Origin of the sequence: Larkinella fluvii (genome assembly GCF_051857545.1) — a bacterium.
GTDB lineage: Bacteria > Bacteroidota > Bacteroidia > Cytophagales > Spirosomataceae > Larkinella.
Map to the genome: position 1 here is coordinate 1 of NZ_JBPZHB010000010.1, position 57,671 is coordinate 57,671.

The following is a 57,671-nucleotide window of genomic DNA, read 5'->3' on the forward strand; positions in this document are numbered from 1 at the left end:
AATGCCAAAATCAAAGCGTTCCGGGCCCAGTTCAGAGGGGTAAGAAATGTGGAATTTTTCCTTTACAGACTAACTCAGTTATATGCTTAAACCAAGATGATCCACAACTTTTGGTATTGATCCAAAAGTCGCAGAGTCGCCTGATCGCTGGTTCGAATTCACACCAAGACTGACCGAATTCACATTGCCCAACACGATGGTTAAAAAAGATCCTTTTTTTGAAGTCTCAAATTCGACAACATGAAAAAGACCATCTTCGCCATCATCGCCGGGAGCCTGACCCTGACTTCAGTCCAGGCGCAAATCAACTGGGGCGACTACTCCCAAAGCTTTCCAAGTGAGGTCGGAAAAAATCCCGCAGCGGTGGGGCTCATTCTGGCCATCCGAAAAGAAAACAACGCATTTTGGGAAATCCGGGACAAGAGCCGTCATGTATTTACGTTGGAGAAAGACCCGGTTTTTCTACGGGAACGGCCCCGCGGTTTTGTGGCCCGCACCACGTTCGATACGGCGCGGGCGCAGTTCTTTCTGCACGGCGTGGGGCCGCAAATGGCCCGGCAATACCAGTTTCGGGTGCTGGAATATCCGGGTAACCGGGTGCTGGTTCCCTGGCAGGGCATCGACCGGTTTACCGATTCAACCGTGATCCACGATTCGGGGATGCCGGCGATGGCTTACCTGGGCGGTTACAGAACCCGGCTGGGGAAGATGCTGATCGTGGATGTCAGAAACACCGAACAGAACCAGATTGTGACGACTTCGCTGGTGGCCTGGGAGTCGGTCAAGCCGGTGATTGCCAGTGTGTATACGTCCGAAACCATCGATGAATTTTTTCAGCAACTGCAATCGCCCTGGCTGCCCGACCGGCAATCCACCGGCAGTTTTTCCCCGGTTTTTACGGTGCCATCCACGAACGAAAACCTGATTTTTGCGCTCGAAAAGGGTCAGTTCAGTAAAAATCAGATTCAGTACGAATTGATCCGAAACGGCAGCGTTTACACCCCCTGGCGAGACAATGCGTACAACAACAGTTTTGTCTGGCTCAAGGAACATCCGCCCGGAGCGTACACGATCCGGATTCGGTATTCGGCTCAGCCGCAGCATGTTGCGGAATACCGCTTTGCCATCGAACCGGCCTGGTATCAAACAAACCGGTTTCGGTTGGTAGCGGGCCTGTTTGTGGCGGTCTTTCTGGGCGCGGGTTCGTTCCTGCTGTTGTTCATCCGGCAAAGGCGGAAAACCCGGCAGGAACAGGCGGGCAAAACCCGCTTGCAGCTCGAATTGAAGGCGATTCACGCCCAGCTCAATCCGCATTTTGTCTTCAACGCCCTCAGCTCGATTCAGGGCCTCATCAACAAAGAGGACATTGAAGGGGCCAACCGGTACCTGTCCGATTTTGCCCGGCTGCTGCGGGAGTTGCTCCATCATGCTCACAAAGACGAACTTTCCCTACACGAAGAAATCCAGATGCTGGACACCTATTTGAAGCTGGAGCAACTCCGGTTTGGGTTTCAGTATTCCATCCGCGCCGATGCTGCGATCAATGTGTTTGAAACGGCTATCCCGGTAATGCTTCTCCAATCTTTGGTCGAAAATGCAGTCAAACACGGTGTCGCTTCCCGACAGGCAAAGGGGATTATTACTGTGGGTTTCAACCGGTCGGCCCAGGCCATGATTGTAACCATTTCCGATAATGGCAGCGGTTTTACGGAAGATAAAGCCGGTAACGGGCTGGGATTGAGCCTTACCCGCGACCGAATTGAGCGCTTGAACAAACTCCATTCCGACTGGCAAATTACCATATCCATTCAAAAAGCCACCCCATCGGGAACGCAGATAACCCTTACCTTTGGGTCATGGTTTTGATGAAAGCACTGCTGATCGACGACGAGCAACCGAATCTGGAGAACCTACAGGCCCTGCTGGCCGCGTATTGCCCGCAGGTGGAAGTCTGTGGCACGGCCCTGAACGCGGAAACGGCTACCAACCGGCTGCACGTTCTCCAACCCGATCTGGTGTTTCTGGACATCCAGATGCCCCAACAAAACGGATTCGACTGGTTACGCAGCCTGTCTGCCTACGACTTTGCGGTGATTTTCGTCACGGCCTATGATCAATTTGCCATCCAGGCCCTGCGGTTTGCCGCGGTGGATTACCTGTTGAAGCCGATTGCGATTGACGAATTACAGTCGGCTGTGGAAAGAGCCCGCCAACAGCGGCAGTTGAAAGAACAGAACCAACTCCTGCAAAACCTGATGCACTTCCTGAAAGCCGGTCAGCCGCCCGAAGAGCCGCGAATTGCGCTGGCGACGGCCAAGGAGACGCGGTTTGTAAAAATCAGTGAAATTATCCGCTGCGAATCGTCCAACAATTATACGACGTTTTACCTGCTCGATGGGGAAGCCCTGCTGGTGTGTAAACCCATTTTCGGGTACGATGATTTGTTGAAGAACTACGGTTTTGTGCGCTGCCATCAATCGCATCTGGTGAATAAACAGTTTATCAAGAGTTGGAAAAAAGAGTTCGGCGACTTCCTGGTATTGACCAATGGTTCCGAAGTTCCCATTTCGAGGGCTAAAAAAGAAGACCTGAAAAAAGCACTGCGTTTGTCATAAAACCGGGCGTACGCCGTGTCGAATGACAGGGAATCGGGTTGTTTAAAACAATATTCCAGGTCTTTACCACCCTTGTTATTAAATCAAAAACTGGCGTACTTATCCGTTAAAAATAAATACGGAAAATATTCCCCAACTGCATTAAAGTTGTCGTAATTTTATACGCTATAAATACTTATAAAAAAAAGTATTGCGGAGTATATAAGGATTTTTTCTTAATTCTTTGGTATGAATTTACGACTACCGGCGTATTTTACTTTAGTCTGTTTTTTTCTCTTCGGATGTGAAGGATGGGATTTTGAGCGGAAATCATTTCAATCCTGCGCTAAGCCTTCGGCCCGGATTTCTTTTACGGCTGAAAAATTGAGGGTAACTTATAAACTCGTCGATATTCAGGGCGATTTTACCACGGTTTCCTGGAATTTCGGTGCCGGTAATCCCATCACTTCATCCGAACGGGAACAGACCTTTACCTACTCGGGTGCAGGTACTTATACCGTCAATGCCGAGCTTAAAAATCCCTGCGGAGATACGTACGACGCAACCCTGACCGCCCAAATAACCAATGCTTCTTTAGCTTCCGTCACGACACTCGATCCTTCGGGCGTTTCCAGTAATTCGGCGATAATGGGCGTAAAAGTAAATGATGCCGGAAACGCTACCATTTCGCAATACGGCGTGTGTTATTCGAATGTAGTGGGTGTTCCGGATATTAATAATTCCACCGTCCTTTCCTCAAAAACGGGCCTGGTAATTGGTAATAATCAGACTTTTCAGGCCTCTCAATTGCTGCCCAATACCCTCTATTATGTACAGGCTTTCGCAACGAATGAAGCCGGTACTTCCTATGGCGTCGTCAAGACGTTTTTAACCACGTCCCAGCCGGTCGTCAACACCTTGGCAGCCACGGCCATAACGGGTACGAGTGCTGTCCTGTCCCTGTCGCTGACCAACCCGGGAACGCCCGTTTTAACACGCTACGGGGTGTATGTGTCTTCTACCTCCACGGACCCGGGCAAAACGGGTAGTTATCAGACATTCAATACGGATACGCAGGGGATTGTGCCTTCATTACCCGGAAATAAGGCTGATTTTGCCGTTTCCGGTCTTCAGGCCAATACGTTATACTATTACCGGGCGTTTGCCATCAACGCGGCCGGCACGGTATACGGAGCGGTTTTAACGTTCAATACCCTGGCATCATCGATTACGAGCGGACTGGTTGCGCATTATCCGTTGAATGGAAATGCAAACGATTTCGCAGGCACGAATCACGGGAAACTGGTGAACCAACCACCCTCGACTACGGATCGGAAAGAGGTACCCAACAGTGCGGTTTTTCTGGATGGTGACAATGACTTTGTTGAGATTCCGGATCACCCCGTCCTGCGGTTTACGAACGCCATGACGGTCAGCTTCTGGGTAAAACCAACGGGAACGGTCAGTCAGCCAATGCAGTTGCTGGTAAAGTCGCGTTATACGGGTGGAGATGAGCAATATGGCATCAGCATTCGTCCCCTGGCGGGCAATTCAAGCAACCATGTTCTGAACGTCGATGTCAAACAAAACAGCAATTGTGTTTCGGGAGCCGGGTGGGAAAATGCGAGTTATACCGTCGCCCAATGGCTCAATAACTGGCACCATGTCGTGGGTGTTTATGAAGGTCGTTCATTGAAATTATACCTTGACGGAAAATTGGTAGCCAGTCGGGAAAATCTGCCGATTTCGAACATCGATAATTGCCCGGGTGGTGATGTTCGGCTTGGTTTACTGAGCCAGGCTTTTCCGAATAAATTTCAGGGGAGTGTGGATGAATTGCGATTTTATAACCGGGCTTTAACCCTTGTTGACGTTCAATCTCTATTTGCTTTATGAAAAAGATTCTTTATGAAAAGATATTCTGCGCCCTGGTCGTTTTGTGCGTTTTCTTTCTGACTCCCGCCATGAGTCAGTCGACCCGTCAAGTTACGGTCACCAACGTTAAAATCGAACAGCAGGAAACCAGGATAAAGATAACGTATGATGTAGAAAATCTGGTAAAAAGTGATTCGGTTTATATTCAGGCGGTTAATCAAAATAACCGGGTTTTAATCGCCCGGTCGGTGACCGGAGCGGTTGGCAAAGGCGTTGGTTCCGGCAAGGGAAAAGTGGTTTACTGGGATATTCAGGCGGATGGTTTGTTGGCGGAAGATGAAGTCCAGGTGGTCGTCAATGTCAAGCTAGCACCACCAGATTTGGGGGGCGGCCCCGCCAATGCCCTGCTCTCGATTCTGGTTCCGGGGCTCGGCAATGTGCTGGTTCAACCGAACAAAAAAATTGGATTCCGTCCGTTGATCACGGTTGCCTACGGGGGCTTGCTCGTGTATGGGCTCATGCAGCGAAGCAAGGCGATGGACCAGTATGCCATTTATGAGTCCCAACCGTATGAAAACCAGGCGGAACCGTATTTTACGAAAGCCAACCAGTTGCGCCATCAATACCTGATTGCGACCCGTGCCGCAGCCCTTATTCTGGTTTCGGATGTCATCTACAGCGCCATCAAGGGAAGTCGTAATCGCAGGAAATTCAATCAGCTTACCCTGGGCTTTCAGGGCAATACACCCCTTATTGGCATTCGTAGGACTATTTAACCACACCTTTATGAAAAAAATACTACTTCTTCTGGGCGGCTTAACCGTCCATTTCCTGGCCGGAGCCCAGTCGCCCACGGTGATTTCCGCAAAAAGCCAACCCTTGAAACTGAAGGGAGAAGCGCCCCGAAATCTGCCGCCGGTGATTACCTGGCAATCGCCGGGCGTCGATTACCAGCAGGTGAAGCAGCCCGCTTTCACGGTCTCGGCCTGTGTGCAGTCGTTTGAAGCGTTGAAGGAGCATCAGGTGCTCGTAAACGGGAAAGCGTTTGGTAAGCAACGGGGCATGAAACGGCTGGTTTGCGGTGAACAGGTTTCTCAGGAAGTGTTGCTGCAGGCGGGTGACAATGTCCTCCAAATTACGGCTACCAACTCGGTCGGAACCACCACATCCACGGTGCGGCACGTTGTTTACGAAGCTAAAAAAGATACGGTGATCGGACAGAAGCGGGTGGCGTTGATCGTTGCCAATTCCGATTATGAAAAACACCCGCTCAAAAATCCCGTCAACGACGGTCGCAGCGTGAGGGAGCAGTTTGAAAAGCTGGGATTTACGGTGACCCTCGTGGAAAACCTGAAACTGCGGGAAACCGATCAGGCGCTCGAAAAATTTTATTCGGAATTAGACAGCAACAATGTGGGCTTATTCTACTACGCGGGACATGGCATTATGGCGGATAACCAGAACTTTATTCAACCCACCGACGCCGATCCATCGACGGAGGTGGATGCCCGGTACGTTTGCTACTCGCTGGAACGCGTGGTGGCCCGAATGAAAACCGCCAATCCGAACGGTTCCAACCTGGTTTTTTGGGATGCCTGTCGCAACAATCCCTATCGTTCCTGGACACGGGGTACCGGACAACCGGTTTATACCACCATCAATCCGCCGGTCGGAACCTTGATCGTGTATGCCACAGAACCGGGAAAAACCGCCAGCGATGGCAACGAGAAGAACGGTCTGTTTACCAGCGAACTGGTGAAAAGTATTGAAGAACCGAACCTCGATATTTTTGAACTGATCGACCGGATCGATCAGGGTCTTGAAAAACGGGGTTTCCGGCAACCGCCCTACATTGAAGGGCGACTACGGGGCAAACTCATCCTGAACCCCGTTATCAAACCGTGAACCGGTTTAGAATTATCAAGGGAATGCTAAATGAAAAATGATGAATGCTGAATGTAAAAGTGCTGACTTAGACGCTACTTTTACATTCAGCATTCATCATTTTTCATTTAGTATTCTTTCCCATTGGGCGAAAAAACTACTTCTTAGCCCGAAACAGCTTGCGCCCGAACTGGATTAAACCGTCGGTGATGAACCACGTCAGTAAAAACGCGAGGCATTCGAGCACAAAACTGTGGAATTTGTAAAATACCTCAGCCGTTAGCATCGACACCACCAAAGCCGGGAGTTGTTCGGTCGCGATTCTGAACCACGGCAACGAACGGATCAATGTGTACATGGGTTTGTGGTCAGTGGATTAGGATGGGACATCAGTTGTGAAGGAGGGCGCGCCCCCCGCCGAGGTCATATCAGCCGCCGGTTGGGCCGAATCTTTCGTTGGCGGGACTGGTGCTGGCGACTCTTCCATTCCAACCCCGGTGTCGGGGGCGGCACCCGCGTCGGTAGCCGACGAACGGGATGCATTGACCTCTACTTGTTGAACTTCCACCTCGGGCGTTACGCTCACATTGGGCAGGTCTTTGGTATCGATTTCGATCGTAATTCGCATGGGAATAGGCGGTTAATTTAGTTCAAAACAGCGTAGCGACCCTCAAAGGTGACGGGCGTGTTGGTCAGGTTTTTCACCGTAATCCAGTAGGTGCAGTGCGTCGCATTGGCCCGCTCCACGAAAATGTCCCAGTCGATCTGGGGTGCCCCCGAACGGGGCGAGGTGGGCATCATATACCAGGTGACATGCCAGCCAACCGGCCAGCTATGCGTAAACCAGCGGTGGGTCTGATTGGGGGCCAGTGTGCCGGTAAATTGTGTTCCTGTTCGCATCGGTATGAATAATAAAGGGTTGATTAGTAGAAACTTAATATGGCATACCGGCCTTCAAAACTGACGGGAGAACCGGTGTGGTTGGTAACGCTGATCCAGTAGGTGACAAATTCGGCGGAGGCCCGTTCCACCTGCACTTTCCAGCTCACCTGCGGGGCGCCGGGCAGGGGCGAGGTGGGCATAATGGTCCAGATGATGTGCCAGGTCGCCGGCCAGCTATGCGTAAACCAGCGGTGGGTCTGGTTCGGGGCCAGACTGCCGTTCCATTGCACCCCGCAAATGGGGGCCGCCAGCCAGCCATCGACCGGAATTTCCCAAACGCCCCGGTTGCGCATCCCCACCCGCAACACGCGGGCGTGTGGATGATAGAGCAGATCGACCGCCAGCGCATTCGGCAGGCCATTGGCAAAGGCGCTCCAGGAGGCCCCGGCATTCAGGGATTGGTAGACGCCCACGTCGGCCGCAACCCACACCCGGTTGGCATTGCCGGGATCCACTTCTACCGCCGTGATGGGCAGATTGGGTAAACCCGCTGTGCAGTTGACCCAGGTGCTGCCGCCGTTGTCGGACCGAAACACCCGGTCGCCACTCAGCGAGGTGGACGTTGCCCAGATGCGGTTCAGATTAGTCGGATTGACGTGTAAATCACTGACATAAGCACTGGCGCGGGGCGTCGCCAGAGCCGTCGCCGACGACCAGGCCATGCCGGACCAACTGATGCGGTAAACCTGTCCCGTTGTCGTTCCGACAAAAACCGTGTCGGCATTGGGAATGTACATCGCCGATGCTACCTGACCCGCGGGCAGGGCCACTTCGGTCCAGTTGGTCCCCCGGTTTCGGGAAATGTACACACTCTGACCCGCCTGGGCCACCGTGTCGTTGGTAGCTTCCATCGGCGGATAAAACAGGGCATTGTAGCCATCGGGAACGTTAGGGCCGATCCAGCCAAACGATCCGAAATTCCCCCGGGTGGTGGAGCGCTCCATGCCCATGCTGTAGTAGGAATGAAACACCACATTCGGGTCGGTGCGGTGTACCCCGCAGTCGCCCCCGTCGCCGTCGGCAATGTGATCCCAGGCCGGATTGCCCGTGTAGCGGATGCTGCCGTTGTCCTGCGTTCCGGCTATCAGCCAGCGGGACGACCCGTAATCCTGGGCCATGTATTCGATTTCCGTAATGCCTAAACCGTTGTTGAGCGACGTCCAGCTTGTGCCCCGGTTGGGCGACACAAACAAACCGCCGTCGTTCCCCACATAAACGATGTTGGCATTGGTGGGATCAAATGTGATGGCGTGCTGGTCGGGGTGGATGTCGTCACCGGTTTTGTTCGAAATCGTCACCCAGGTCCAGGTGCTCCCCGAAAGGTTCCCGCGATAGGCTTCAATGGCCCCCAGGTAAATCTCTGCATCTGTATCGGGAGCTACGGCCAGAAACCAGTCATACCACGCCTGCCCGGTCGACAGTCCCGCCGGTCCCCCGGTAATGCGCGACCAGGTTCCGGTACTGGCCCTTCGGTAGAGGTACATCGTAGCCCCGGCTGCACCAAAGGCATAGGCAACGGCCGGATTCGTGCGGGAAATGGACACCGCCAGCCGGTCATAGGCCGCCGGGCCACCCGGTAAGGCAACAGCCGTCCAGGTCTGACCGCCGTTTGTGGAGCGGAAGAGCCCACTCTGACAACCTGCCAGCACCTCCGCCGTGGCACCGCCGGAAGGATGGGCCGCCAGGTCCCAGCAGCGTCCCGACCGGCGCAGGGTCCAGGCCGTTCCGCCGTCGGTGGATTCATAAATGCCGTGGGTGGTGGCGGCCAGCAAATGGTTGCCGTTGGCGGGATCGACCAGCAAATCATAAAAACCCTGCCCCACGAAAGGCGCCGTTGCGTGCATCGTCCAGGTGCTGCCACCGTTGGTCGAGCGCAGCAAACCGGCACCCAGCCAGGCGTAAAAATTTCCTTCGCCCGTGCCGCAGTAGACCGTGGCCGGAGCCGAAGGATTGAAGGCCAGTGCGCCAACCGTCAGCGTAGCGGCATAATCCGTGCGCGGACTCCAGGAAGTTCCCCGGTTGAAGCTTTCCCAAATGCCTCCGCTTGCTGCGCCACACAAAATATGATTGGCATTGGAGGGGTCGACGGCCACTGCCGAAATTCGGCCCGAAACGACCACCCGGCTCTCCCCGTAAGTCTGCCCGTTGGACATCATCGTGGGACCCAAAAACCGCCATTGAGGACCGAAACCGGTAGGTGGTGAGAGCGACGGGCCGGAAAGGGTCGTGATGGCAGCCGTCGGTTCTGACTCATCGTTGTCGGTTTCCGCCGGTTCGATAACAGCGGGTTGCAGCGCCAGGGCGGCATCGACCAGCGCCTGGGCATAGCTCGAAACCACTTCCGGGGGGCCTTCGACCGAGAGGGCTGCGGTGGCCGAACGGCGACGGTTTGCCTTCGGTTTCTCGTCGGCCACCGCTTCCGTGATTGGCAGACCGCGCTCTTCCGAAAAGTACAGCAATCGTTGCAGCACTTTACTGGTGGGTGGCTTGGGAAGCGTGGCCCGTCCCCGAACCGCCGAAGCGGCCTGGTCGGAATGGTTCAAGAGGTTATCCTTCGGTCCCTTCATCTGACTGAGTCGTTTTGGTTGGTTTTTTCGGTTTCTTCTCGGGGGATTCAGTTTCTTCTTCCGGGAAATTTTCCGGAATACCACGGGCTTCTCTAAACTGTTTTAGACGTTCGGCTGCTTTGTTGTCCGGTTCGTCAGGTCGTCGTTTGGTCATAGCATAACAGATTTGTGGATAGAGGATAGTCGTCAGAAAAACAGGTAGAATACAAAGGAAATCACCCGGGTGGCCACCTGATGTGAGTGGACCAAGCAGATCGACGGTTGTAGATGGGTACGGTTGAGGAGAGCCTGCGTGTAACGCATTAACCGACAACAAGGTAGTCGTAATTATCAAAAAGGGCCGCTAAGTTTTGAGGGAGCGGTTAAAAGAATGTATAAGGATCGGTGGAAAAAATAGCAGTATTTGTTGCCCGGCCGGAAGCGGGCACCCGGCCTGTACTTTCTGACGGCCGAAACAAACCCGAAGAAGCGGGTGGGGGCCGGTGAAAAAAGAAGCGGATGAGGTAGAATAGACGGCGACCGTGCTTTCCGTAACAGTAAAACCGTGCGTAAGTCCGCGTATTAAAAACCGCTATGAAAAGACGTAATTTTGTTAAAACATCTCTTGTTACCACCTCCGCCGTCAGTTTCCTGAATCCGTTGAGTGAAGTGGTAACGCCCCATCAAAACGCCGGTTCTGAATTTTATGAGCTGCGGATTTATACCCTAAAAAACGGCAAACAGCAGAAAATGGTGGAAAGCTATTTTCAGAATGCTGCCATCCCGGCCCTCAATCGGTTAGGGAGCAAAAACATTGGCGTTTTTACGGAATACCTCCCGCAGGGATTTACGAAACTGGTGACAGTGATCCCGTTTAATTCTCTGGATGAGTATTTCAAGTTGCCCGAAAAGCTGGCCGGCGATGCGGCTTACCAACAGGCGGGTGCCGATTATCTGACGGCCCAGGCTACCGACCCGGCTTATGAACGCATTGAAAGCTCGTTGCTGAAATCGTTTGCTTACATGCCCAAACTGGAAGCTCCGGAGAAAAAAACGCGGATTTTTGAGCTGCGTCGCTACGAAAGCCACAACGAAACCGCCGGAAAGAAGAAAATCGAGATGTTCAATGAAGGCGGTGAAATTGCCATTTTCAAGCGCGTCGGACTCACCCCGGTTTTCTTTGGCGAAACGCTGATTGGCCCCATGCGCCCGAATTTGACGTACCTGCTGACGTTCGACAACATGGAAGAACACGACCAGAACTGGAAGAAGTTCGGCAGCGATCCGGAATGGAAAAAAATCAGCGCCATGCCCGAATATGCCAACGCCCGAATCGTTTCGAACATCACCCGAACCTTCCTGATCCCGACCGCTTTTTCTCAGATTTAAAAACCGACCAGGCCAGCGAAAGGCCTAATTAAATGGACATTGCCGAAGGTACAGCCTTTCTTGCTCGCAGAGGTTGTGCCTTCGGCAATTTTCTTCCCGACCGTCGCGGTTGTCAGTAACCCGTCGATAAAATTGTATCCAGCCAAGTCAGGATAAGCTTTTTTAGTTATAGTATAGTTTTGTTGGGTTCTACGGATGCTTATGGCGAAAAATGGTTGTGCCGTTTACTAAATGTATGCGAAATGATATAAATAAGTAACTTTTGACTTCGAAATGTCGCTTTTATGGCATATATTTGTTAGTCATTATCGTATAACTAAAATATAGAAAGGACGATGCAACCAATCCAATCCCGCATTTGGGACGGCCAGAAAATGCTCTACCTGGCCGGGCTGCCCATGACCCCGGAGCCTTATTTATCCATCTGGCTACAGGAAGCCATTGCCCTGGTGAGCCAGGTGTCGGTGGTTGACGAATTGCCGCAGCCCACCAGCTTTTCCTGGCGGCTGATGCGCACCATTGGTCAGTCGGATCGGCAGGGTATTTTGCTATATGAAAGCGATCTGGTGGAGTGGGACGGGCGGATTTTCGAGATTGGCTGGTCGAATCATCGTTGCGGCTACGCGCTGTTTCAGCCCCTGGGAACGGGCGAGTTTCCGGCGTTTTCACTCAGCGCCCTGCACGCCCGCCAGTTGCGGGTGCTGGGAAACCGCTACGAACATCCGCAATTGCTGGAACAACGGTTTTTGTCGCAGGCAGCCGCCTGATCTGAATCTTCCTCATATCCACACTGTTTATTTCCCGAAAGCCACGCCCGTCCAACCGGCGCGGCTTTTTTTATGGAAACTGGTGAAAAACGTCCTGGAACGCAGGCTGGTATTAGATTACTTCCAAATTGAGGCAAAGGATTCATTCAGGGAAACTTTCGCCCGGCAGGTTTGTTTCCCGGTTAGGATCCGTTAAATCATGAAACCTTTTGTCGCCCTGTTGTTAGCGTGCTGGATGTTGGGCGGGAGTTTGCTCCCCGGCTTCAGCATCGACCAGACCGCCCACTGGGGCGATCTGGTGCAACATTTCCAGCAACACCGGGCCACGGACGCCCGGCTGGGTTTCATCGACTTCATCAAAATGCATTACGGGGCCGATTCGGAACACCAGAAACACCCCAACCACAGTCACCAGAATTTACCTTCGGTCGGTCATTCCGCACCGGTTTTTACCCCCAACACTGTCTGGCTGTCGGCACCCGCGTTCTGTCAGGTGCTGGTTGTTTCCAAAGCCGATTTCTTTCGCAAGGCCGATTTGTATTCTTTTCTCGCGGTTTTTGCACTCATCAATCCCCCCCGACGCTAGTTTCCAGCCGCCCCTGGCCGACGTGTGTCCACCTGAAACGGGGCCTGTTTTTTCTGCCGCGTATGCTGTCGTTCTACCCGCATAACGGGTGATGAATGGTTGCGGATCGTTTTCTACTTTTCCGTAATCCGGCCGTTTTCTCTTCCTGATTTTTCAGTCAATCCCTTCTTTTAGCGCGCATTATGCTGAATGCCATTATTCATTTTTCTATTCACAACAAACTCATTGTTGGCCTGTTCGTGCTGGCGTTGGTGGGGTGGGGTGCCTGGTCGGTGACCCAACTGCCCATCGATGCGGTGCCGGACATTACGAACAACCAGGTGCAGGTGATCACCAGCAGTCCGTCGCTGGCGGCCGAAGACATCGAGCGGCTCGTGACGTTTCCGATTGAAGTCAGCCTGTCGAATATTCCGGGCATTACCGAATTGCGGTCGTTTTCGCGCTTCGGGCTGTCGATTGTAACCGTCGTATTCACCGACGCAACAGACGTTTACTGGGCTCGTCAGCAGATTGCCGAACGCTTGCAAACTGTGGTGGGAGAGATTCCGCCCGGCGTTGGAACGCCCGTCATGGCGCCCGTCACCACGGGTTTGGGCGAAATTTTCCAGTACACGGTTTTGGCCAAAAAAGGCTACGAAACCAAATACTCTCTCACCGACCTGCGCACCATTCAGGACTGGACCATCCGGCGCGGGTTGCTAGGCACCCCCGGCGTGGCCGACATCAGCGGTTTTGGGGGCCTGCTGAAACAATACGAAATCGAGGTCGATCCCGACCGGCTGCGGAGCATGGGCGTCACGATCACCGATATTTTCAATGCGCTGGAGCAGAATAACCAGAACACGGGCGGGGCGTATATCGACAAAAAGCCCAACGCCTATTTCATTCGCTCCGACGGCCTGATTCGTTCGACCAACGATATTGCGGACATCGTCGTCAGGCTGAACGATCAGTCGTTGCCCGTTCGGATTCGCGATGTGGCGCAGGTCAACATCGGTTCGGCGGTGCGCTACGGAGCCGTCACCCGCAACGGCGAAGGCGAAACCGTGGGGGCAGTCGTGATGATGATCAAAGGCGAAAATTCATCGGCGGTCATCAAACGGGTGAAGGAAAAGATTGCCGAAATTCAGAAAACGCTGCCCGAAGGGGTGCAGATCGTGCCGTTTCTGGACCGGACCAAAATGGTCAACAGCGCCATCGGAACCGTCGAGCGCAACCTGCTGGAAGGGGCAACCATCGTCATTTTTGTGCTGGTGCTGATGCTCGGCAACTTCCGCGCGGGGTTTGTTGTGGCTTCCGTTATCCCGCTGGCGTTGCTGTTTGCCATTGCGATGATGAACCTCTTCGGCGTATCGGGCAACCTGATGAGCCTTGGGGCCATCGACTTTGGGTTGATTGTGGACGGTGCCGTCATCATCGTCGAAGCGACGCTGCACCACATTACCAGCCGAAATAAAAACAAAACGCTGACCCAGGCCGAAATGGATGACGAAGTTTTCCAGTCGGCGGCCCGGATCCGGTCGTCGGCGGCTTTTGGTGAAATCATTATTTTGATTGTTTACCTGCCGATTCTGGCCCTGTCGGGCATTGAAGGGAAGATGTTTCGTCCCATGGCTCTGACCGTTGCGTTTGCCATTCTGGGGGCTTTCATTCTGTCGCTGACCTACGTGCCGATGATTTCGGCCCTGATGCTGAACAAGAAAATCGTCCACAAAGAAACGTTCTCAGACAAGATCATGAAAAGGATTCAGCGGTTTTACGAACCCGTTCTGCTGTCGGCCCTGAAACACCGGCTCATGATTCTGGTCGGTGCCGTTGCCCTGCTGGCCGTTGCGGTTTTTCTATTCAACCGGATGGGCGGGGAGTTCATTCCGCAACTCGATGAAGGCGACTTCGCCGTCGATACGCGGACCTTGACGGGAAGTTCGCTTTCCGAAACCGTGGACGCAACCCTGAAGGCCGAACGGATTTTGCTCAAACAGTTTCCGGAAGTCGAGCAGGTGGTGGCCAAAGTCGGCTCCGGCGAGATTCCAACCGACCCGATGCCGATTGAGGCTTCCGATTTGATGGTGATTCTGAAACCGCGCGATCAGTGGACGTCGGCCACCACCCGCGACGAACTGGCCGGCAAAATGGCCGAAGCCCTCTCGGTGGTTCCGGGCGTTACATTTGGCTTTCAACAGCCGGTGCAGATGCGGTTTAACGAACTCATGACCGGCGCGCGCCAGGATGTGGCCCTCAAAATTTACGGCGAAGATCTGGACCAGTTGACCAAACTGGCCGGTCAGGTCGGCACCCTGATCGGAAGCATCGACGGGGCCAAAGACCTTTACGTGGAGCAGGTGGGCGGTTTGTCCCAGATCCTGATCAAACTCGACCGGTCGCAGCTTGCCAAATATGGCCTGAACGTATCCGATGTCAACCGGGTGATCAACACGGCTTTTGCCGGACAGTCAGCGGGGTTGGTGTTCGAAGGTGAAAAACGATTCGACCTCGTGGTTCGGCTGGCGGCCGACAAGCGGCAGAGTGTCGACGATGTGCGCAATGTGTATGTAACCACGCCAAAGGGCCCATCCGGTTCCGGCCAGCAACTACCGCTGAGCCAGATTGCGCAGGTCACCATTGAACAGGCTCCCAACCAGATCCAGCGGGATAATACGCACCGGCGCATCACACTGGGATTCAACGTTCGGGGGCGTGATGTGGAAAGCATCGTTACGGAATTGCAACAGAAAGTCGGCACTCAAATTAAATTTCCACCCGGTTATTCCATCACCTACGGCGGTCAGTTTCAGAACCTGGTCGATGCCAAACAGCGGCTGGCCATTGCCGTTCCGATTGCGCTGGCGCTGATTTTCGCCCTGCTGTTTTTCACGTTCGGCTCCATTCGCCAAAGTCTGCTGATTTTTATGGCCATTCCGATGGCGGCCATTGGGGGCGTGTTTGCCCTGTTGCTGCGCGGAATGCCGTTCAGTATTTCGGCAGGGGTCGGGTTCATCGCGCTATTTGGTGTGGCGGTTTTGAACGGCATTGTGTTGATTGCCGAGTTCAACCGGCTTCGTCACGAGGAAGGGCTGACCGACCTGACCGAAATTATCCGGTTGGGGGCGGAGGTTCGGCTGCGGCCGGTGATCATGACGGCGCTGGTGGCTTCGTTCGGTTTTATTCCGATGGCAATTTCCAATTCGGCCGGGGCCGAAGTGCAAAAACCGCTGGCGACCGTGGTCATCGGGGGATTGCTGACGGCTACACTGTTGACCCTGATCATCTTACCGATACTGTATTCCCTGTCGGAGAAAAAAGCCGTAGCCAAAGAAGCGGCTAAAAAACCGGGTGGACCGAAAACCGTTGTGACGGCCACCGTCGGAATCCTGTTTCTGATGGCGTCCGTCGGCTGGGCGCAACCGGCAAGCCAGGCCAACGTTTCCAGACCAACGCTGACGCTCGATCAGGCGTTGCAGCAGGCCGGAACCCGCAATGCACAGATTCAGATCGCGGGTTTGACGGTCAGCCAGCAACAGGCACTCCGGCGAACGGCCTACGATGCCGGTCGGTTTTCGGCCACGGCGATGCTCGGTCAGTACAACACCCGGCGTTTTGACAACAACCTGACGGTAACACATTCCATCCCCAATCCAACGCTGATGCGACGACTGGCCGAACAAAATGACCAGACCGTCCGGGTGCAGGAAGCGGGCGTGGTGGTCACGCGTCACGAAGTTCAGTATCAGGTCCGGTCGGTTTATTACGAGATCAATTACCTGTACCAGAAAAACCGCCTGTTTCAGGAACAGGACACGGTTTTGGCGGAATTTGTGAAAGCGGCCAACCTCCGGTTCAAAACCGGGGAGACGGGCAGCCTGGAAAAAGCCACCGCCGAAAGCCAGCGGGCCGACCAGCGGGTACGGCTCGCCCAGAACGAAGCCAGTCTGATGGCCAGTCGTACCCGGCTGCAAACCCTGCTCTACAGCCCACAGCCGGTGGACATCAGCCCCGAACCATTGCCCAAACTGACGCTGACGGTGGTGGTGGACAGCTTGACGGCATCGCGCAATCCGTTGTTGCGCCAGCTTCAGGAGCAGATTCAGTGGGAGGGGCAAAACCGGCAGGTCGAGCAGGCACGTCTCAAACCGGAGTTTTCGGTAGGGTTGTTCAGCCAGACGCTCATTGGAAATCAACTCATCAACGGGCAGGAATTGTATTTCGGGGCCGGACACCGGTTCTACGGCGGGCAAATCGGCGTTTCGTTTCCGTTGCTGGGGCAGGCGCAGAAAGCGCGGATCAATGCCGCCCGCATGGGTGAACAAATTGCCCAAACCGACTGGCAGAACCAGCGGTTTTTCCTCGATCAGCAGGTGAAGCAGGCGGTGCAGCAATTTGACCAGTACCGGACGGCCCTGGCCTATTACGAAGAAAGTGGACTGCCCCAGGCTGCGTACATCCAGTCCAACGCCCGGCGGGCCTTTAGTGGGGGTGATATTGGCTACGTGGAGTTTTCGCTCGCCTTGCAGCAGGCGTTGACCATCCGTTCCAGTTACCTCGACCTGCTTCATCAATACAATCAATCGGTTCTTTCCATCCAATATCTGCTCGGCCATCACTGATCATGCAAACAATAGGTAAAGTATACGGAATTCAATGGATTAAAAGTCAGTATCTTGTACTGGTGTTACTGGTTGGGCTGCTCGGCGTGTCGGGTTGCGGCTCGGGTGGGCGTGAAGACGATACGGCTCAGGATGAACAACCGCTGACGTCGTCGTTCACCGAAGTCGCGGGGGATTCGACCCAGTCGGCGCCGGTTCAGGTTTCGCTGACGCAGGCGCAGTACGATGTGGCCGCCATTCAACTGGGGCAGCCCGTTTTGCGACCTCTGAGCACCACCCTGAAAGTGAATGGAATGCTCGACGTACCGGCGCAGCAAGTGGTGTCTGTTTCCATTCCGTTCGGCGGCTACATCCGGCAAATCAAGCTCGAACCGGGCATGCGCGTCCGGAAAGGCCAGACACTGGTGGTGCTCGAAAATCCGGAATACATTCAGTTTCAGCAGGATTATCTCGATACCAAAGCCAAACTGGATTATGCCGATCTGGAGTTTGCCCGGCAGCAGGAGTTAAGCCGCGACAACGTCAACGCCCTGAAGGTGTTTCAGCAGGTCCGTTCCAACCGGCAGAGTTTGCAGGCGCAACTGGCGGGCATGGCGCAGCGGCTGGCTCTGTTGCGGATCGATCCGGCCAAACTCAGCCCCGGCCAGTTGACGCGACTGGTGGCAATTCCGTCGCCGGTGTCCGGTTTTGTTACCAGCGTTCCGGTCAACAACGGCCGGTTTGTGAATCCCGCCGATGTGGTCGTCGAGATCACCAACATCGATCACATGCACGTTCAGTTGAGTATTTTTGAGAAGGACCTTAGCCGGATTCATACCGGGCAAACCGTGCGTTTCGGCGTTGGGGGCGATTCGAAACCGATCCACCGGGGGACCATTTTTCTGATTGGCAAATCGCTTTCGGCCGACCGCACGGTTTCCGTTTTGGCCCACCCCGACGCGTATGCCGACGGTTTTATTCCGGGCGGCTACGTAACGGCGGAGGTCGATATCAAAACACAACCCCTGCCTGCTTTGCCCGAGTCGGCGGTGGTCAGCTTTGGGGGGCAAACCTTTGTTTATATGCTGGAGAAAAAACAGACAAATCCGGTTTCGTATGCGTTCCGGCAGATCGTGGTGAAAACCGGAGTTCGGGAAAACGGGTACATTGCGATTACGTTGCCGCCGGGCGTCGATCCGCAACAAACACCCGTCGTCGTCAATGGAGCCTACAGCCTGTTATCCAAACTGAACAACAGCGAAGAAGAATAAGACATCAGTTTGCAAGTATAGCGTCTTCCGGTAGTCTAGAGCGGCCATTGGATAAGAGAATGGGGAAACCTATTCAATGGATTCATTGATTAATTGAGCATTTTTTATCTTACTACTACTTATTTGCACAGGTGAATGGAAAAAAAGGAGTTTAAAGCAAAGGTGTTCGGCGAACTGGCCGGGCTGGCGAAAGCATTGGCCCATCCGTTCCGCCTGCAGATAATCGATCTTTTGGCCCAAAGCAGTCGAACCGTCGAGGAAATTGCAGCCCAACTGAGCCTTAGTACCGCCAATGCGTCCCAGCATTTGCAAATTCTCAAAGGCGTCAATCTGGTTCATGTTCGGAAAGAAGGGCATTATGCACACTACTACCTGGCCGATGCCAATGTTGTTGCCGTCTGGCAATCGCTGCGCGAACTGGGCATGGAGCGACTGGCGGAAATTGAACGCACGCTGAACGATTTTCGGTCACAGAAACACGCGTTCAAGGCGGTTACGATCGATGAACTGCTGCTGAAAATAGAGCAGGACAATGTGGTGATTCTGGATGTAAGACCGGAAAAAGAATTTCGGGCGGGCCACATTCCACGCGCCCTGTCGATTCCGATCGATCAGCTTCTGGAACGGATCGCGGGTTTGCCTTTGGGTCGGGAGGTGGTGGTCTACTGCCGGGGGCCCTTCTGTGTGTATGCGGATGAAGCAGTGGAATTGCTTCAAAACCAAGGGTTTGCTGCCAGTCGACTGGAAGAAGGTTTTCCCGACTGGAAAATCCGTCAGCTCCCGTTTCACGCCCTTTCCGACTGACATCCGGTTCACTCCATCGTAAAACAGGGACATCCACTACCCCCCAGATTCGGGTTCATGACTGCTACGGCAATGTATATTTCGCGTGAAGAATACGATCGTCAGCCGCTCCTGATTCGTCAGGGAGCCATCGAGCTTTGGGGGGTGCTTCTGGCCCGTAGTGTAGACTGTTGCCGAACCCGGTATCTATACAGTTTCAATGCGTTCTACGTGGAAATGTGCTACGATAATTTGAGCGGAAAACTGACTTGTATCTGTTCCTTTTCGCGAACTGACCGGTTGGATCGGTATCTCAGTCAGATGGATTTTAATCAATTAGGTATTTCAATAGCGTAAATCATTTGAAAAATTCACTTACCGGTTGTGTTTTTATCGCTGACGACGATGAAGATGATCGTTTTCTATTGCAATTCGCTTTTCAGGAACTGGGTTTTGACTCCGCACCAACATTTGCCATCGACGGGCTGGATTTGCTCCGTCTTTTGCTTGATTCAGGAGCAAATCCCGCGTTGATCATCCTGGATATCAACATGCCCCGACTGGATGGTTTTGAAACACTCAAGGTGTTGCGCAGCAAGAAAATGTATCAGACCACCCCGATTGTGATGCTCACCACCTCCGTTCAGGAGTCGGACCGGCAACGCGCCCGCGATCTGGGGGCCAGTGCGTATCTGATCAAACCGTCGACCATCGAAGAACTGAAGAAAACGGTTTTTCGGCTGGTATCCGACTGGAAACTGATACCCGATTGCTAAAAACCGCCTGTCCGGTAAGGAACTGGAATTACAAACGACCTGAACAGTCATGCGCAACACCCTCTGGTTTATTGTCCTGATACTAACGAGTCTCCTGTGTTTTGCAGGCTATTGTACCTCGGTCATAGACTGGGTGCGGGACCTTCAAACCGGTGTCTACCGGCAAAACCGGGTGGAGGGTCTGCTGGAGACGGGCGCTCAAATCCTGTATCTTTATCTGGCTGTTCGCTTTGCGCGAAAGCATGTGGATATTCAATGACAGCCTCGATATAGCGGTTTTTTGATGAAATGTTGTTTTTCCGGTAAGTTCTTCTTATTTCAAAATAATAATCGGATTACTATGTATTTTTTGAAATTTAATTAGGAAAAATACGGCAAATGTAAAATATTGGTATAGTCTTATTCCTGCTCAGAAGGGTTTCAGATTGTTCCGATACAGATTCCTTTTCCGTGTTTTTATGAAAAGAATGACATTGCTCTGGTGGGGGTTGATGGCCTTTTTTACGGCCCAAAGCCAATCCCGTACAGCGCATAAACAAGCCGAAATTCTGTGGGATACCTGGGGTGTTCCGCATATTTATGCCAAAAACGACGAGAGCCTTTTCTATGCGTACGGCTGGGCGCAGACCCGGAATCACGGGGATTTACTGCTTCATCTGTACGGTCAGGCCCGCGGAAAAGGGGCTGAATACTGGGGTGAAAAATACGCCGAAGCCGACCGCTGGGTGATCACCAATGGCGTTTACGAACGGGCGGAAGGGTGGCTGAAAGCGCAAAAACCGGCTTTTCGTACAAAACTTCAAGCGTTTGCCAAAGGCGTGAACGACTATTGTACCCAGCATCCCGATCAGATCGATCCCGCAGCCAAGGCCGCTTTACCCATCACCGCTGTTGACCTGCTGGCGCACATGCAGCGGATTACGCATTTCGTTTTTGTGGCTCCCCTGTCCCGGCTGAATGTCGCTTTGAGTGCGAAAGGGGCCGACAATGGCTCGAATGCGTGGGCCGTAGCACCCCAAAAATCCGCCAGCGGAAACACGCTTTTGTTGACGAACCCGCACCTGCCCTGGGCCGATTATTACCTCTATTTTGAAGCCCAACTGGTTTCACCGAACATCAACGCCTATGGCATTGCCCGCATGGGCTTCCCGATGCTGACGATGGCTTTCAACGAAAATGCCGGGTATGCCCAGACTGTCAACACCCATGACGGACAGGACTTCTACGAACTAAAACCGGTCGAAGGCGGCTATGCATTCGATGGCAGGGTGAAACGCTTTACCAGCCGGGAACATACCCTGAAAATCAGGCAGACTGATGGAAGTTTGAAGGAGGAAAAAATGGTGATCCGGCATTCGGTGCATGGACCGGTCGTGAGCGAGAAAGGTGGAAAAATCATCGCCATGCGCGTGGTCGGACTCGATCAGCCGGCGATGTTCGAGCAATATTGGGACATGGCCCGCGCTAAGAGTGTCACCGAATTTCAGGACGCTGTCAGCCGTTTGCAGCTTCCGATGTATACGCTGATGTTTGCCGACAACTCGGGGAATATCTTCAACCTCTTCAACGGGCAGGTGCCGGTGCGGTCGCAGGGTGACTGGAACTACTGGTCGGGCCTGGTCCGGGGCGATACGTCGGCAACCCTCTGGACCAAAACGCACCCATACAAAGACCTGCCGAAAGTGCTCAATCCCCCGACGGGCTGGCTCCAGAACACGAACGAACCTCCCTGGACCGCAACCTGGCCGATGGTGAACAAAGCCGCCGACTTTCCGCCTTACATGGCTCCGGTGCCCAACATGTCGATGCGGACGCAACGCTCGATCAAGATGCTGATGGAGAATGACAAAATTACGCTGGATGAGTTTATTGCCAAAAAACTGTCGACCCGTATGGAACTGGCCGACCGGATTGTCGATGACCTGCTGGTGGCTGCGAAAAACGAGGGAAGCCCCGAAGCGAAGGACGCGGTTGAGGTGCTGGCGGCCTGGGATCATCAGACCGAAACCGACAGCAAAGGTGCGTTTCTGTTCGACCGGTTTGTGCGGTTGTGGGCCCCCGGTTTAACGGGTCTGGGAACCGCTTCCAGCCGATTTGCCAAACCCTGGGATCACAATGATCCGGTGAATACGCCCAGCGGACTGGCTGATCCTCAGGCGGCTGTGAATGCCCTGCTGACTGCGGCCAAAGAGGTGAAACAGAAATACGGTCGGCTGGACATCCCCTGGGGCGAGGTGCTACGGTTTCGGATCGGCGACGTTGATTTGCCCGGCAACGGAGGCCCCGGTCCGATGGGCGTTTTCCGGACCATGACGCTGGGCACTCCCGGTGCCGACGGCACGTTTACACCCGCGCACGGCGATACATACGTGGCGGCCATCGAGTTTTCCAAACCGTTGAAAGCGATGGTGCTCACCAGTTACGGCAATGCCTCCCAACCCGGCTCCAAACACCGCACCGATCAGTTGCCGCTGCTCTCTCAAAAGAAAATGCGCCCGGTTTGGTTTCAGCGGGCAGAAGCGGAAAAGAATTTGCAGGAAAAGACGGTTTTTAAATGAGCTATACCTGGTTCGGATAAAACCGCCCGGTGCCGACCGTAACGTTGGGCGACCGACCGTACAATTGGCGGGATGGCGTAGTAGGAAATTCATTTCATTCGTGACTGGTAACAACTGATACTTAGCGCACTAATGATCCAAAATGAATCCTGCGAAACAATTTTTAATGGACAAAACCACGATGCGGGCCGGCGTTTACACGGCTTATGGTCCTCCCGAAATCGTTCAAATCAAAGAAGTTGCCAGACCCGTTCCGAAGGAGAATGAGGTCCTGATCAAAGTTCATGCGACCACCGTAAACCGCACTGATTGCGGGTTTCGGAGTGCCGAATACTTCATTGTTCGGTTTTTTAGCGGGTTGTTCCGCCCCAAACAACCCATTTTAGGAAATGAATTTGCCGGGGAAGTCACCGAAGTTGGCAAGGCCGTCACGGCATTTAAACCGGGCGACCGGGTTTTTGGGTACAATGACAGCCAGTTTGGCGCCCACGCCGAGTACATGGTGATGGCCGAGAATGACGCTGTTGCGCCCATGCCGCCAACGCTGACCTACGAAGAGGCTGCCCCAATCACCGAAGGCGGACATTACGCGCTCTGCGATATCCGGGCCGCCAAAATCCGGAAGGGTCAAGCCGTTCTGATCAATGGCGCAACCGGTGCGATCGGCTCGGCCGCGGTCCAACTGGTCAAAGTGCTGGGGGCATCCGTTACGGCGGTTTGTGATACAAAAAACGTTGCGCTTGTGAAATCCTTGGGGGCTGATGTGGTCATTGATTACACGAAAGAGGACTTTACCAAAATCAGCCAACTATTTGATGTTGTGTTTGATGCGGTCGGTAAAAGTTCGTTTGGGAAGTGCAAACCGCTGCTCAAAACAGGTGGCGTTTACATGTCGACCGAACTTGGATCTATGTCTCAAAATCCTTTCCTTGCCCTGGTAACGCCATTTGTGGGTAGCAAAAAAGTGTTGTTTCCCATTCCAACCATCAGTCAGGCCGATGTGCTTTATTTGAAAAAACTGGTCGAAACGGGTCAATACAAACCAGTGATCGACCGGCGTTATTCCCTGGAGCAAATAGTGGACGCGTATCGGTATGTAGAAACCGGTCAAAAAGTTGGGAATGTGGTGATTACGGTAGGTAATCGTTAATTATAAATGTAAAATGTTGAATTCTAAATGTAAAAGTGGTCAACATCAGTGTACTTTTACATTTAGAATTCAACATTTTACATTTATAATTTCCATCACCCGTCTTCAGCAAAAGCCGATCGATCAATGCATCAACTGCTCCCGCTTCTCCCGGTTGGAAGACGCCGAACGGGTGAAAACCAGTTCCGTTTTTACCTCCGGTTTTGCGCTGTCGAGCATCCGGACCAGGGTCGATTCAACCGTGGGCCGGTCATCGTCGAAATCGCCGTGGTGGAGCGAGGTCGACCGCTTCTTCGGGTCTTTCGATTCGTTGTTGGGGGACTGAACCCAGTCGACATTTTTGGCTTTAAAGAGATCGGATAGGCTCTGATCAAAGTATTTTTTATCGGTTTTGTCCAAGGCTTTCGTGATGAATTTTGCCATGCCGAGGATGGGTTCCCCTTCGCGGAAAAACGGGATTCGCCCCTGGGTTTCGAACGCGTTCGAGACCAGATACAGCAGCGATTTGTTGTAGATCCGGGCACAGTGGTCATCCTGTTCGGCCTGGTCGGTTAGCGTATAGAGCGCAAACCGGTTAATTTTTTTGGCTTTCAGAGCGGGTACGTAGGCTTCCTTGAACAGTTTGACCGTGCAGGCCGGTGCCCAGAGGGTGCAGGATTCGATCTTCAAACCAAATTCGTTTGTAAGTGCCTGAATAAACGGGGCGTGAAAAATACTACCGGCACTGTGTCCGACAATATGAATTTCCAGATCTGTCTGTTTCGCTAGTTTGGCAATTTCCTGGAGAGCAATTCGCGCACCGCCGTTCGACTTCGTCGTGGCCAGAAAGGCGTTTTCCTTCATTTCGTCCCACTGCATTTTTCCCATCAGCATCCGCGCCACCGGTTCCAGGGCGTCGTCGAGCCGGTCCAGCATGAAATCCTTGCTGGCGTCCAAAATGCCTTCAGGCCGACGGCGTTTGAGGGCATCCTGCAAAATATTGGTGGCCGTTGTCCAGAAATCGGTATGCCAGATGAACGAAACCGGATATACTTCAGCATCCATTAACGAGGCCCGGTAGTCGGCCAGACGCTGCACGGCAGATTCTTCCCCGACCAAACCGCCATGTGCGTATAGGAGTAACCGTTTCTTTTTCCAGTTCTGCGTTACCCGAAGAAAATCGTCCTGAAAAATCGTTCTCACTTCGTCGGCAGAGGTTCCGAAGCTGCCGCCTTCGTTCAGTTTGCCGTCGTTGCCAATGCTGATGATGTGCGGACGCAGGTCGGCGAAGGCGTAGGCATTCGATTTGCCGGAAGAGGCCGAATTGCTGATGGCGATGGATTGGGGTTTGTAAAGCATCACGGGCGCACCCAAACGCGCAACCCAGACATCGGTGCCGTGGGTGAGCCAGTCGTCGTACGAAATCTGGGCAAAACCGCCCTTTCCCCAATCCGGTCCCCACGAATTCTGAATCCAAAAACCGTTCTGATCGTAGGCGACAATCGCGAAGGCGTGACCACCCAGGACTTTCTCCGGAAAGGAAATCAAGCCGTCCGCACCAACCTTTTCCCAGCCCTCGTGAACGGTGGCCGTTGCATACAGAATGCCGACTTCGGCCATTGCCGTGTGCATCGACACCAGATCTTTGTGATTCACCCGGTAATAGGCTCCTAGTGGGCGGTTCAGGGCATCGGACGTTCGCTGGTCCGTCAATCGCTCGTTTTGGGCCGCGGCCTGATACGGCCAGTGTTCGTCGGCACAAATTCCGTGTTTGTGCCAGCCTTTCATGGCACCCCGCGCACTCGATCCGCTGTATTCTTCGCCGGGCCACTCATCGTAGCGCCGGGCCATTTCGTAGAGCATCCGCGCACTGACCGGATTGGGATCGGCAACTACCTTCCGACGGCGCAGCAGATAATTGGCAACCGTAGCCAGCCCAAACCCCGTACAGGCGCCTTCCTGACCCTGGTCGAGAATGGGAACTTCCCACGCCTGGTAGTCGTTGAGCGTGATCTTGATCGGCACTTCATACAGATTGGGAACATAGATTTTGTCGCGAAAATCCAGGGTATCGGGCCGCGCGTTATACGTGCGTTCGACGGCGTTGGTTGGGGCAGACATGAGGAGTTAAGAGTTAGGAGTTAGGAGTTAATGGGGATTCAGGGGGCTTTTCGGGCCTGGGCTTCAAGGATTAATTGTAACTGAGCTTTTGATTCAGTAACATGCTCATAACTGCCTTGCCCTAAGGTGGCTAACCTTTTCAGGTTGGCTGAATTAACCACATTTCGACTAAAGGTTAACACTGTAAGATTGATCTCTTTACGGGCTGATTGTCCGACTAGTTCATATACTGATTCGCTGATCGGGAATTCGCCATCGGTAGCCAGAATGATTCGGTTATTTCCCCAGGGAATGAAGTGTTTTTCGGCCAGTTTGTAGGCGGTTTTGATGCCGTCGTTGCCGTCGGTTTCGCCGGTCGACCGGAGCTGGTCGATGGCGTGGGCAATGTCGGCGGTTTTCGACCCGGAGGTGGGTGGCAACACCACTTTGGCTTTTCCAGAATACACCACAATCGAAACCTGGTCTTCGGGCCGCAGCAACGGCAGCAGCGATTTGATGGATTTTTTCAGCAACGGCATCTTATACGGCGACTCCATCGAGGCCGAAACATCCAGCAGCAGCACCATGTTGTTGGTCGCAAAACCGTCCAGCGTGGGAGCCGCTTCGGTGGGTGCTGGCGCGGGTGTCGGCAGGGAAACCGGTGCCGGAAGGGTCGGAGCAGGTGCCGCCGGTTCGACTTTTTCAGCAACCGGCTCGACTCGCCTGGTGGTCACCGGTCGCCGGAACGCAAACAGGTTGGGTTCCATAACCGTTTTCAGAACGCCGGTTTTGGCCAGTTCGCTGAACTTGTTATACTGATAAACCAGTTCGTTGTTGTAGAAATAATAGAACGACTCGTAGGGATGCGAACTCGTCGGAGAGACCGGTTTGACCATGCGGGCCTTTTCGGCAAACCGCCCGGTATTTTCGGCCACGTCCTCGTAGGGTGAATAGGGGCACAGGCCGTTGCTGCGACCGTAGCGGGTCAATCCTTTCAGGTTTTTGTATTCATCCGTGATCAGTGCCCGGCGGTTTTCCTCCAGCTTTTCCGTTGCGGGAAGCTGGGTGGTTTCGTCCCCGTAATAAGACCGAATGCCGAACAAAACCGTCTTGTTGTCGTCGATGGCTTTGAGCAGCGCGTTGCCGGCGAGGAGCCAAGAGCTGGCCGGATTCGCCGGTTTGTAACGTTCGTGAATCCGTCGAACGTCATGATACAATTGCTCTTTTTTTTGATCGAATAGGTCGAACAAAACGGCGTAGCGGTCCAGAATGGCGTCGGAAAGTTTCAGGCCGTCCTGTTCATACTGTTTTTCCTGCGTGTAGGCAATTAGCTCAATGCTAAGCCCGTCCATTTCCTTTAACATATTCATCAGCACCTCCGTCTGCGTATTGATTGCGGTTCGGTACTCCGCCGGAATGGGTTTGCTGCCGTTAAGGAGAAGCTGGTAATCGGCCAGCGGTAGTTTGAATTCCGAGTGCGAATACGTCAACTGCCCCCGGCGCCGGTTGGGGTCGGGATAGCGGTGGTATTCGGCCGATGACTGGTAGTTGCGCACCTGAATCTGGAGGTGATTCATCTGCCGCAGCGACTCGTTGATGAAGTCGATGTAGGCGTTCAGGGCGTGGAAAGTAGCATCGGAAGCCGGAGCCGCCGACGGATTGGTTTTGAACGGAACCCGTGGCAAATCCCGGAAAGGTTCGGTGCGGGCGGTTTTTTGCGCTGCCATTCCCGCAGATTCCAGGACAAAAACTGGGCAGAATTTGGGAAAATCCAACAGGTGTTTGGTCGGGACACTGTACTTGACAAACGCCTGGTAATTCGATAGCAGGTCGTTGTTGTAGTGATTGATTAAGCTCAGATACACGCGATTACCGTGTTGCGCCGACTTTTTGGCCTCAAAGGTATAGGCATTGATGGCGTCCTGTTTCAGACCGAGAATGGATTGCAGCGCATTTTTGAAGTAACCGATCATGCTGGAAGCCGGGTAGGCGATGGCTGACTCATTTTTGCCAAAACCGGCCAGCAGGTCGGCGTCGTGCAGCATGCTATCGCGGAGGCTATCCACAGGCCAGCCCGAAGGGGCTTCTTCGTTGAGGGAAAACGGCCAGGAGGCCAGCGTTTGCTTTTCGCGAATCAGGATCTGAACCATTTCACGCTCCAGTTTCAGGTACGGATCGCTGGCGTCGTAAGGTTGATAAACGCGGTAAATCCGTTGAATCTGGCGGAAAAAAGCGTCCCGTTTACGGCTGATCTGCCCGGCCTGTTTCTGAAGGTCAGCCAATAATGCATCTGATTTTTTCAGACCGTCACGTTGGTAATCGTTCAGCCGGACGTAGGTTTCCAGCGCTTTCCCCGACTGGTCGAACGCTTCGAGCAATTGCCAGAGGGCTTCCGCTTCCCCGTTGAGTTGCTGGCTTTCCTCCGCCCGGAGGCCACTATCGGTTGTTTCGAGGGCTTTTCGGAAGTAATAGTCTTCCAGCGGCCCCGACGACGGCAGCCGGATCAGCGTGCCCGACCGGGTGCGAAACTGCTTCGTGGCGGCATAATACGATTGCAACACCTGCATCCGGTCAAAGACGACATCGACCGACTGGTTCAGGAAGGCAACGTACTGATTGAGGGCCTGTTGGGGCGGTTTTTCTTCCGGATTGTACGAACTATACGCGCCGAGGGCCAGGAGGGCTATAAAAAGAGACGTGTTCATGATGGGGTGGGATAGTAGCCGCTAGCAAAGTCTGTTGAAGCGTCTTATTGGTGACGCTAATCAATTGGTCTGCAAGTTCTAACCTTTGATCGATGTTCCGATTACCGTTTACGAAAAACCCCAAACATCGCTTCTCACTTGAACGCAGCCCGGCGCAGGCGGTCGTTGACGGCCCGGCCCAGCCCGGTTTCGGGGAGCAGTTCGGCTATAATAACATCGACGTTCGACTGATCGAGCGCACGCAGGGCTGCGAACAGGTTTTTGGCGGCTTCGGAAACGTCGCCCGTAATCGACAGAATTTGCTGGTTCTCCAACGGAATCAGCCGCGTCATGGCATCAAAGGCTAGCACCCCGATGCGCTCGGGCTGGTAGGTCGCCAGCGCCTGCTCCGGGGTTTTGAGAAAAAGCGGTTTGCGGGGCGCATAATGGCTACTCAACATCCCCGGTGCCTTCGGGTTGGAGGTCGAGTGGCTGCGGACCGACACCTTACCGACAATGGCTTCCAGTTTTTCCAGCGTCATGCCGCCCAGCCGGTACACAATCGGCCCCCCTTCCACAAACCCGATGATGGTCGATTCGATGCCTACGTTGGAGGAGCCACCATCCAGCACATACGGAATCTGGTCGCCCAACTGATCGGCCACGTGCCGGGCGGTGGTAGGACTGATGTAGCCGAAGGGATTGGCACTCGGAGCCGCCAGCGGAAAATCGAGCAGAGACAGCAGTTTGAGGGCCATCGGATGGTTGGGAATCCGGATTGCGACGTTTTCCAGACCCGAGGTGACGAGATCGGGAATGATCGGTTTTTTGGGCAATAAAATCGTCAGCGGGCCGGGCCAGAATCGCTCCGCGAGCCGACGCGCCGGTTCCGGAATCCGTGTCACGAACGACTCGACCTTATCGATCGAATCGGTATGAACGATGAGCGGATCGAACGAAGGACGGTTTTTGACCTTGAAGATCTCCAGAACGGCGTCCGGATTCAGGGCGTTGCCCGCCAGTCCATATACGGTTTCGGTGGGCAGTCCGATCACTTTTCCCGCTTCCAGGAAGTCTTTTGCCTGCTGAACGTCTGTTCCAATTTGTGCCATATTGCAAAGGTACAATTTTGGATGGGAACACGGATTGAACGGATTAAAACGGATTTATGCTGATAAAAACCGTTTTTGACCTGTTCAATCCGTCTGATCCGTGTTCCCATCCAAAAAATAATTTTGAATTTCCTGTCCGGTTTCCATTCCTTCGTTCGTCTTAGCGTCAAAAATCAACTCATCACGTTTAACCGCAGTACACAAATGGAAAAGTTCATGCTGATTTTTCACGGACAACAAATGGATGAAACCGCCTTTCAGGACCTGTCACCCGAAGACTTTCAGGCCGAAATTGAGAAATGGAACACCTGGATTGGCGGAATTGCCGCTCAGGGAAAAATGATCGCAACCGAAGCGTTGCTGCCCGCCGGGAAAGTGCTGACCGACGGCGGCAAAGTGGTCACCGATGGCCCGTTTACGGAAGGCAAGGAAATCGTTGGCGGCTACATGCTTTTAACCGCCGATACCTTCGACGAAGCCATCGAACTGGCGCAGGGCTGCCCTATGTTTGAAACCGGGGGAAAAGTAGAAGTGCGGCAGATTCAGAAATTTGAATAAATGAAATTTCAAATGTAAAATGATGAACGCCAAATGTAAAAATAGCCGGATACGCCATTCACTTTTACATTTGACGTTCATCATTTTACATTTGAAATTCCTTTAAAAATCCGTGTCATCTTCCGATTCTTCCCAACTCGTCGCGCACCTTTTCCGGCATGAAGCAGGCCGGATGGTATCGGTATTGGCGGCCATGCTGGGGTTCGACCGGATTGAGCTGGCGGAGGATATTGTGCAGGATGCGATGGTGCAGGCCCTGCGAAGCTGGCCGTTTCAGGGCATTCCCGAAAACCCCTCGGCCTGGCTCTACCGGGTAGCCAAAAACAAGGCACTGGACGTGGTTCGTCGCGAGAAATTGTTCCGGCAAATCAGCGGAGACTGGGCCAGCGAACGGCAGGACGAAGAAATGATGGAGCGGTTTTTTTTCGAAGACGAGATCAACGACAGCCAGTTGCGGATGCTGTTTGCCTGCTGTCATCCGTCGCTGCCGTTTGAGTCGCAGGTGGCGATGTGTCTGAAAATTCTTTGCGGGTTGAGCATCCGCGAAATTGCCAACGCTTTTCTGACCAGCGAAGAAACCATCACCAAGCGAATTTATCGGGCCAAAGAAAAAATTCGGGCCAACGAAATCCGGCTGGAAGTGCCAACCGGACCACAGTTGCCCATTCGCGTGAATGCGGTTTTGAAAAGCATTTATCTGTTGTTTAATGAAGGCTATACCTCGTCGCACCCCGACACGCTCATCCGGCAGGATTTGTGCGAAGAAGCCATGCGCCTGACGCTGCTGCTCACCCAAACACCCCGGACCACCACCCCTTCGGCCCACGCTTTGCTGGCGTTGATGTGTTTCCAGGTGGCCCGCTTCGAAGCCCGGACGGATGCGACGGGTGCCATCATTCTCCTGAAGGATCAGGATCGGACGCAATGGAACCAGGCGCTGATTGCGCAGGGAAAACGCCAACTGACGGCTTCGGCGACAGGCCACGAACTCTCTGACTACCACCTCGAAGCCGCCATTGCCATGCAGCATTGCCTGGCACCCACCTACGAAAAAACGGACTGGACGTCCATACTCCGTTACTACGATTTGCTGCTCGACCGGAAACCTGGCCCCGTTGTGGCGCTGAACCGGGCAGTGGCGCTTGCCGAAGTAGACGGCCCGATGGAGGCTCTGCTGGCGGTTTTACAAATCAAGGAGCTGGAGACGAATCAGTATTACCATGCGATTCTGGGTGACCTGTATGCCCTGCTCCACCAGACCGACCGCGCCCGCCAACATTACCAACGGGCCCTGCACCTCACCTCGTCCGGCGCCGAAAAGCAGTTGCTCCGCAAAAAAATCGAAACACTCGTGTAGTCTCCCGAACGATTTTAGGAGTAATGATGGAAGTGGATAGTTGCTTTTCTGTTAAAAAAATGGATATTTATCCCATTCGGTATTACTTTTAGCAGCGTATTCACGTAATCACTTCAGTGACCTACTCACTAAACCAAAATTCAATGGATGTTCCACAAATAAAAAAGGCAGCGAAAGTTTACGACGTTGTCATTGTTGGCTCGGGAGCCGGGGGCGGAATGGCGGCTTATCAGCTTTCCAAAGCGGGTGCCACGGTTTGTTTGCTCGAAGCCGGCGGGTATTTCGACCCGGCTGATCCTAAGTATATTAACCAGTTAAAATGGGCGTATGAGTCGCCCCGTCGTGGTGCCGGAACAACGCGTGCGTTTGGTGATTTCGATGCGGCCTGGGGCGGTTGGGAAATTGAAGGTGAACCATATTCGGCTGTCAAAGGCACCGAATTTCACTGGTTCCGTTCCCGGATGCTGGGTGGTCGGACCAACCACTGGGGCCGGATTTCTCTGCGGATGGGTCCCGACGATTTCAAACGAAAAAGCTTGACGGGAATTGGTGAAGACTGGCCACTGAGCTACGAAGACTACGCGCCCTATTATGACAAAGTAGATGACCTGATTGGGGTGTTTGGCTCGAAAGAAGGGCTACGGGATGCGCCCGATGGCCGGTTTTTGCCACCCCCCAAACCGCGTCTGCACGAATTGATGATCAAGAAAGCCGGGAAGAGCATCGGTGTGCCGGTTATTCCCTCGCGGCTTTCGATTCTGACCAAACCCATTCACGACCGGGGCGGCTGTTTCTACTGCGCCCAGTGTGGCCGGGCCTGTCAGGCTTATGCCGACTTCTCGTCGTCGTCGGTGTTGTGTATTCCGGCGGTGAAAACCGGTCGGGTTACGCTGATCAATGGCGCGATGGCCCGTGAGGTGATCACCGATCCGAAAACCGGTCTGGCTACCGGCGTGTCCTACGTCGATGTGCCAACCATGACCGAACAGTCGGTGATGGGCAAAGTGGTGGTTCTGGCGGCCAGTACCTGCGAAACGGCGCGTTTGCTGCTCAACTCCAAGTCGGCCCGTTTCCAGAACGGACTCGCCAATTCCAGCGGTGTGGTTGGAAAATACCTCAACGACTCAACGGGTGCTTCACGCGGGGCCTTCATTCCGGCCCTGATGGATCGCAAGCGGTATAACGAAGATGGCGTGGGCGGTGCGCACGTCTATTCGCCCTGGTGGCTCGATAACAAGAAACTCGATTTCCCACGCGGCTATCACATCGAATACGGTGGCGGTATGGGCATGCCGATGTATGGTTTTGGCTTTGGCATGGAAGGCCGGAACAGCATTGTGCCAGGTCGCGATGGCAAGCCAAAAGCAGCCGGTGGCTACGGTGCGGATCTGAAAGACGACTTCCGCCGGTTCTACGGAGCCAACATCGGGATGGCCGGTCGGGGCGAACCCGTTCCGCTGGAAAGCAACTACTGCGAAATCGACCCGAACACGGTCGATAAATACGGGATTCCGACGCTGCGTTTCAACTACAAATGGGGCGAAGCCGAGATCAAGCAGGCCAAACACATGCAGGATACCTTCGAGGAAATCATCCATGCGATGGGCGGTATTGCGCTGGGGAAAAAACCGGGTCCGGAAACCAACTACGGTCTGGAGGCTCCCGGTAAAATTATCCACGAAATCGGCACGGCACGGATGGGGAACGACCCGAAAAACTCGGTGCTGAACAAGTATTCGCAGGCGCACGACGTCAAGAATCTGTTCGTGGTCGATGCGGCCGCTTTCCCGTCGCAGGGCGACAAAAACGTGACGTGGACGATCCTGGCCAACTCCTGGCGGACTTCCGACTACATCATCGATCAGGTCAAACAAAAGAATATCTAATTTATGGTATTCGGTTTACGGTTTTCAGTTTACGGTTGACTGACGCACACACGAAATGAATGCGTCAGCCAACCGTAAACTGAAAACCGTAAACCGTAAACCCGCATAAATATGAAACGTAGAGATTCTCTCAAAGCCATAACCCTCAGCAGCCTGGGATTTGCCGGTTTGAATCCGCAGATTTCCGCTGCCGAATCCATCATGCCCCCCGATGTCAAACCGGTGAAAATTCCCGGTGGTCGTCAGAAATTTGAAGCGGAGCGTGATGCCAAACTGAATGCCGACAAGTTTTTTACGCCCCACGAACTGAAAACCGTCACTGTGTTGGGAGACATCATCATTCCGGCCGATGCCAAATCCGGCAGTGCGTCGCAGGCCGGAACCCCGGCGTTTATTGAGTTTATGATGAAAGACCAGCCGCAGTGGCAGACGCCGATGCGCGGTGGGCTTCGCTGGCTCGACAACGTGTGTACGAAGCGGTTTGGTAAGAAATTTGCCGATTGTCTTAAAGCCCAGCAAATCGAAATCGTGGATGAAATCGCCTATCCGGGTAAAGCCAAGCCGGAAATGTCGCAGGGCGTCGCGTTTTTCAACATGATGCGCGGGTTTGTCGCGACCGGTTTTTTCACCAGCCAGATGGGCATCAAAGACCTCGGCTACGTCGGCAACACCCCCAACCAGTGGGAAGGTGTTCCAGCCGATGTGTTGAAGCAGTACAATTTAAGCTACGACGAATAAAGAGTTAAAAGTTAAGAGTTAAAAGTTAAAAATTGGTCTGATGCTTAACGTTTTAACGCATCAACGTCCCGTTTTAATTTTTAACTCTTAACTTTTAATTCATAACTTACTTTTATGCCTACTCGACGGATTTTTCTGCAACAAACCGGTTTGATTGCTTCTTCACTGGCGTTCTCGCCTTTGACCATTGCGCAGTCGCCCAAAAAAGACCGCCTGGGAGTAGCACTGGTGGGCCTGGGCTATTACAGCACGGACCTGATCGCGCCAGCCTTGCAACTGACCAAAAATTGTTACCTGGCCGGCATTGTAACCGGAACTCCCTCGAAAGCCGAGAACTGGGCTAAGAAGTACAACATTCCCGAAAAGAATGTGTACAACTACCAGAACTTCGATAAGATTGCGGACAACCCCGACATCGACGTGGTGTACGTGATTTTGCCCCCGTCCATGCATCGCGAGTATGTGATCCGGGCGGCCAAAGCGGGCAAACACGTCTGGGTGGAAAAGCCGATGGCCATGACGGAGAAGGAGTGCCAGGACATGATCAATGCCTGCAAGCAGAACAAACGCTCGCTGGCCGTTGGCTACCGGCTGCAGCACGAACCGAATACGCAGGAATACATCAAGTTTTTGCGTGACGGCAAAATCGGCAAAATCAAAATGGTGAGTTGTTCGGCGGGGTATAACGACAACCGCACCACGCACTGGAAGCAGAAAAAGGAAATGGGCGGGGGCGTGATGTACGACATGGGCGTTTACGTGTTGCAGGGTGCGCGGCTGGCAACGGGCGAAGAACCGATTTCGGTTACCGCGCAGCAGTATACGACCCGCCCCGAAATTTACAAAAACGGCCTTGACGAAACCACGATGGCTCAACTTGTGTTCCCGAGCGGGGCGCGGGCGGCTGTTCAGACCAGCTTCGGAATAAACATGAATTTCCTGCACGTGACCGGCGAGAAAGGATTCCTGAAAATGGAACCGTATTCGGCCTACAACGGTCAGACGGGTGAAGCATCGGGCGGGGTGAAAATCAAACATCCCTACGACGTTCCCCGCCAGCAGGCCATGCAGATGGACGACGATGCCGACGCCATTATGAACAACAAACCGTTGATTGCCCCCGGCGAAGAAGGACTGCGCGACATCCGGATTGTGGAAGCGATTTATCGGGCGGCCAAATCCGGCCAATCGGTGAAGTTGACCTAGTGTAAACCACCCGACCGATGAATCTCGCAAAAGCCGTAACGCATCGTTCCGGGATTCTATTCCTTGTATTCTTTCTTTTCATTTCCCGCTTTTGCCTTGCCCAGCCGGATCAGTGTACACCCTCGGCGGGTCAGTTTACGGGTTCGCTTCAGATTAGCCCCGGCATTGGTTGCATGCCTCTGAAAATTACCGCCACGAGCGGCCTCCGAAATGTGACGAACGTTCGGTATGTGTATGATTATCAGGGAGGAGCGGTGAAAGATGCGGATTTGATCCGGGACTCGGTTTTTACCTATCAAAAGCCCGGACTATTCCGGGTTCTGCAATATTCGGAACAGGACGGACGCCAGCTTCGGGTGTGCGCCATTGTTCAGGTGTACGACACGCTACCGCCCGAACTGGTGGTAACGGGCTGTCAAACGCGGGTGATGGTCACCATTCCGAAGTCGGCGGAGTATCAATATAACTGGTACCGGGTCGATTGGGGCGATGGTACACAGGAGCAGCTCGATGGCGCTTCTCCCATGGGCGTTCATACCTACGCCGACGATAACCAGCGGGTAATTTCCGTACGGGGCGTACATCTCTACGGCAATTGTGGCGGCACAACCCGGGTTTCTTTCCGGCCCGATACGAAAGCCATCACCCCCGTCATCGACAAAGTGCATGCCGTCGGCGCCAATTCAATCAATCTAACCATTAGCAATCCTGGCGGAAACCGCTTCCGGATTGAACAGCGGTCGCCCGGCGGAACCTACGTCCAAACCAGCCATCGTTCGGATGCGGTGAATGCAACGGTCCGTTTGGATGCGGACACGACGGTAGCAGTTTGTTTTCGACTCATTCTCGCCGATACCTGCTTACAGGCTGCGCCTTCTGCGGAAGTGTGTTATACGCCCCCAAAACCGCCAGAACCCGCTCCGGTTCCCGACTCGACGGTGTTCATGCCCGACGCTTTCAGCCCCAACGCCGACGGCATTAACGACCAATGGCAGCTTCAGGGGCTTTTGAGCGGAAAGGCAACGCTGACGATTTTCAATCGCTGGGGTGAGGTGGTTTTTTTGACGGATGATGCTCTAACTGGTTGGGATGGTAAGCAACAGGGAAAAACCGTTCCGCCGGGAACCTACTCGTATCGGCTGGATCAGGAAAAGCCGGATGGCAGACGCTTCCAAAAACGGGGTGTCGTGGTTTTAGTGCCGTAATGATTCCGTTCTTTCCAGACCGATGCTCGTTGGTAAACCGTCTAGACTCGTCAGATTTTTTTCGGTGACGTAGTCCTGAAGACCTTTCGTGCCAGTTTTTTTAGCCCATTCAAAGTGGATGTCGCGCTCGCCGACGTAATCGAACAAGGGTACGCCAAACCCGCAGGAAGTTTGCACCAGGTCGATATCGGCCAAAATAAGCTGCCGGGTACTCGGATAAATTGTGAAATTCGGTGCATACATGGCCCATTCGTCTGAACCGGGCAAAACCGTTCGCCCTTTGCCATACAGCCGCAAAATCAGGGGTGGGCCTTCAAACGAGCAGAACATGATCGTAATGCGACCGTTTTCCAACGTGTGCGCCGAGGTTTCGTTGCCGCTGCTGATTAGGTCCATGTAGCCCACCTGCTTGTCCGACAATACCTGGAAACAGTCCAGTCCTTTGGGCGAGAGATTGACGCGACCATCGCCACGCAGCGGAGCAGTACTGACGAAAAAAATACGTTGTTTTTTGATGAAAGTCTGGTGGGGAGACTTGATGGCATCGTGAAATTTACCCATGTAAGTTACTGAAAATGGTGGAGTGTAAATATACCAAAAAACGGTTATTGCCCCGCCTGTTCCAACTGCCGGAGGTTATTCTTCGCTTCTACGTAATCCGGTTTCAGCGCCACCGCCCGGCGAATGTCTGCAAGGGCACCCGGCCGGTCGCCGAGGTAAAACCGGTCGACACCTCGGTTGTGCAGGGCCGTCGGATCGTTGGGTTTGTAGCGCAAATACCGTTCATAATCAGACAGTGATTCCTGGTATTGTTTGAGTTGCAGGTACGTAAAACCGCGCGCTGTCAGCACCACCGAATCTTTGCCGGGTGCCAGCGTCAGGGCTTTGTTGAAATCGCGCAGGGCATCCTGGAAACGGCTGGTTTTGTTGTAGGTTAACCCCCGGTTATAATACACATCGCTCTTGGTCGAATCCATCCGGATGGCCTGATTATACATTTCCAGCGCTTTCGGATAGTCATTTTTCAGTCCGTAGGCATTGCCCAGTCCTTCAAAGCAATGATAGCGGTTGCTGCCGTTCTCCACGGCGGCCTTGAACTGCTGCATGGCTTCGTCTATGCGGTTATTTTTGCCATAATAGTCGCCCAGGCCTTCGCGCATCTGATCGTTATCGGGATAATACTGGAGGGCATTGAGCCAGAGGGTTTCGGTGTTTTTCCAGACTTTCACTTGTTGAATCGTTCGGTAAAAACACAAGGCGGTAAACACACCTAAACCGATGGTGGTCAGTCGGAACCGGGAAGGATTCTGGCCAGTCAGTAAATACAAACCGTAGACTACCAGGAAGATCAGGCCAAAGTAGGAGAGATAGCTGTACCGGTCGGCCATGATGGCGGCTCCGACGGTCATGAATTGCAATACCAGAAAAATAGTAATCAGGAAAAAACCGATACCAAAAACCACCAGCCGCAGCCGCTCGGTTTTTGCGGTTAGCAATTGCCAGACGGCGTAACCAACCACCAGCAGAAAAGCTACCGGTCCCAGCCAATGTTGCGGCTCGATGTTCCGGACGTTTTCGGGATACGGATAAAAAGCTGACAGACGGAAGGGGGCGACGAATTTAATCAGGTACATCAGAAAACCGTAGCTGCCGTAGACCAGCCAGCGGGCGGCAAAGGGTTCCTGCCCGACAGCGTCTTTCTTCTCCGCAATCCGAAGCAGCCAGCCGTGGAAATCACCGCCGGCCTGCACGTTGGTTGCCACCAGACCCACGAAAACCGCTACCAGCAGAAAGGGGAGTTTTTCAACTAGAACCGCCGGTTTAAACGTCTTTTTAAGAGGCTGATCGCCCGCATTCCAATAGTCGATCAACAGCAGCACAAAAGGCAGCACGACCGCCATCGCTTTTGCTATACATGATGCTACAAACAACAAAAACGTTAATAATAACCAGAATCTTGACCCTGAGATCCGATAGCGGAGGTAGGTCAGACAGGCCGACAGGAAGAAAAAGGTGTAGAGGACATCTTTTCGTTCCGAAACCCAGATGACCGACTCGACGTGCATCGGGTGAAGCCCCCATAGGGCGGCCACAAATAGCGCAACCCACTGATTTCTATGGCTTAACTGATACGCAAAACCAAAAATCAGGAACGTGTTGAGAAGATGGATTGCCGTATTGGTAATAATAAACGACGTGGCTTCCGGACCGAATAAAGCTGAATTGGCGGCCAGTGACAGCATCGTTAACGGATGGTAATTCAGCGCAACCACCGACTTTAACAACGTCCGGACGTGATCGGCGGTGGGTTCAAGAACGTACGGATTTCCGAAAACATATTCCGAATCATCCCAGTCCACAAACCCGTTGCTGAACCCGAAGGCGTAGGCCATAAAAACCGCCAGCAGCAGCAGCGGGAGCCAGAAGTAGATTTGGTAGCCCTTTTTCGTCAGCGCGGGAGGTGCTGGCTGGGTCGGTTTTAAAGGAGAAGAGGCAGGTATCGCCTGAGGACGCGACGGGTTCGTCCGTTGTCCGTTCGGTTTATTTTTGGCCATGGCAGGATGCAGAGTTCGGATGAAATGCCGCAAAAGGTATACCATAAAAAAGCCCCGCCGTTTATCTGGCGGGGCTTTTCTGTGGAAAATAGCGGGCTATTCCTTGACAACCTTGGCTATTTTTCCTCGTTGATCCTTCAGTTTAGGGCGTGTTACGCCGTATGAACCGCGCCAGATTTTACCGCGCTTGGTTTTAACATCTCCTTTTCCCATGTTCAAAAATTTACGTGTACAGACTTAAGAGATTATAATTGTCGACGTTCGTCAACAAGAAATCATAGTTAATCATTTAATCGCAATAATCAAAGTACGGAGGGCTTGAATCCCCTCCATTTGGTCACCAATTGTGGATTCTATTCAGAAGAAGTTTGCCAGTACCAAAAAAATCCAAACATCTGATTCCGGAATCGGGTTATTCTGCAAACTAGAACGCAAAAAAAGAAAGGTATGACGAATACAGGAACACCGGTTTCGGGTCAGTCCGGAATCGAACCGGTTGTAAGCGGATCGAGCCGAATCAATGTCGGAGAAGAAGAGCGGGTTTGGTCGACTGCCGGAGGAGCTTTGCTCGTAGCGTTTGGTCTGAAAGGGGGCTCGTTAAGCGGGCTTCTGCTGGCAGCCGCGGGCGGTTATTTGGCCTACCGGGGGTTGTCGGGTCATTGTCCTGTGAGTGAGACTGTGGGTCGAAATACGGCGCAGGGTGAAGCAACGGCGGTGAAACCCATTGAAATTTCGGCCGGTATGACCATTTATAAGCCCCGTGAAGAGGTGTATCAGTTCTGGCGGAAACTGGAGAATCTGCCCCGGTTTATGTCCCACCTGAAAGAAGTACGTCAACTGGATTCAACGCATTCCCACTGGATTGCCCAGGCTTCGTCGTCTGGAGGTGCCGTGGCCGAAGCCATTGGAACCCTGGAATGGGATGCGCAGCTTATCCACGAAACACCCAACGAACGTTTGGTCTGGAAATCCGTAGAAGGGGCCCGGGTCGATAATGCGGGTGAGGTGCGGTTTCGGGATTCGGCAGACGGTTTTGGAACCGAAATTCTCGCTACCATCCACTACCGGCCACCCGTGGGCCAGATCGGCAGCGCACTGATGAAGCTCTTTAACCCGACTTTTTCGCAGATGATTGAAAAAGATCTCTACCGGTTTAAAGAAATTATGGAGAAAGATGATGTAGAAGCCGCGCTGAATCAGCCGACCGAGTTGCCATCGGGAAGCGCACAGCTTTGATTCAACAAATGCCTTGTTCTTTAGTCAAGTAGGAATGTTAAATGAAAAATGATGAATGTCAAATGTAAAAGTGTGGACAAGTGAGCCACTTTTGCATTTGACATTCATCATTTTTCATTTAACATTTTTTTAACTATTCAATAGGGGGAAGGCTTCCATTGGCTGTCATAGGGTCGAACAGTAAATGACAACGACCTGATGGACTTGCAACAACTGGAGCACGAACTGCTCCCCCTGACAGCCTATGCCGCTCCGGTGGTGTTTGGCTCCGTCCTTTTGGAGTTCTGGCTGACCCGCCACGACGAGGAACACCGGTATCAAAGCCGTGACTTCTGGTCATCGGTGGGCATTGGAGCCGGAAGTCTGCTGATCAATGCCATTTTGAAAACCAGCGTTTTCGGGATGGCATTGTTTTTCTACCACCTCACGCCCTGGCGGCTCGAAACCCGGTGGTGGACCTGGCTGCTGGCCTACGCGCTGATTGATTTATGCAATTACACGGCGCACTGGATTGCCCACAAACAGCGCGTCTGGTGGGCTACGCATGTCACGCACCATTCATCGGAACACCTGAATTTCTCGACGGCTTTCCGCAATTCGTGGACCCAGCATTTGAAATTGGTCTTCTTTATACCGGCCTGGGTATCAGGCATTAATCCTGTTGTCATTCTGACCTGCTACCAGATCGATTTGTTGTACCAGTTCTGGATTCATACCGAAATGATCGGGAAGTTGCCGCGTTGGTTTGAATTTTTTTTCGTGACGCCTTCCCATCACCGGGTTCACCACGGCAGCAACGACCGCTATCTGGACAAGAATTTCGGCTCATCACTCATCATCTGGGACCGCCTGTTCGGAACGTTTCAGGAAGAAGATGAAGCACCGGTTTACGGCCTGACCAAACCGGTGGAATCGTTCAACCCGGTGTATCTGAACTTCCACGTCTGGGTCGAGATTGGCCGCGACCTGCGAAGGGCAAAATCCGCCCGCGAGGTGTTCAACATTCTTTTTGGCCCCCCAGTTTAAGGTCAGGCGTCAGTTACGCGTCCAACGCATTTGTTTTTGCCTGGGACACTGCGGGGGAATTATGTGAAAGCCTGGTTCGTTATGCCGGTATGAAACGTTCCAAACCGGCACTTGAGCTAAGAGAAACAGACCTGGACCGCATTGTCGAAATGGCGTGGGAAGATCGCACCCCCTTTGACGCCATCGAAGCTCAGTTTGGGCTTTCAGAACAGGAAGTGATCGATGTCATGCGCCGGCAACTGAAACCGGCCTCGTGGCGAAAGTGGCGGGCAAGGGTTCAGGGTCGGGCTACCAAACACGCGGCTTTGTCGGTGGTGGAAGATGCCCGGTTTAAATCGAACCAGCAGCGGACGGTGACCCACAACCGGATTTCCAAGCGATTCTAAACTCCTTTTTTGTATTTTGTTTTTCCGGGTACCGGACCCACTTGCTGTCCATCTTTCGTGTTGAGGGAGAATAAAGCTGCGTTACAAGCCCAGCGACTTCAAAAAACCGTCACGGTAATTACTGCCAATTGGGATTTCATTTTTGCCAATAAAAATCCGGTTTCCTTCGATGTGCGTGATCTTCGATTTGTTGATAAGGAAGGAGCGATGAACCCGGAGAAACCGGGATTTGGGTAGCAATTTTTCGAAACTGGAGAAGGTCATACCGGGCAGAATCGTGTTTTGCGTCGTTATAATTTTGGTGTAATTGCCGCTGGCTTCCGCGTATAACAAATCTGAATAAAAGATTTTGTAAATTTTTCCGTCAGTTTTTACAAATAGATAATCTTCGGTGTTTTTCTCCGTTATTTCTTGAATACTTACAGGATTAGGCTGTAATCGTTCCAGCGCTTTGTCAACCGCAACCATGAACCGTTCCAGCGAAAATGGTTTTAATAAATAGTCAATGGCCGATAAGTCGAAGGCATCTACCGCGTATTCTTTGTAGGCGGTTGTGAAGATAACCTGCGGCTGATTCCTGAGCGTTTTCAAAAAAGAAATCCCGTTCAAAACCGGCATATTAATGTCCAGAAAGAGTAGGTCGATGGGCTGTTTTTGAAGTTCCGCTTTGGCTTCCAGCGCATTGCTGCAGGACGCTACGACTTTCAAATTCGGGAAATGACTGCAATAGGTCTGGATGATGTCCCGGGCAATGGGTTCGTCATCCACGATCAAACAGTGGATTGGGTTCATTTTACTTTCAGTTGCAACATGACCTGATAAAAACCGCCTTCGTTCTGTATGGTGAGTTCGTAGGCGTTTGGGTACAGCAAATCCAGTCTTTTCTTCACATTCGCCAACCCCAAACCGCTGTTTTTTTCCAGAAAACCGCTCTCACCAGACGTTGCACCATGTGAATTCTTCACGGAAAACAGGAGAAAATTTCCCCAGGTTTTCAGGTGAATATCAATCGAAATATACGGTTCTGTCGTGTTTTTGGAATGCTTGAAGGCATTTTCGATAAACACAATGAGTAACATGGGCGCAATTTTTATATCGGCATGGGTCAGATCCTCAATCGCAGTGGTCAAAGTAAGCCGGTCGCCGATGCGAATTTTCTCGAAATCGATGTAGTTGTTGATGTAGGACAGCTCGTCCCGCAAGGGTACAAATAGTTCCTTGGCATCATACACCGAATACCGGAGCAAATCAGAAAGCTTTAACAATAGCGTGGGAATTTTCTCGTGTTGGGAAATCGAAATCCCGTATAAATTATTCAGGGTATTAAATAGAAAATGAGGACTTAACTGAGACTGGAGAAGATGCAACTCGCTCTGACTCTGTTCGGCCACGGCTTTCGATTCCTGCAACTGATTTTTAACGGTCATTCGTCCCAGTTTAATGAGCATTCCAATGGCAATACTCAGCAGGAAAAGCGGTAAATAAAACAGGATTAGATTCAGGAAAACCCGAGTGCCTTGAAGCGGAAAATCGGCGTGAAAAAAAATCCAGCAAATGCAGAGAATGCTAAAAAAAAATAAGCCAATAAAAAGGCGGAGCGGTATTTTTTTTGACGCCCACATTTGTGAAATATACCGACCCGTATAAATGCCTCCTAAAAAGAAAGCTGTGGCGGCTAAAGCCGCTTCTTCATCATCCCGCGTAACAATGGATTGGGTATACAAATTACTCGCAAGATAGATTGGTATGGCCGTAATGATGCTAAAAACCAGGTGTTTTTGAAGCTCCGTTAGTCCTGCAAAGTCCGTATTTTCTCCTTTTTTCATACTTGTAGCATCCACATAGGCTGGTTTGAATTCCAAAGCTGACCAAAATCTTCCACTCCGGTAAACATACCGGATGGATTTCAATAAACCGCTGACGGAAACCGTGTAGAGCCGTACCAAGTGTTTCACCCCCTCAAATCCGCATTCTGTCAGCCGGTTAGTCCGGTATGGCCTGATTTGTTGCCGACGGTCGTCGAACCATTCATATTTGCTCGGCAAGTATGACAATTGCCGTTAGAACGACTACACTATGAAGTCTTTTTTTTCCATCCTCTTCCTGCTTATTGCCTTTTCAGCGTTGGCTCAGGTAACTCCTAAAACCATTCGCGGAGTCGTTAAAGATTCCCAAAATGAAACCGTACCGGGCGCGACCGTGAGTTTGCTAAGCGCTTCCGACTCGACCCTGGTACAGGGTGAAATCACCAACGGGAATGGTAAATTTGAGCTTAAAAACCTGACTACTAACCGGTATATTCTGCGTGTGTCAAGCGTTGGCAGCAACGATTACCGGAGTGGTCCCCTGACCATCGATGACCAGCACCCGGAGGTTTCGTTGCCGGTGATTATTTTAACGCCTTCAAAAACAATGCTAAACGAAGTGGTCGTAGTGGCCAAACGACCCTTGATTGAGCAGGAGATTGACAAAACCGTCGTCAATGTAGATGCGATGATTTCCAGTATTGGCAGTAATACGCTGGAAGTGCTCGAAAAAACGCCGGGTGTCACGGTCGGCACCGATGGCGAAATCAGCCTGAATGGAAAAGCTGGTGTACTGGTTTTGATCGACGGTCGGCCGACCTACCTGTCCGGGCCGGATTTGGCGTCGTATCTGAAGTCATTGCCCGGCGGTTCGCTGGATAAAATTGAACTGATGACCAACCCGCCCGCCAAATACGATGCGGCTGGCACGAGTATCATTAACATTCGTCTGAAAAAAAACCGGGTGCAGGGCTTTGTTGGGGATATTTCCGCCAGTTATAGCCAGGGCGTGACAGCACGAACCAATAATGTAATCAACGTCAATTATAACCGTAAGAAGATAAACCTGTTTGGTAGTTTGGGGTATAGCCGGGATGCTGATTACGCAGATGATTCGTATAACCGAATTTTTTACAATGAGAATTCATCCATTAACTCATCGGTCGATTTACGGAATAATCTTACGTATACCGTTCCCGGAATTATGACTCGTCTGGGTATTGATTATGCAGTTTCGTCCAAAACAACCTACGGTTTTGTTGTTAATTTTCAGAATCGCTCCAAGCAGGAGAGGCTTGATTATTTCAGTAAAAACAGAGGGGCTAATTCTGTTTTAGACTCGCTTGGAAATGGCTACACAAATGGTCATTTCAACTGGCGTAATGTGGGAGTAAATGGGAATTTTCAGCATAAATTCAACCCGGAGGGCCGGGAACTCACTGCCGATGTCAACTACATTACCCACCTGACAACGGGCGAACAACGACTCACTACGATGATCAGCAGCGCCGACGGATCATTTACGAACCGCAGGGACTTTCTGTATAATCTGCCCTCGGAAATCGCCATTTATACGGCCAAAGCCGATTACGTGCATCCCTTAAAAAATAAGGCCGTTGTGGAAGCCGGTTTTAAATCCAGTTTTGTTACCACGGATAATGATTCCCACTATTATGCTGTATCAGGCAACGTTCAGACGCCGGATTATGGCAAATCCAACCATTTCATCTACCGGGAAACCATCCAGGCAGCTTACCTCAACAGCCGCAAAGAGTGGAAACGGATGGCCGCCCAACTCGGTTTTCGCCTGGAAAATACGCTGGTGAACGGTCGTCAGTTGGGAAATGCGGAAGTAAAAGCAACCACGTTCGATAAAAACTACACGCGGTTATTTCCAACGGCTTTTTTTCGGTACAAGCTGGATAGTTTGGGAAATAACACCCTGGCATTGAGCATAGCCCGTCGGATCAATCGCCCCAATTACCAACTGCTGAATCCGTTTTTATTTTACCGGGATGCGTATTCCTATATTTCCGGAAATCCACTGTTGAAACCGCAATACCATTTTCAGTATGAATTGAAGTACCAGCATAAAAATAACTTCGGCATTGCGTTGCAATACAATCAGTTTACCGATGTGATTTTCCAGACGACACAAGCCATTGATGACATTTTTATCACCAGTCCGAACAACGTGGCAAGCGGTCGCATTCTGGCAATGGCAACCAATCTGAATCAATCGCTCACAAAATGGTGGACATTAAATGCCAACTTAACCATTGCCCATATGGCATTAAACGGAGTGACTTATTCTGAAAAACTTAACCCTGAAATCTACCAGGCCAGAATGAATCTTGTCAATCAATTGAAATTTGATAAAGGCTGGAATGGCGAGGTAACCGGTTTTTATGTTACCAAAGATTTGAATGGACAAAGGATAACAAATCCGCGTTACCGGATCAATCTGGCAGTGCAAAAGAAAGTATTAAAAGACAAAGGAAGTGTTCGGTTGTTAGCCGAGGATCTGTTTCATTCGTGGAATTTAAAAGACCGAACGGTCAGCCTGAAACAGGCCGATGCTTTTCATACCCAGATCACCGATACGCGTCGGATTGGGGTGGCCTTTTCGTACCGGTTTGGCAAGGAAACCTTCGCCCGGAAACGCCGGCACAACGACAATGCCGCTGATGCGGAGAAAGGAAGAGTGGATTGAGGGGTACGGTATACGGTTTTCAGTTTATGGTTTACGGTTGCTGCTGCATTCATCAATAATGAATATTGAATAGAGAATAGCGAATGTAGAATGCGTCAGCAACCGTAAACCATAAACTGAAAACCTTATTTATAAAGCGCTTCGCGTTGTTGCTTCACGTTTTCATCTGTGAGGTACTCGTCGTAGGTCATCAGTTTATCGAGGTGGCCGTTCGGGGCAATTTCGATGATGCGGGTGGCGATGGTTTCGCCGAACTGGTGGTCATGCGAGGTGAACAAAATCGGACCTTTGAAGTCGATCAGGCCGTTGTTGAGGGCCGTAATGGATTCGAGGTCGAGGTGGTTGGTCGGTTCGTCCAACAACAGCAGGTTGGCACCCGAAAGCATGACTTTGGAAAGCATACACCGCACTTTTTCGCCCCCGGACAAAACCGTCGACTTTTTCAGCGACTCTTCGCCCGAAAACAGCATCCGGCCCAGAAAACCACGGATGAAACTTTCGTCTTTCTCCACGGAAAACTGCCGCAGCCAGTCCACCAGGTTCAGGTCATTTTGGAAATATTTATCGCGACCGGTGTCGTTCGGAAAATACGACGGCGTGATGGTAACGCCCCATTTGAATTCGCCCGAATCGGCTTTGCGTTCACCGGCCAGTATATCGAACAGGGCCGTGACGGCCAGACCGTCGCGGCTGAACAGGAACACCTTGTCGCCCTTGCGCATCGAGAACGACAGGTTGGTGAACAGCCGGGCGCCGTCTTCGCTCGTGTAGGTCAGGTTTTCGACGTTCAGAATCTGGTCGCCGGGTTCGCGTTCCGGTTTGAAATTGATGTAGGGATACTTCCGGGACGAAGGCGCAATGTCGTCGAGCGTCAGCTTTTCGAGTAATTTCGCCCGGCTGGTGGCCTGTTTCGACTTGGAAGCGTTGGCCGAAAACCGCCGGATAAATTCCTCCAGTTCCTTGCGTTTGTCTTCCGTCCGCTTGTTCTGATCCTGGCGTTGTTTCAGGGCCAGTTGGCTCGATTCATACCAGAATGAATAGTTACCGGTAAAAAGCCGTACTTTAGAGAAGTCAATATCAACGACTTGCGTACAAACCTGATCCAGAAAGTGGCGGTCGTGAGAAACCACAATCACGGTATTCTTGAAATTGGCCAGGTAGTTTTCCAGCCACAGGCTCGATTCGACGTCGAGGTTGTTGGTCGGTTCATCCAGCAGCAGAATGTCCGGATTGCCAAACAGTGCCTGGGCCAGCAGCACCCGCACTTTTTCGGAACCGTTCAGATCGGCCATCTGGCTGTAGTGAAGGTCTTCTTTGATGCCCAAACCGCTCAGCAGTGAAGCAGCGTCCGACTCGGCATCCCAGCCGTTCATCTCCGCAAATTCGCCTTCGAGGTTGGCCGCCCGCTCGCCATCGGCATCCGTAAAGTCGGTTTTGGCGTAGAGGGCGTCCTTTTCCTGCATGATGTCATACAGGCGTTTGTTGCCCATGATGACGGTTTGCAAAACCGGAAACTCATCGTAGGCAAACTGGTTCTGGTTCAACACCGAAAGCCGTTCGCCCGGCGTGATGACGACCGAACCCGTCTGGGGTTCAATTTCGCCCGACAGGATTTTCAAAAACGTTGATTTGCCCGCTCCGTTGGCGCCGATCACCCCGTAGCAGTTGCCCGCGGTGAATTTTATGTTGACGTCGTCGAATAAAACCCGCTTGCCGTAGCGGAGTGAGACGTTTTGTACTGAAATCATTCGATTGCTCTCCTTGTTGAAATGAAGGTGCAAAGGTACGGAAATTTGCCTTTTTTTGCCATTTTACCGGCAAATGAATCTTTAAATGCAGCGAAAACCCCGACAGCGGCCATCGGCCCTGTCAGCGGTTTTCGCTTTTTTCAGAATGGGGTGGACAGTAGTGTGTATAGTTGGGGAGGCTTTTAACCGCTGACTGGGCCTCGGGGCCGCTGTCAGGGTTTAGTACTTCTCTATTTTACTGGCGTCGTTGGCACGTTGATTGATGTTGGCCGGATTGCCTTTGTACCGGATTTTGCTGGCCCCGCTGGCTTCCGCCGTCAGCGATTGGGTCGCGGTAATTTCGGCGTGGCTGGCTCCCGATGCTTTCACGTTCACCGACTTGGCCGCGTAGTCGAAGGCTTCGACGTGGGAGCCGCCGGACGCATCGACGGTGAGCTGATTGATCAAACTGGTAATGGAATCATCACCGCCCGTCGTAATTTTGGACTCGATCAGTTGCAGCTTCGAACCGCCGGACACCACCGCCTTGGTCCGGGTGGCGATCACTTCCCAGGTTCCATGCGCACCGCCGGAAAGTTCGATATCCAGGTCGGTCAGATTTGCAAAGCCTTTCACGCTGGCATGTACCCCACCCGAAAATTTTGCCCCCCGCAGGTTCGGCATCATAATCGTGAAGGCGGTGGCGTACTTCCGGCTTTTGTTCGTGCGGTAATCGGCGAACAGGGTGCCGTTGCGGACCTCTACATCCAGATCATCCAGGTTGCGCTGATCGCCTTTGGCCATGATCTTGAAAGCCGGGCCGTTCTCCAGCGTAACATCAAAACCGCTGCCCATTTCCAGGCGGTCGAAACCCGTCAGCAAAAAAGCTTTCTCGCCTTCCTGCAGTGGGCCGATGTCTTCGCGGTTACACCCGGACAGAACGCTGGCGAAAATTGCCAATAGCGTTGCAAATAAAAAAAATCGTTTCATTGGTCGTTGTTGTTTATGTCACTCAAAATTGGCGGGAATCGGTTTGCGGTTCAAGTTATAGTTGGATCAACTGCGTTTTTTATAACCTGAACCGGCTGATTGCGGTTGTTAACCTAAATTCCTGTATGTTGGGATTGAATTTTTGGATGGGAACACGGATGGAGCGGATTAAACGGATTTTAATCAGCGTGAATTCGTCCAATCCGTTCCATCCGTGTTCCTATCATTACTTTCGCAATTGCTCATGTTACATCGTTCCTTTTTATCGCTTGTCGTCCTCGTATTCCACGTCGCGTCCTACGCCCAGTCGCCCTATAAACCGTGGATGATTGGCGAATTCACGAAGCAACATGCCGCTAACCCGGTTTTGGATGCCCAAAAAAACACCACCTTTGATTGTCCGTTGCGGGGTGAAACCGTGCGCTGGGAAGAGAAAGACGTCTTTAACCCGGCGGTGGTGGTGCGGAAAGGCAAAATCTGCATGATCTACCGGGCAGAAGATACCGTCGGAAAACACGCCGGAACCTCGCGGCTGGGGTTGGCCGTCAGCACCGACGGCATCCATTTCAAGCGACGGCCCAAACCGGTTTTTTACCCCGACAACGACCCCATGAAGGTGTATGAATGGGAGGGCGGCTGTGAAGATCCGCGGATTGTGGAAAGCCCCAACCGGGTCTATATCATGACCTATACGGCCTACGACGGCGACAAGGCCCGGCTTTGCGTGGCAACATCCAAAAACCTGATCAACTGGAAAAAACAGGGGCTGGCGTTCGATGATCTGAAATACCGCAACGAATGGTCGAAGTCGGGTTCGATTGTGTGCAAACGCATCGGGAGCCGGTTGGTGGCCGAGAAAATCAACGGGAAATACTGGATGTACTGGGGTGATCAGCCGCAACTGTATTGCGCATCGTCGCCGGACCTCATCCACTGGACGCCCGTCGAAACCACCAACGGCAAACTGTTTGCGGTGGCCGAACGGCGGAAAGACAAGCACGATTACCGCCTGCTTGAACCCGGCCCACCCGCCCTGTTGACTGCCAACGGTATTGTGTTGCTGTATAACGGCATGAACCACGGGAAAGACGGCGACCGGGATTTGCCGGATGGAACCTACGCGGCCGGTCAGTTGCTGTTCGATGCCAGCGAGCCCACCAAACTCATCGACCGCTCCGAAACCTATTTCCTCAAACCGGATCAGCCTTACGAAATGGTCGGTCAGATCAACCACGTTTGTTTTATCGAAGGGTTAGTCCCCTACAAAGGCCAGTGGTTTTTGTATTACGGCACCGCCGATTCCAAAATTGCCGTCGCCACCGCCCCCGAAAAACCCTGAAACACAACCGACAACCAGCCCAACGGGCTGACATCACTAGCCCCGGATGCAATCCGGGGTACGGATGATTCATTCCCGGATTATTCGGGGAATAACACGATCGGATTATTCGGCGGATAACCCAACCGGATCATTGCAACACAAACAACACCAGCCCGTTGGCTGGCAAGGCGACCGTAATGGAGCCATTTGCAGCCTGATGAATGGCCCCGCCATTGCCCACATTGGCCCCGCCGTAGAGTTCAGAATCGCTGTTGAAAATTTCCTTCCAGCCGCCCGTGGGCAACCGGTACGAATCGCTGTGGATCGTATATTGATCGTAGGGCATGTTGTTCAGACTGGCGACGATCAGCACCTGCTCATGGCCGAGCCACCGCTTGAAGGCAATCACCCGGCTGTTGTCCTGGGCGTGCAGAATGTCGATGTTCCGGCTGCGGATGGACTGGAGTCGCTTGCTGACGGCAATCAAATCCTGGTAAAACCGGTACATGTTGGCACCCGAACCGCTGCGTTCTCCCAGCAAATCTTCCCGTAAATGGATGAACGTATCGTATTTGTAGCGATTCCTGGCGCCTATTTCTTCGCCCATGAAAAACATCGGTGTACCGGCGGAGAGCAGGGATAAACCAAAAACCGTTCGGGAGCGTCTTTCGGCCCAAAACCGGGTGGTGGGCGTCATCTCGGCATTGTTGACCGCCACTACCATCGTCCGCGCCGTGCTTTCCGCCAGCGGACCGTCGTGGTTCCCGGCTTCGTCGTGCGATTCGTGAAAAACCACCGTGCTGTACTGGCTCTGGTGGAGCGAAGCCGCAAACTGACGCATGGGGAGGGGGTCGTTGTACCCAAAACCGGCTTTTTCGAGTAGCCGGGCTTTCGAATCCTGGCCTTTGGCGTCGCCAATCAGGTGGTGGTAGAAATCGACGTACCAGGTTGCGTCGAAGCCCAGCCCACCGCCAGCCGCCGGTTTGGTGACGGCATCCCAGCCCGTGTGATCCTCCGCAATCAGCATGACGTTGGGGCGGATCATTTTCAGCGTGCGGCTCCATTCGCGCAGCAGTTTCTGCCCGAACTGGTTGGCGCGACCCACCGAATGGCCGTTGGCGTGGAGCACATTGTCGCGGTGAATGGCCTGCGTCAGATCGACCCGCAAACCGTCGATGTGCATTTCGTCGATCAGAAAAGCCGCACTGCTGATGAATTGCTGCCGAACGACTTCTTCCGAAAACCGGGGTGTCCAGCCGCTCGAACCGTTGTCGAGATAACCGCCGTCGGAATGCGCGTAATCGCTCGAATGCCCTTCGTACCAGTAATAGATGTTGTCTTCGGGCCGCGTTGAATCATACTGCCACTGCGCGCGGTCGGCGGCATAGTTGTAATGGTTATAGACCACATCCTGGAGAACGGCGATGCCTCGACGGTGGCATTCACGCACAAAATGGCGGTATTGGTCGCGCCCACCGGCGCTGGATTCGATCACAAAGTGGTGCGTTCCGCCGTAACCCCAGGCAATGCTGCCGGTAAATTCGGCCATCGGCAACAGTTCGATGGTGTTGATTCCCAGGGCCGTTAGATAATCCAGCATAGCCAGCGCATCCGTCAGGTCGCCCGGTTGGTCTTTCCCGAAACCGAGGGAGCCGATGTGCAATTCGTAAATCACCAGATCGTCCACGTGTGCCGGAAGCGGCAGGTTGGGCGTAAATTCATCCGCCCAAAATTCAGTGGCCGGAACGAGAACCGGCGGTTGGCCGGCCGGTGGTTCGAAATCGTGGCTGATGGTGTCGGGATCAATGATCAGACTGCAACTGATGGCACCATCCAGGGTTTCGACGGTGCCGGGCCAGCTTGGGTTATTTTCCGGATTGATGGCTCCACAGCCGATCTGGCTACGGGAAAAGATGTCGGTTCGATACACGGTTTCGCCCTGCGCAGTCACCAGTTCATACATATAGGGCAATCGCTCGTAGGTTTTAAATCCGGACAGAATCGCACTTTTCCAAATTCCGTCGTCGGACGGTTTTCTCAACGGAATGGGTGGTCGGGTTGGATCGATGCCGGTTCCATCATTGGCAATATAGCCCGAATCCGGCAACCCGAAAACCACCTGAACGGCCTGCGCATTGGGCGCCCACACCGAGAACTGAAGACCCGGTTCGGCGTCGGTTTCGGAATACACCTTGTTGGCCCCCAACCGCCGACTGAACGTGAGGTAATACCGTTCGGTCTGGCTATCGGATTCGGCATTCAGTCGAAACGAACGGAACCGGTCCACGGAATATGGATTCGGAACTTCCGTCGGAATGCCCCATTGGTTCGGTCGCTCGGGGCCATCCAGCCTGACGCCCCAGTGAAAAAAGGTTTCGTCGCCATCGTCCTGAAGCGGGACGGTTGCCTGAAACGCCGGACAGCCATCGTCGCCGGTGATTTCCAGCATGGGCGTATCGGTCCAGAGATCGGAATAGTGGCCGGTTTCGTCCCAGCTTCCGCGCAGGAAAGCATTCGAGAATAGGGAGCTTTTGATACCGGTGAGGTAGAGGAAAGTTACGGTTTTAGTCGCCATAATCGTCAGGTTGTATGCTGACAGAAAGATACTTACCGGCGGTTTTGAATAACAGACTTATTGAGTGTTCGGTGGTTACGACCACAGAATTCCAACCGGTTTGTGTGGGTCATAACGGATCAATTGTGCCTTTCCCAGCATCCAGCCGCAGCACCTTCGTCACGCAGGTCGGAATTTCCTCGGCGTAGTGCGACACATACAGCAGCGTCCGTTCCGGCGACTGGCATAGTTCATCGACTAAATCCCGGAACCGGGCGATGTGAGCCGGATCGAGGTTCTGGCAGGGTTCGTCCAGCACGAGCAGGGGAGGGTTTTTCACCAGAGCGCGGGCCAGCAACACCCAGCGTTGTTCTCCCGTCGAGAGTTGCGCCAGCCGCTTGTCGCGCAGGGGCTGGATGCGCAGCAAGTCCAGCATAAATTCCATTTGTTCAGTTTGGTCTGGGGTCAATTTGCGAAAAAGTCCCGCCGTGTCGAACAGGCCGGAAGCCACCACTTTCCAGACCGGTTGCTCGCGGGGAAAATACAGGTGTAGTTCCGGCGACACAAAACCAATGTTCCGTTTGATATCCCAGATGCTTTCGCCGGTGCCGCGTTTTCGGTCAAACAGTTCATAATCATTGCGGTAGCTCTGCGGGTTGTCGGCCGTAATCAAACTCAGCAAGGTGGATTTTCCTGAACCGTTAGGTCCCAAAACCGCCCATTTTTCACCCCGTTTCACTTCCCAGTTGATCGCGTTCAACACCACTTTCTCGCCGTAACTCACCGTAACATTCCGCATCCCGATCGCATTATGGAACGAAATGGCGGACGTATTCAGCCAGCGGGGAAGCAGGGCCGGGTCGGTCAGGGTTTCGGGGGCGGATTCGGGCAGTGCGGGTCGTTCGGCTTTTGGTCCCTGCCAACTGATTTGGCCGTCTGTCAATTCAGCAACGTGCGTGATGCAATCCGGAATTTCGCGGGGTGTCGTCACCAGTACCAGCGTCGTTCCTTCGGCGGCAATCCGGTTCAAAATCCCGTGCAGCCGTTGGCGGCTGTCCACGTCCAGACCGCCGAACGGGTTGTCGAGCAGCAGAATTTCGGGACGGCGCAGGAGCGAGCGGGCCAGCAGCGTCCGGCGGGTTTCACCGTTGGAAAGGGAGGTAAGGTGCCGATCCAGCAAGTGCGTAATATGCACCCAGTCAGCTACTTCGGCCAGCCAATCTTCCGGAAAAGCCGGTGGCGGTAATTCGACGGACTGTTCATTGACGGTTCCGGTGGGCTTGATCCGGTGTTGCAAAACCTCCCAAACCGTCGGCGATTCTTCCGCCGAATCAGCGTTGAACCGCTGTTGGTAGTACCGGGCCGACGAAGCCACCTGCCGGTCGAAACGGTAATCATTCGCCACCTGCTCCACCACTTCCCGCAAAACACCCACCGGGTGAGCATACGCGCCACTCGCCACGGGCAACCGCCCGCTCAGGGCATCGAGGAACGTACTTTTTCCCGAACTCGTAGGCCCCAGAACCGCCCAGTGTTCACCAGGTTTCAGCGTCCAAGTCAGGTTCTGTAAAACCAGGCCGGTGGGCCGGCGAACGGTGGCATTTTGTAAAGAAAGTAACGGACTGATAGACATTTCAATGGAATTAACGATAATTAGATCAATGCAACAAACTCAGTAAATCGGTTCGATTCAGTGATTTCAGAATGGACGAGTCGGTTTTGATGAGGTGATCGGCCAAGTCTTTTTTAGATTCCTGAAGCTGAAGAATTTTGTCTTCGATGGTATCCGGGCAGATCAGACGCACGGCCACCACATTTTTCTTCTGACCTATGCGGTAACTTCGGTCGATGGCCTGGTTTTCCACCGCCGGGTTCCACCACGGATCGACCAGATAAACATAGTCGGCCTGGGTTAAATTAAGGCCCGTTCCGCCCGCTTTCAGGCTAATCAGAAACACCCGGACGGTTTCGTCGGTTTGAAACCGGGTGACGCAGGCTTCCCGGTTGGTGGTTTGGCCGGTGAGGTATTCGAAGCCAATCTGTCTGTTTTCCAGTTCTTTCCGGATCAGGTCGAGCATGGTGACGAACTGCGAAAAAACCAGAATTTTGTGCTGCGGTGATTTGTTTTCAATCTGCTCGATCAGCATGTCGATCTTGGCCGACGCGTCGCCATAAAATTCATCGTCGTTGAGCAACATCGGCGAGTTGCAAATCTGCCGCAGTTTGGTGAGTCCCTGCAACACATGCAGGCGCTCCCGGGGAATGTCGCCGTCCTGCGTCGTCAGCAGAAACGTACGGAATTCACGTTCGTAAGCGTCGTAGACTTTCCGTTGGTCGGGTCCCATTTCGCAGTGCAGAATCATCTCCGTCTTGTCGGGTAATTCGGTGGCGACCTGCGCTTTGGTTCGGCGCAAAATGAACGGGCTGATTTTCTGCTGAAGTTCGCGGGCGCGTTTCCGATCATCGAATTTGTCGATGGGCGTGGAATAATGCGCCCGAAAATAGTGGTAATTGCCCAACAAACCCGGACAGGCAAACGAAAGCTGCCCGAACAGATCGAAGGTATGGTTTTCAATGGGCGTTCCGGTCAGGACAAACCGGATACGCGATTGCAACAGCATAACCGCCTGATAGCGTTGCGATTCCGGGTTTTTGATGGCCTGCGACTCATCCAGAACGATGCAATTGAACGTATGGTCTTTCAGAAACCGGATGTCTGACAACAGCGTGCCGTAGGAGGTCAGAATGATGTCGTACTGGTCGATGTCTTTCTTCTTCAGGCTGCGATTGGTTCCGTAGAAGGTGTACAGCCGGAGCGTGGGCGCAAATTTCGCCACCTCGGCCTGCCAGTTGAACAGGAGGGAGGTCGGCACCACGACCAGGTTGGCCCGGGTGCGGTTTTTGGCTTTCTGCACCAGCAAAAAAGCCAGGATCTGGAGCGTTTTTCCGAGGCCCATGTCGTCGGCCAGGCAGCCGCCAAATCCCAGTTCGTCCAGGAAGTTCAGCCAGTAAACGCCCTCTTTCTGGTAATCCCGGAGCGTAGCGTGCAACTCGTCGGGGACTGCAACGGGCGGAATGGATGGGGAGTCGGCGAATTGGGCGGCCAGCGTCTTGATTTCGTCCGAAACCCCGCTGCTGAGTTGCCCGTCGTCATACACCTTTCGCAAGTCCAAAAAACGAATCCGGGGCGTCCGGATCACGTCATTCACCACCTCACCCGCCTGAAAATAGGCCGAAAACCGCTCGAGCCATTCGGTGGGCAACAGTCCCTGCGTTCCGTCGTCTAGCGGCACAAACCGGCTCTTGTTTTTGATCGCTTTGTGGAGGTGTTTCAGAGAAACCTGCTGCTTGCCGTATGACAACCCCAGTTGCGTTTCGAACCAGTTCAGACCACTGTTGACCACCACCGACACCTTGGCCTTGTGGGGATTCAGGCGGTTGTTTTTCAGGGAATTGAAACCGAGAACCCGGATGTTCTGGCTGTTCCAGGCATCGAAAGCGTCCAGAAACCAGTTTTCATCCAGCACCTGGCTTTTGTGTAAATAAAATTCATGTCGGCCAAGCTGGCTCTGAAAATCAGGGTGTTGGCTGGCAATCGCCATCGTAAACTGAATTTCCGCTTCGTCGTCGCGCTCCACCGTAAACGGTTTTCCCTGGCTATCGACAGAGTAAATCTGTTTTTTGGACAATACCGGCACCTCAACGGTTCCGTATTTCATGACCGGCGTCAGAATGACGTAATCTTGGGAGTCGGCCAGATACAGCAGGTATTCGCGTTCCAGATTAAAGCCGTTTTCTTCGAGCTGGGTAGGTGTTGCCGGTTGCAGATACGAATAGGTAATCCGAATCTGGTTTTCCAGTTTAGCCAAAACCGCTTCCTGAAATTCGCTGTACTTCGACTGGTGCAGAACGATTCGGGTACTTTTCTTGCTAAAAAACTCAATAACCCGCAGATAGTCAGGGTTATCGATGAGGTGCAGCGTGTCGTGAAGCAGAATGAAGTAATCGTATTTGAGAACGAGTTTGTGGAGTTCCTGCGTGGTACCTTCCAGCACGAGCGAACCCCGGATTTCGTAAAACTGATCGACCTGACGAACCCACAACCGCAGGTCGCCCACCAGAATTTTGAGCTTTACCGGGATGAGCGACTGGGAAGAAATGTTTTCAGAAACGCTGATCGCATGGTAATAAAAAGCCAGTTTTCCGGGGTTTTCGGCCACAAACCGCAATGCTTTCAGGTCGGATTCGGTCTTTTTGCTGCGGTGGGTATGCTGAAATCGGGCGAGCGCCGAATAGAATTTTAATTCGTTCAGATGCTCAATCCGGTTGATCGCTTCCAGCGGCTGTACCGGGGTGAGCGGATTTTTTACGTTCCCTTCCCGCGTCGTTGGCGCGTCGAACAATTCCAGCCCGAAATGATCGGAATACCGGTGTTTCGTAAAGACGACAATTCGCTTGAGCTTCGACGTCGTTTCTTCCAGAATCAGCTCCGGCCGACCCGGTTTTGGTACCAGGGTCGACACCAGCAACGCTTTGTCGGCCTGATTGAATCGCAGTAATTCCGGTCGATTGGGTTTGATCGTGAGGGTTTTATTCTCGTAGTCTACCTGGAAAAACGCATCCAGTTGGCTCTCACTCTCCAGACCGTAGTCTCTGGCGACCGGTTTGATGGCTTCATACCGCAGGACCTGATCAAAAAAGATCCGAAATTCCTTTCGTCTGACAATCGCCGATAAAACCTGAACCTGATGTTCACACAACCGGTCTTTCGGAGCCAGACACGAACAGGAAATGCAGAGGGCTTCTTCCGACTGACTGACGACTACTTC

Annotated in this window: 45 protein-coding genes (1 of these 45 running past the window's edge); 27 read left to right on the forward strand and 18 right to left on the reverse strand. The window is 52.9% G+C overall.

The window, feature by feature from the left end; all coding sequences use genetic code 11:
* Positions 1 to 240: 240 nt before the first annotated feature.
* The 5 genes from ACS5NO_RS25385 (at position 241) to ACS5NO_RS25405 (ending at position 6,374) form a co-directional block, all read left to right on the forward strand.
* Positions 241 to 1,866 carry a sensor histidine kinase gene (locus tag ACS5NO_RS25385; protein ID WP_439417725.1) on the forward strand — a complete coding sequence of 542 codons (1,626 nt, stop codon included), beginning with the start codon at positions 241 to 243 and terminating at the stop codon, positions 1,864 to 1,866.
* Complete coding sequence (locus tag ACS5NO_RS25390; RefSeq protein ID WP_439417726.1) at positions 1,857 to 2,615, forward strand: LytR/AlgR family response regulator transcription factor; 759 nt, start codon at positions 1,857 to 1,859, stop codon at positions 2,613 to 2,615. The genes ACS5NO_RS25385 and ACS5NO_RS25390 overlap by 10 nt, the downstream gene beginning before the upstream one ends.
* A gap of 363 nt (positions 2,616 to 2,978) precedes the next feature.
* Positions 2,979 to 4,490: a LamG-like jellyroll fold domain-containing protein gene (locus ACS5NO_RS25395; protein WP_439417727.1), complete on the forward strand. Its 1,512-nt coding sequence runs from the start codon at positions 2,979 to 2,981 to the stop codon at positions 4,488 to 4,490.
* Positions 4,487 to 5,245, forward strand: coding sequence for a hypothetical protein (locus ACS5NO_RS25400; protein ID WP_439417728.1), 759 nt, complete (start codon positions 4,487 to 4,489; stop codon positions 5,243 to 5,245). The genes ACS5NO_RS25395 and ACS5NO_RS25400 overlap by 4 nt, the downstream gene beginning before the upstream one ends.
* A 10-nt stretch (positions 5,246 to 5,255) precedes the next feature.
* Positions 5,256 to 6,374, forward strand: a complete 1,119-nt coding sequence (locus tag ACS5NO_RS25405) for a caspase family protein (RefSeq protein ID WP_439417729.1) — start codon at positions 5,256 to 5,258, stop codon at positions 6,372 to 6,374.
* A gap of 136 nt (positions 6,375 to 6,510) precedes the next feature.
* Here ACS5NO_RS25405 and ACS5NO_RS25410 read toward each other — a convergent pair whose 3' ends face one another.
* From ACS5NO_RS25410 to ACS5NO_RS25430, 5 genes are read right to left on the reverse strand one after another with little or no spacing between them, the layout of a single operon-like run.
* Positions 6,511 to 6,711: a hypothetical protein gene (locus tag ACS5NO_RS25410; RefSeq protein WP_439417730.1), complete on the reverse strand. Its 201-nt coding sequence runs from the start codon at positions 6,709 to 6,711 to the stop codon at positions 6,511 to 6,513.
* Positions 6,712 to 6,729: 18 nt separating this feature from the next.
* Positions 6,730 to 6,981, reverse strand: coding sequence for a hypothetical protein (locus ACS5NO_RS25415; protein WP_114408925.1), 252 nt, complete (start codon positions 6,979 to 6,981; stop codon positions 6,730 to 6,732).
* Between the two features lie 17 nt (positions 6,982 to 6,998).
* Positions 6,999 to 7,253, reverse strand: a complete 255-nt coding sequence (locus ACS5NO_RS25420; RefSeq protein ID WP_138991655.1) for a hypothetical protein — start codon at positions 7,251 to 7,253, stop codon at positions 6,999 to 7,001.
* A 23-nt stretch (positions 7,254 to 7,276) separates the two neighbouring features.
* A complete protein-coding gene (locus ACS5NO_RS25425; RefSeq protein ID WP_439417731.1) occupies positions 7,277 to 9,862 on the reverse strand; it encodes a WD40/YVTN/BNR-like repeat-containing protein in 2,586 nt (861 codons plus the stop codon).
* A complete protein-coding gene (locus tag ACS5NO_RS25430; RefSeq protein WP_439417732.1) occupies positions 9,843 to 10,016 on the reverse strand; it encodes a hypothetical protein in 174 nt (57 codons plus the stop codon). The genes ACS5NO_RS25425 and ACS5NO_RS25430 overlap by 20 nt, the downstream gene beginning before the upstream one ends.
* A gap of 419 nt (positions 10,017 to 10,435) precedes the next feature.
* Here ACS5NO_RS25430 and ACS5NO_RS25435 point away from each other — a divergent pair, with 419 nt between their 5' ends.
* The 11 genes from ACS5NO_RS25435 to ACS5NO_RS25485 all read left to right on the forward strand — a co-directional run bounded on the left by ACS5NO_RS25435 (position 10,436) and on the right by ACS5NO_RS25485 (position 23,704).
* Complete coding sequence (locus ACS5NO_RS25435; protein ID WP_439417733.1) at positions 10,436 to 11,230, forward strand: NIPSNAP family protein; 795 nt, start codon at positions 10,436 to 10,438, stop codon at positions 11,228 to 11,230.
* Between the two features lie 335 nt (positions 11,231 to 11,565).
* Positions 11,566 to 11,997: a YopX family protein gene (locus tag ACS5NO_RS25440; RefSeq protein WP_439417734.1), complete on the forward strand. Its 432-nt coding sequence runs from the start codon at positions 11,566 to 11,568 to the stop codon at positions 11,995 to 11,997.
* A 199-nt stretch (positions 11,998 to 12,196) separates the two neighbouring features.
* Positions 12,197 to 12,583, forward strand: a complete 387-nt coding sequence (locus ACS5NO_RS25445; RefSeq protein ID WP_439417735.1) for a hypothetical protein — start codon at positions 12,197 to 12,199, stop codon at positions 12,581 to 12,583.
* A gap of 182 nt (positions 12,584 to 12,765) precedes the next feature.
* Entirely contained in the window at positions 12,766 to 17,187 is a 4,422-nt protein-coding gene (locus ACS5NO_RS25450; protein WP_439417736.1) for a CusA/CzcA family heavy metal efflux RND transporter, read from the forward strand.
* A 2-nt stretch (positions 17,188 to 17,189) separates the two neighbouring features.
* Positions 17,190 to 18,437 (forward strand): efflux RND transporter periplasmic adaptor subunit, encoded by a 1,248-nt coding sequence (locus tag ACS5NO_RS25455; protein ID WP_439417737.1) that lies wholly within the window; start codon positions 17,190 to 17,192, stop codon positions 18,435 to 18,437.
* Between the two features lie 135 nt (positions 18,438 to 18,572).
* Complete coding sequence (locus ACS5NO_RS25460; protein WP_439417738.1) at positions 18,573 to 19,241, forward strand: ArsR/SmtB family transcription factor; 669 nt, start codon at positions 18,573 to 18,575, stop codon at positions 19,239 to 19,241.
* A 57-nt stretch (positions 19,242 to 19,298) separates the two neighbouring features.
* Complete coding sequence (locus ACS5NO_RS25465) at positions 19,299 to 19,577, forward strand: hypothetical protein (RefSeq protein ID WP_439417739.1); 279 nt, start codon at positions 19,299 to 19,301, stop codon at positions 19,575 to 19,577.
* Positions 19,578 to 19,582: 5 nt separating this feature from the next.
* Positions 19,583 to 19,996, forward strand: coding sequence for a response regulator (locus ACS5NO_RS25470; protein ID WP_439417740.1), 414 nt, complete (start codon positions 19,583 to 19,585; stop codon positions 19,994 to 19,996).
* Positions 19,997 to 20,045: 49 nt separating this feature from the next.
* Entirely contained in the window at positions 20,046 to 20,255 is a 210-nt protein-coding gene (locus tag ACS5NO_RS25475; RefSeq protein ID WP_439417741.1) for a hypothetical protein, read from the forward strand.
* 199 nt (positions 20,256 to 20,454) lie between these two features.
* Positions 20,455 to 22,554, forward strand: a complete 2,100-nt coding sequence (locus tag ACS5NO_RS25480; RefSeq protein ID WP_439417742.1) for an acylase — start codon at positions 20,455 to 20,457, stop codon at positions 22,552 to 22,554.
* Positions 22,555 to 22,696: 142 nt separating this feature from the next.
* Complete coding sequence (locus ACS5NO_RS25485; RefSeq protein ID WP_439417743.1) at positions 22,697 to 23,704, forward strand: NAD(P)-dependent alcohol dehydrogenase; 1,008 nt, start codon at positions 22,697 to 22,699, stop codon at positions 23,702 to 23,704.
* A gap of 123 nt (positions 23,705 to 23,827) precedes the next feature.
* Here ACS5NO_RS25485 and ACS5NO_RS25490 read toward each other — a convergent pair whose 3' ends face one another.
* The 3 genes from ACS5NO_RS25490 to ACS5NO_RS25500 form a co-directional block, all read right to left on the reverse strand.
* Positions 23,828 to 25,804 (reverse strand): C1 family peptidase, encoded by a 1,977-nt coding sequence (locus tag ACS5NO_RS25490; RefSeq protein WP_439417744.1) that lies wholly within the window; start codon positions 25,802 to 25,804, stop codon positions 23,828 to 23,830.
* A 38-nt stretch (positions 25,805 to 25,842) separates the two neighbouring features.
* Positions 25,843 to 28,488, reverse strand: a complete 2,646-nt coding sequence (locus ACS5NO_RS25495) for a vWA domain-containing protein (protein ID WP_439417745.1) — start codon at positions 28,486 to 28,488, stop codon at positions 25,843 to 25,845.
* A 134-nt stretch (positions 28,489 to 28,622) separates the two neighbouring features.
* Positions 28,623 to 29,579, reverse strand: a complete 957-nt coding sequence (locus ACS5NO_RS25500; protein WP_439417746.1) for an L-threonylcarbamoyladenylate synthase — start codon at positions 29,577 to 29,579, stop codon at positions 28,623 to 28,625.
* Positions 29,580 to 29,783: 204 nt separating this feature from the next.
* Between ACS5NO_RS25500 and ACS5NO_RS25505 the strand changes: the two genes are divergently transcribed.
* The 6 genes from ACS5NO_RS25505 (at position 29,784) to ACS5NO_RS25530 (ending at position 36,529) form a co-directional block, all read left to right on the forward strand.
* The gene (locus ACS5NO_RS25505) at positions 29,784 to 30,137 is read left to right on the forward strand and encodes a YciI family protein (RefSeq protein ID WP_439417747.1); all 354 of its coding nucleotides are present in this window, start codon (positions 29,784 to 29,786) and stop codon (positions 30,135 to 30,137) included.
* Positions 30,138 to 30,249: 112 nt separating this feature from the next.
* Positions 30,250 to 31,494, forward strand: coding sequence for an RNA polymerase sigma factor (locus ACS5NO_RS25510; RefSeq protein ID WP_439417748.1), 1,245 nt, complete (start codon positions 30,250 to 30,252; stop codon positions 31,492 to 31,494).
* 143 nt (positions 31,495 to 31,637) lie between these two features.
* On the forward strand, positions 31,638 to 33,380 hold the full coding sequence (locus tag ACS5NO_RS25515) for a GMC oxidoreductase (RefSeq protein WP_150874574.1): 1,743 nt from the start codon (positions 31,638 to 31,640) through the stop codon (positions 33,378 to 33,380).
* A 111-nt stretch (positions 33,381 to 33,491) separates the two neighbouring features.
* Positions 33,492 to 34,118: a gluconate 2-dehydrogenase subunit 3 family protein gene (locus ACS5NO_RS25520; protein ID WP_114408942.1), complete on the forward strand. Its 627-nt coding sequence runs from the start codon at positions 33,492 to 33,494 to the stop codon at positions 34,116 to 34,118.
* Between the two features lie 114 nt (positions 34,119 to 34,232).
* Positions 34,233 to 35,324 (forward strand): Gfo/Idh/MocA family protein, encoded by a 1,092-nt coding sequence (locus ACS5NO_RS25525; protein ID WP_439417749.1) that lies wholly within the window; start codon positions 34,233 to 34,235, stop codon positions 35,322 to 35,324.
* A 17-nt stretch (positions 35,325 to 35,341) separates the two neighbouring features.
* Entirely contained in the window at positions 35,342 to 36,529 is a 1,188-nt protein-coding gene (locus tag ACS5NO_RS25530; RefSeq protein WP_439417750.1) for a T9SS type B sorting domain-containing protein, read from the forward strand.
* Here ACS5NO_RS25530 and ACS5NO_RS25535 read toward each other — a convergent pair.
* The 3 genes from ACS5NO_RS25535 to ACS5NO_RS25545 all read right to left on the reverse strand — a co-directional run bounded on the left by ACS5NO_RS25535 (position 36,518) and on the right by ACS5NO_RS25545 (position 39,297).
* Positions 36,518 to 37,090: a pyridoxamine 5'-phosphate oxidase family protein gene (locus ACS5NO_RS25535; protein WP_439417751.1), complete on the reverse strand. Its 573-nt coding sequence runs from the start codon at positions 37,088 to 37,090 to the stop codon at positions 36,518 to 36,520. The genes ACS5NO_RS25530 and ACS5NO_RS25535 overlap by 12 nt on opposite strands.
* Positions 37,091 to 37,134: 44 nt before the next feature.
* Positions 37,135 to 39,084, reverse strand: a complete 1,950-nt coding sequence (locus ACS5NO_RS25540; RefSeq protein ID WP_439417752.1) for a tetratricopeptide repeat protein — start codon at positions 39,082 to 39,084, stop codon at positions 37,135 to 37,137.
* A 96-nt stretch (positions 39,085 to 39,180) separates the two neighbouring features.
* Entirely contained in the window at positions 39,181 to 39,297 is a 117-nt protein-coding gene (locus ACS5NO_RS25545; RefSeq protein WP_114408947.1) for a 30S ribosomal protein THX, read from the reverse strand.
* A 234-nt stretch (positions 39,298 to 39,531) separates the two neighbouring features.
* Here ACS5NO_RS25545 and ACS5NO_RS25550 point away from each other — a divergent pair, with 234 nt between their 5' ends.
* From ACS5NO_RS25550 to ACS5NO_RS25560, 3 genes are all read left to right on the forward strand, one after another.
* A complete protein-coding gene (locus tag ACS5NO_RS25550; protein WP_439417753.1) occupies positions 39,532 to 40,320 on the forward strand; it encodes an SRPBCC family protein in 789 nt (262 codons plus the stop codon).
* Between the two features lie 198 nt (positions 40,321 to 40,518).
* On the forward strand, positions 40,519 to 41,346 hold the full coding sequence (locus tag ACS5NO_RS25555; protein WP_439417754.1) for a sterol desaturase family protein: 828 nt from the start codon (positions 40,519 to 40,521) through the stop codon (positions 41,344 to 41,346).
* 89 nt (positions 41,347 to 41,435) lie between these two features.
* The gene (locus ACS5NO_RS25560) at positions 41,436 to 41,732 is read left to right on the forward strand and encodes a TIGR03643 family protein (protein ID WP_439417755.1); all 297 of its coding nucleotides are present in this window, start codon (positions 41,436 to 41,438) and stop codon (positions 41,730 to 41,732) included.
* Positions 41,733 to 41,813: 81 nt separating this feature from the next.
* Here the strand turns inward: ACS5NO_RS25560 and ACS5NO_RS25565 are convergent, their stop codons facing one another.
* Both ACS5NO_RS25565 and ACS5NO_RS25570 read right to left on the reverse strand, forming a co-directional pair.
* Positions 41,814 to 42,524 (reverse strand): LytR/AlgR family response regulator transcription factor, encoded by a 711-nt coding sequence (locus ACS5NO_RS25565; protein ID WP_439417756.1) that lies wholly within the window; start codon positions 42,522 to 42,524, stop codon positions 41,814 to 41,816.
* Positions 42,521 to 43,558, reverse strand: coding sequence for a sensor histidine kinase (locus ACS5NO_RS25570; protein WP_439417757.1), 1,038 nt, complete (start codon positions 43,556 to 43,558; stop codon positions 42,521 to 42,523). The genes ACS5NO_RS25565 and ACS5NO_RS25570 overlap by 4 nt, the downstream gene beginning before the upstream one ends.
* 250 nt (positions 43,559 to 43,808) lie before the next feature.
* Between ACS5NO_RS25570 and ACS5NO_RS25575 the strand changes: the two genes are divergently transcribed.
* Entirely contained in the window at positions 43,809 to 46,250 is a 2,442-nt protein-coding gene (locus ACS5NO_RS25575; protein WP_439417758.1) for a TonB-dependent receptor, read from the forward strand.
* Between the two features lie 125 nt (positions 46,251 to 46,375).
* Here the strand turns inward: ACS5NO_RS25575 and ACS5NO_RS25580 are convergent, their stop codons facing one another.
* Positions 46,376 to 47,998, reverse strand: a complete 1,623-nt coding sequence (locus tag ACS5NO_RS25580; protein WP_150874586.1) for an ABC-F family ATP-binding cassette domain-containing protein — start codon at positions 47,996 to 47,998, stop codon at positions 46,376 to 46,378.
* A gap of 219 nt (positions 47,999 to 48,217) precedes the next feature.
* On the reverse strand, positions 48,218 to 48,967 hold the full coding sequence (locus ACS5NO_RS25585; RefSeq protein WP_439417759.1) for a head GIN domain-containing protein: 750 nt from the start codon (positions 48,965 to 48,967) through the stop codon (positions 48,218 to 48,220).
* 244 nt (positions 48,968 to 49,211) lie between these two features.
* Between ACS5NO_RS25585 and ACS5NO_RS25590 the strand changes: the two genes are divergently transcribed.
* Positions 49,212 to 50,306, forward strand: a complete 1,095-nt coding sequence (locus ACS5NO_RS25590) for a glycoside hydrolase family 130 protein (protein WP_439417760.1) — start codon at positions 49,212 to 49,214, stop codon at positions 50,304 to 50,306.
* A gap of 130 nt (positions 50,307 to 50,436) precedes the next feature.
* Here ACS5NO_RS25590 and ACS5NO_RS25595 read toward each other — a convergent pair whose 3' ends face one another.
* The 3 genes from ACS5NO_RS25595 to ACS5NO_RS25605 all read right to left on the reverse strand — a co-directional run.
* Entirely contained in the window at positions 50,437 to 52,863 is a 2,427-nt protein-coding gene (locus tag ACS5NO_RS25595; protein WP_439417761.1) for an alpha-amylase family glycosyl hydrolase, read from the reverse strand.
* A 109-nt stretch (positions 52,864 to 52,972) separates the two neighbouring features.
* Positions 52,973 to 54,475, reverse strand: coding sequence for an ATP-binding cassette domain-containing protein (locus tag ACS5NO_RS25600; protein WP_439417762.1), 1,503 nt, complete (start codon positions 54,473 to 54,475; stop codon positions 52,973 to 52,975).
* A gap of 25 nt (positions 54,476 to 54,500) precedes the next feature.
* A protein-coding gene (locus tag ACS5NO_RS25605) for a DEAD/DEAH box helicase (RefSeq protein ID WP_439417763.1) crosses the window boundary here: on the reverse strand, positions 54,501 to 57,671 show its 3' portion. It continues 192 nt past the right edge of the window; only the last 3,171 of its 3,363 coding nucleotides appear in the window; the start codon falls outside the window, past its right edge — the gene reads right to left on this strand; the stop codon is at positions 54,501 to 54,503.

Excerpts from the sequence above, each read along its gene's own strand:
- ACS5NO_RS25385 (WP_439417725.1), top strand. The coding sequence starts at position 241 with ATGAAAAAGACCATCTTCGCCATCATCGCCGGGAGCCTGACCCTGACT.
- ACS5NO_RS25390 (WP_439417726.1), top strand. The coding sequence starts at position 1,857 with ATGGTTTTGATGAAAGCACTGCTGATCGACGACGAGCAACCGAATCTG.
- ACS5NO_RS25400 (WP_439417728.1), top strand. The coding sequence starts at position 4,487 with ATGAAAAAGATTCTTTATGAAAAGATATTCTGCGCCCTGGTCGTTTTG.
- ACS5NO_RS25405 (WP_439417729.1), top strand. The coding sequence starts at position 5,256 with ATGAAAAAAATACTACTTCTTCTGGGCGGCTTAACCGTCCATTTCCTG.
- ACS5NO_RS25410 (WP_439417730.1), bottom strand. The coding sequence starts at position 6,711 with ATGTACACATTGATCCGTTCGTTGCCGTGGTTCAGAATCGCGACCGAA.
- ACS5NO_RS25415 (WP_114408925.1), bottom strand. The coding sequence starts at position 6,981 with ATGCGAATTACGATCGAAATCGATACCAAAGACCTGCCCAATGTGAGC.
- ACS5NO_RS25420 (WP_138991655.1), bottom strand. The coding sequence starts at position 7,253 with ATGCGAACAGGAACACAATTTACCGGCACACTGGCCCCCAATCAGACC.
- ACS5NO_RS25425 (WP_439417731.1), bottom strand. The coding sequence starts at position 9,862 with ATGAAGGGACCGAAGGATAACCTCTTGAACCATTCCGACCAGGCCGCT.
- ACS5NO_RS25430 (WP_439417732.1), bottom strand. The coding sequence starts at position 10,016 with ATGACCAAACGACGACCTGACGAACCGGACAACAAAGCAGCCGAACGT.
- ACS5NO_RS25435 (WP_439417733.1), top strand. The coding sequence starts at position 10,436 with ATGAAAAGACGTAATTTTGTTAAAACATCTCTTGTTACCACCTCCGCC.
- ACS5NO_RS25440 (WP_439417734.1), top strand. The coding sequence starts at position 11,566 with ATGCAACCAATCCAATCCCGCATTTGGGACGGCCAGAAAATGCTCTAC.
- ACS5NO_RS25445 (WP_439417735.1), top strand. The coding sequence starts at position 12,197 with ATGAAACCTTTTGTCGCCCTGTTGTTAGCGTGCTGGATGTTGGGCGGG.
- ACS5NO_RS25450 (WP_439417736.1), top strand. The coding sequence starts at position 12,766 with ATGCTGAATGCCATTATTCATTTTTCTATTCACAACAAACTCATTGTT.
- ACS5NO_RS25455 (WP_439417737.1), top strand. The coding sequence starts at position 17,190 with ATGCAAACAATAGGTAAAGTATACGGAATTCAATGGATTAAAAGTCAG.
- ACS5NO_RS25460 (WP_439417738.1), top strand. The coding sequence starts at position 18,573 with ATGGAAAAAAAGGAGTTTAAAGCAAAGGTGTTCGGCGAACTGGCCGGG.
- ACS5NO_RS25465 (WP_439417739.1), top strand. The coding sequence starts at position 19,299 with ATGACTGCTACGGCAATGTATATTTCGCGTGAAGAATACGATCGTCAG.
- ACS5NO_RS25475 (WP_439417741.1), top strand. The coding sequence starts at position 20,046 with ATGCGCAACACCCTCTGGTTTATTGTCCTGATACTAACGAGTCTCCTG.
- ACS5NO_RS25480 (WP_439417742.1), top strand. The coding sequence starts at position 20,455 with ATGAAAAGAATGACATTGCTCTGGTGGGGGTTGATGGCCTTTTTTACG.
- ACS5NO_RS25485 (WP_439417743.1), top strand. The coding sequence starts at position 22,697 with ATGAATCCTGCGAAACAATTTTTAATGGACAAAACCACGATGCGGGCC.
- ACS5NO_RS25490 (WP_439417744.1), bottom strand. The coding sequence starts at position 25,804 with ATGTCTGCCCCAACCAACGCCGTCGAACGCACGTATAACGCGCGGCCC.
- ACS5NO_RS25495 (WP_439417745.1), bottom strand. The coding sequence starts at position 28,488 with ATGAACACGTCTCTTTTTATAGCCCTCCTGGCCCTCGGCGCGTATAGT.
- ACS5NO_RS25500 (WP_439417746.1), bottom strand. The coding sequence starts at position 29,579 with ATGGCACAAATTGGAACAGACGTTCAGCAGGCAAAAGACTTCCTGGAA.
- ACS5NO_RS25505 (WP_439417747.1), top strand. The coding sequence starts at position 29,784 with ATGGAAAAGTTCATGCTGATTTTTCACGGACAACAAATGGATGAAACC.
- ACS5NO_RS25515 (WP_150874574.1), top strand. The coding sequence starts at position 31,638 with ATGGATGTTCCACAAATAAAAAAGGCAGCGAAAGTTTACGACGTTGTC.
- ACS5NO_RS25520 (WP_114408942.1), top strand. The coding sequence starts at position 33,492 with ATGAAACGTAGAGATTCTCTCAAAGCCATAACCCTCAGCAGCCTGGGA.
- ACS5NO_RS25525 (WP_439417749.1), top strand. The coding sequence starts at position 34,233 with ATGCCTACTCGACGGATTTTTCTGCAACAAACCGGTTTGATTGCTTCT.
- ACS5NO_RS25530 (WP_439417750.1), top strand. The coding sequence starts at position 35,342 with ATGAATCTCGCAAAAGCCGTAACGCATCGTTCCGGGATTCTATTCCTT.
- ACS5NO_RS25535 (WP_439417751.1), bottom strand. The coding sequence starts at position 37,090 with ATGGGTAAATTTCACGATGCCATCAAGTCTCCCCACCAGACTTTCATC.
- ACS5NO_RS25540 (WP_439417752.1), bottom strand. The coding sequence starts at position 39,084 with ATGGCCAAAAATAAACCGAACGGACAACGGACGAACCCGTCGCGTCCT.
- ACS5NO_RS25545 (WP_114408947.1), bottom strand. The coding sequence starts at position 39,297 with ATGGGAAAAGGAGATGTTAAAACCAAGCGCGGTAAAATCTGGCGCGGT.
- ACS5NO_RS25550 (WP_439417753.1), top strand. The coding sequence starts at position 39,532 with ATGACGAATACAGGAACACCGGTTTCGGGTCAGTCCGGAATCGAACCG.
- ACS5NO_RS25555 (WP_439417754.1), top strand. The coding sequence starts at position 40,519 with ATGGACTTGCAACAACTGGAGCACGAACTGCTCCCCCTGACAGCCTAT.
- ACS5NO_RS25560 (WP_439417755.1), top strand. The coding sequence starts at position 41,436 with ATGAAACGTTCCAAACCGGCACTTGAGCTAAGAGAAACAGACCTGGAC.
- ACS5NO_RS25565 (WP_439417756.1), bottom strand. The coding sequence starts at position 42,524 with ATGAACCCAATCCACTGTTTGATCGTGGATGACGAACCCATTGCCCGG.
- ACS5NO_RS25570 (WP_439417757.1), bottom strand. The coding sequence starts at position 43,558 with ATGAAAAAAGGAGAAAATACGGACTTTGCAGGACTAACGGAGCTTCAA.
- ACS5NO_RS25575 (WP_439417758.1), top strand. The coding sequence starts at position 43,809 with ATGAAGTCTTTTTTTTCCATCCTCTTCCTGCTTATTGCCTTTTCAGCG.
- ACS5NO_RS25580 (WP_150874586.1), bottom strand. The coding sequence starts at position 47,998 with ATGATTTCAGTACAAAACGTCTCACTCCGCTACGGCAAGCGGGTTTTA.
- ACS5NO_RS25585 (WP_439417759.1), bottom strand. The coding sequence starts at position 48,967 with ATGAAACGATTTTTTTTATTTGCAACGCTATTGGCAATTTTCGCCAGC.
- ACS5NO_RS25590 (WP_439417760.1), top strand. The coding sequence starts at position 49,212 with ATGTTACATCGTTCCTTTTTATCGCTTGTCGTCCTCGTATTCCACGTC.
- ACS5NO_RS25595 (WP_439417761.1), bottom strand. The coding sequence starts at position 52,863 with ATGGCGACTAAAACCGTAACTTTCCTCTACCTCACCGGTATCAAAAGC.
- ACS5NO_RS25600 (WP_439417762.1), bottom strand. The coding sequence starts at position 54,475 with ATGTCTATCAGTCCGTTACTTTCTTTACAAAATGCCACCGTTCGCCGG.